This is a genomic window from Photorhabdus namnaonensis (genome assembly GCF_001684335.1).
GTDB classification, from domain to species: Bacteria; Pseudomonadota; Gammaproteobacteria; order Enterobacterales; family Enterobacteriaceae; genus Photorhabdus; species Photorhabdus namnaonensis.
The window spans coordinates 1-57,671 of the sequence record NZ_LOIC01000095.1 but is presented as its reverse complement, the minus strand read 5'-3'; the positions used below and the strand labels follow the sequence as shown (position 1 = coordinate 57,671).

General features: G+C 42.5%; 52 protein-coding genes and 3 tRNA genes (1 of these 55 running past the window's edge). 20 read left to right on the top strand and 35 right to left on the bottom strand.

Features of this window, described 5'->3' with window-relative positions:
* Positions 1 to 272 carry the 3' portion of an inorganic diphosphatase gene (ppa, locus tag Phpb_RS21655; RefSeq protein WP_036776561.1) on the top strand. 259 nt of this gene lie to the left of the window's left edge, so 272 of the gene's 531 nt are visible here — the last part of the coding sequence; the start codon falls outside the window, past its left edge; its stop codon occupies positions 270 to 272.
* A gap of 100 nt (positions 273 to 372) precedes the next feature.
* On the opposite strand, the gene Phpb_RS21650 is transcribed toward ppa, so the two are convergent.
* Genes Phpb_RS21650 through tamA form a run of 3 tightly spaced genes read right to left on the bottom strand, consistent with a single transcriptional unit; the run spans position 373 to position 6,235 of the window.
* Positions 373 to 720 (bottom strand): gamma-glutamylcyclotransferase family protein, encoded by a 348-nt coding sequence (locus tag Phpb_RS21650; protein ID WP_065392172.1) that lies wholly within the window; start codon positions 718 to 720, stop codon positions 373 to 375.
* A 2-nt stretch (positions 721 to 722) separates the two neighbouring features.
* The gene (tamB, locus tag Phpb_RS21645) at positions 723 to 4,496 is read right to left on the bottom strand and encodes an autotransporter assembly complex protein TamB (protein WP_065392171.1); all 3,774 of its coding nucleotides are present in this window, start codon (positions 4,494 to 4,496) and stop codon (positions 723 to 725) included.
* Positions 4,493 to 6,235, bottom strand: a complete 1,743-nt coding sequence (gene tamA / locus Phpb_RS21640) for an autotransporter assembly complex protein TamA (RefSeq protein ID WP_065392170.1) — start codon at positions 6,233 to 6,235, stop codon at positions 4,493 to 4,495. The genes tamB and tamA overlap by 4 nt, the downstream gene beginning before the upstream one ends.
* 111 nt (positions 6,236 to 6,346) lie before the next feature.
* Between tamA and msrA the strand changes: the two genes are divergently transcribed.
* On the top strand, positions 6,347 to 6,994 hold the full coding sequence (gene msrA, locus Phpb_RS21635; RefSeq protein WP_338046880.1) for a peptide-methionine (S)-S-oxide reductase MsrA: 648 nt from the start codon (positions 6,347 to 6,349) through the stop codon (positions 6,992 to 6,994).
* A 155-nt stretch (positions 6,995 to 7,149) separates the two neighbouring features.
* A complete protein-coding gene (gene paeA, locus Phpb_RS21630; RefSeq protein ID WP_065392168.1) occupies positions 7,150 to 8,481 on the top strand; it encodes a polyamine export protein PaeA in 1,332 nt (443 codons plus the stop codon).
* A gap of 123 nt (positions 8,482 to 8,604) precedes the next feature.
* Here the strand turns inward: paeA and Phpb_RS21625 are convergent, their stop codons facing one another.
* Positions 8,605 to 8,811: a DUF1107 domain-containing protein gene (locus tag Phpb_RS21625; RefSeq protein WP_011148633.1), complete on the bottom strand. Its 207-nt coding sequence runs from the start codon at positions 8,809 to 8,811 to the stop codon at positions 8,605 to 8,607.
* A gap of 290 nt (positions 8,812 to 9,101) precedes the next feature.
* Here Phpb_RS21625 and Phpb_RS21620 point away from each other — a divergent pair, with 290 nt between their 5' ends.
* A complete protein-coding gene (locus Phpb_RS21620) occupies positions 9,102 to 9,656 on the top strand; it encodes a YtfJ family protein (RefSeq protein WP_065392167.1) in 555 nt (184 codons plus the stop codon).
* Between the two features lie 112 nt (positions 9,657 to 9,768).
* On the opposite strand, the gene cysQ is transcribed toward Phpb_RS21620, so the two are convergent.
* From cysQ to bamJ, 4 genes are all read right to left on the bottom strand, one after another.
* A complete protein-coding gene (gene cysQ / locus Phpb_RS21615) occupies positions 9,769 to 10,512 on the bottom strand; it encodes a 3'(2'),5'-bisphosphate nucleotidase CysQ (protein WP_065392166.1) in 744 nt (247 codons plus the stop codon).
* Positions 10,513 to 10,769: 257 nt separating this feature from the next.
* The gene (locus Phpb_RS21610) at positions 10,770 to 12,143 is read right to left on the bottom strand and encodes an MFS transporter (RefSeq protein WP_065392165.1); all 1,374 of its coding nucleotides are present in this window, start codon (positions 12,141 to 12,143) and stop codon (positions 10,770 to 10,772) included.
* Positions 12,144 to 12,267: 124 nt separating this feature from the next.
* Positions 12,268 to 13,371, bottom strand: a complete 1,104-nt coding sequence (locus Phpb_RS21605; RefSeq protein ID WP_065392164.1) for a hypothetical protein — start codon at positions 13,369 to 13,371, stop codon at positions 12,268 to 12,270.
* Positions 13,372 to 13,937: 566 nt separating this feature from the next.
* A complete protein-coding gene (bamJ, locus tag Phpb_RS21600; RefSeq protein ID WP_065392163.1) occupies positions 13,938 to 14,558 on the bottom strand; it encodes a BamJ family beta-barrel-assembly machinery protein in 621 nt (206 codons plus the stop codon).
* Positions 14,559 to 14,828: 270 nt separating this feature from the next.
* On the opposite strand from bamJ, the gene Phpb_RS21595 reads away from it, so the two are divergent.
* Positions 14,829 to 15,545: a helix-turn-helix domain-containing protein gene (locus Phpb_RS21595; protein ID WP_065392162.1), complete on the top strand. Its 717-nt coding sequence runs from the start codon at positions 14,829 to 14,831 to the stop codon at positions 15,543 to 15,545.
* Positions 15,546 to 15,581: 36 nt separating this feature from the next.
* On the opposite strand, the gene Phpb_RS21590 is transcribed toward Phpb_RS21595, so the two are convergent.
* The 22 genes from Phpb_RS21590 to tsaE form a co-directional block, all read right to left on the bottom strand.
* Positions 15,582 to 16,877: an ATP-grasp domain-containing protein gene (locus tag Phpb_RS21590; protein ID WP_065392161.1), complete on the bottom strand. Its 1,296-nt coding sequence runs from the start codon at positions 16,875 to 16,877 to the stop codon at positions 15,582 to 15,584.
* A gap of 10 nt (positions 16,878 to 16,887) precedes the next feature.
* Entirely contained in the window at positions 16,888 to 18,018 is a 1,131-nt protein-coding gene (locus tag Phpb_RS21585; protein ID WP_240492655.1) for an MFS transporter, read from the bottom strand.
* A 305-nt stretch (positions 18,019 to 18,323) separates the two neighbouring features.
* Positions 18,324 to 20,021 carry a carbamoyltransferase family protein gene (locus tag Phpb_RS21580; RefSeq protein ID WP_065392160.1) on the bottom strand — a complete coding sequence of 566 codons (1,698 nt, stop codon included), beginning with the start codon at positions 20,019 to 20,021 and terminating at the stop codon, positions 18,324 to 18,326.
* Positions 20,022 to 20,044: 23 nt separating this feature from the next.
* Positions 20,045 to 20,848 (bottom strand): dimethylarginine dimethylaminohydrolase family protein, encoded by an 804-nt coding sequence (locus Phpb_RS21575; protein WP_065392159.1) that lies wholly within the window; start codon positions 20,846 to 20,848, stop codon positions 20,045 to 20,047.
* A complete protein-coding gene (argG, locus tag Phpb_RS21570; protein WP_065392158.1) occupies positions 20,845 to 22,035 on the bottom strand; it encodes an argininosuccinate synthase in 1,191 nt (396 codons plus the stop codon). Before argG ends, Phpb_RS21575 begins: the two co-directional genes overlap by 4 nt.
* Positions 22,025 to 23,212 (bottom strand): PLP-dependent cysteine synthase family protein, encoded by a 1,188-nt coding sequence (locus Phpb_RS21565; protein WP_240492651.1) that lies wholly within the window; start codon positions 23,210 to 23,212, stop codon positions 22,025 to 22,027. The genes argG and Phpb_RS21565 overlap by 11 nt, the downstream gene beginning before the upstream one ends.
* A gap of 684 nt (positions 23,213 to 23,896) precedes the next feature.
* Positions 23,897 to 24,349: a 50S ribosomal protein L9 gene (gene rplI / locus Phpb_RS21560; RefSeq protein WP_065392157.1), complete on the bottom strand. Its 453-nt coding sequence runs from the start codon at positions 24,347 to 24,349 to the stop codon at positions 23,897 to 23,899.
* Between the two features lie 38 nt (positions 24,350 to 24,387).
* Positions 24,388 to 24,615, bottom strand: a complete 228-nt coding sequence (rpsR, locus tag Phpb_RS21555) for a 30S ribosomal protein S18 (RefSeq protein ID WP_000135199.1) — start codon at positions 24,613 to 24,615, stop codon at positions 24,388 to 24,390.
* Between the two features lie 4 nt (positions 24,616 to 24,619).
* Entirely contained in the window at positions 24,620 to 24,937 is a 318-nt protein-coding gene (gene priB, locus Phpb_RS21550) for a primosomal replication protein N (protein WP_065392156.1), read from the bottom strand.
* 5 nt (positions 24,938 to 24,942) lie between these two features.
* The gene (gene rpsF, locus Phpb_RS21545) at positions 24,943 to 25,338 is read right to left on the bottom strand and encodes a 30S ribosomal protein S6 (RefSeq protein WP_065392155.1); all 396 of its coding nucleotides are present in this window, start codon (positions 25,336 to 25,338) and stop codon (positions 24,943 to 24,945) included.
* Between the two features lie 179 nt (positions 25,339 to 25,517).
* Complete coding sequence (gene rlmB, locus Phpb_RS21540; protein ID WP_065392264.1) at positions 25,518 to 26,255, bottom strand: 23S rRNA (guanosine(2251)-2'-O)-methyltransferase RlmB; 738 nt, start codon at positions 26,253 to 26,255, stop codon at positions 25,518 to 25,520.
* A 121-nt stretch (positions 26,256 to 26,376) separates the two neighbouring features.
* Entirely contained in the window at positions 26,377 to 28,821 is a 2,445-nt protein-coding gene (rnr, locus tag Phpb_RS21535; RefSeq protein ID WP_065392154.1) for a ribonuclease R, read from the bottom strand.
* Between the two features lie 44 nt (positions 28,822 to 28,865).
* Positions 28,866 to 29,291, bottom strand: a complete 426-nt coding sequence (gene nsrR, locus Phpb_RS21530; RefSeq protein WP_036776602.1) for a nitric oxide-sensing transcriptional repressor NsrR — start codon at positions 29,289 to 29,291, stop codon at positions 28,866 to 28,868.
* A gap of 190 nt (positions 29,292 to 29,481) precedes the next feature.
* Positions 29,482 to 30,780, bottom strand: coding sequence for an adenylosuccinate synthase (locus tag Phpb_RS21525; protein ID WP_046396615.1), 1,299 nt, complete (start codon positions 30,778 to 30,780; stop codon positions 29,482 to 29,484).
* Between the two features lie 142 nt (positions 30,781 to 30,922).
* The gene (gene hflC / locus Phpb_RS21520) at positions 30,923 to 31,933 is read right to left on the bottom strand and encodes a protease modulator HflC (protein ID WP_065392153.1); all 1,011 of its coding nucleotides are present in this window, start codon (positions 31,931 to 31,933) and stop codon (positions 30,923 to 30,925) included.
* 5 nt (positions 31,934 to 31,938) lie between these two features.
* On the bottom strand, positions 31,939 to 33,159 hold the full coding sequence (gene hflK, locus Phpb_RS21515) for an FtsH protease activity modulator HflK (RefSeq protein WP_065392152.1): 1,221 nt from the start codon (positions 33,157 to 33,159) through the stop codon (positions 31,939 to 31,941).
* 105 nt (positions 33,160 to 33,264) lie between these two features.
* Positions 33,265 to 34,545 carry a ribosome rescue GTPase HflX gene (gene hflX / locus Phpb_RS21510; protein ID WP_065392151.1) on the bottom strand — a complete coding sequence of 427 codons (1,281 nt, stop codon included), beginning with the start codon at positions 34,543 to 34,545 and terminating at the stop codon, positions 33,265 to 33,267.
* Positions 34,546 to 34,641: 96 nt separating this feature from the next.
* Positions 34,642 to 34,950 (bottom strand): RNA chaperone Hfq, encoded by a 309-nt coding sequence (gene hfq / locus Phpb_RS21505; protein ID WP_049585056.1) that lies wholly within the window; start codon positions 34,948 to 34,950, stop codon positions 34,642 to 34,644.
* A gap of 110 nt (positions 34,951 to 35,060) precedes the next feature.
* The gene (gene miaA, locus Phpb_RS21500; RefSeq protein WP_065392150.1) at positions 35,061 to 36,002 is read right to left on the bottom strand and encodes a tRNA (adenosine(37)-N6)-dimethylallyltransferase MiaA; all 942 of its coding nucleotides are present in this window, start codon (positions 36,000 to 36,002) and stop codon (positions 35,061 to 35,063) included.
* Positions 35,995 to 37,896 carry a DNA mismatch repair endonuclease MutL gene (gene mutL / locus Phpb_RS21495; protein WP_065392149.1) on the bottom strand — a complete coding sequence of 634 codons (1,902 nt, stop codon included), beginning with the start codon at positions 37,894 to 37,896 and terminating at the stop codon, positions 35,995 to 35,997. Before mutL ends, miaA begins: the two co-directional genes overlap by 8 nt.
* Before the next feature lie 9 nt (positions 37,897 to 37,905).
* Positions 37,906 to 39,189: an N-acetylmuramoyl-L-alanine amidase AmiB gene (gene amiB / locus Phpb_RS21490; RefSeq protein ID WP_065392148.1), complete on the bottom strand. Its 1,284-nt coding sequence runs from the start codon at positions 39,187 to 39,189 to the stop codon at positions 37,906 to 37,908.
* Between the two features lie 14 nt (positions 39,190 to 39,203).
* Positions 39,204 to 39,668 (bottom strand): tRNA (adenosine(37)-N6)-threonylcarbamoyltransferase complex ATPase subunit type 1 TsaE, encoded by a 465-nt coding sequence (tsaE, locus tag Phpb_RS21485; protein WP_065392147.1) that lies wholly within the window; start codon positions 39,666 to 39,668, stop codon positions 39,204 to 39,206.
* Positions 39,669 to 39,839: 171 nt separating this feature from the next.
* On the opposite strand from tsaE, the gene queG reads away from it, so the two are divergent.
* The 4 genes from queG to Phpb_RS21460 all read left to right on the top strand — a co-directional run bounded on the left by queG (position 39,840) and on the right by Phpb_RS21460 (position 43,054).
* Positions 39,840 to 40,997, top strand: a complete 1,158-nt coding sequence (queG, locus tag Phpb_RS21480; RefSeq protein ID WP_065392263.1) for a tRNA epoxyqueuosine(34) reductase QueG — start codon at positions 39,840 to 39,842, stop codon at positions 40,995 to 40,997.
* 774 nt (positions 40,998 to 41,771) lie between these two features.
* Positions 41,772 to 42,203 (top strand): hypothetical protein, encoded by a 432-nt coding sequence (locus Phpb_RS21470; protein WP_065392145.1) that lies wholly within the window; start codon positions 41,772 to 41,774, stop codon positions 42,201 to 42,203.
* 243 nt (positions 42,204 to 42,446) lie between these two features.
* Entirely contained in the window at positions 42,447 to 42,722 is a 276-nt protein-coding gene (locus Phpb_RS21465) for a type II toxin-antitoxin system Phd/YefM family antitoxin (RefSeq protein ID WP_065392144.1), read from the top strand.
* Positions 42,722 to 43,054 (top strand): type II toxin-antitoxin system RelE/ParE family toxin, encoded by a 333-nt coding sequence (locus tag Phpb_RS21460; RefSeq protein WP_036810050.1) that lies wholly within the window; start codon positions 42,722 to 42,724, stop codon positions 43,052 to 43,054. Before Phpb_RS21465 ends, Phpb_RS21460 begins: the two co-directional genes overlap by 1 nt.
* 11 nt (positions 43,055 to 43,065) lie before the next feature.
* Here the strand turns inward: Phpb_RS21460 and Phpb_RS21455 are convergent.
* The 4 genes from Phpb_RS21455 to orn form a co-directional block, all read right to left on the bottom strand.
* Positions 43,066 to 43,141: transfer RNA gene (locus Phpb_RS21455), tRNA-Gly, on the bottom strand.
* A 65-nt stretch (positions 43,142 to 43,206) separates the two neighbouring features.
* A tRNA-Gly gene (locus Phpb_RS21450) sits at positions 43,207 to 43,282 on the bottom strand.
* 55 nt (positions 43,283 to 43,337) lie between these two features.
* A tRNA-Gly gene (locus tag Phpb_RS21445) sits at positions 43,338 to 43,413 on the bottom strand.
* Positions 43,414 to 43,618: 205 nt separating this feature from the next.
* Complete coding sequence (gene orn, locus Phpb_RS21440) at positions 43,619 to 44,164, bottom strand: oligoribonuclease (protein ID WP_065392143.1); 546 nt, start codon at positions 44,162 to 44,164, stop codon at positions 43,619 to 43,621.
* A 219-nt stretch (positions 44,165 to 44,383) separates the two neighbouring features.
* Between orn and rsgA the strand changes: the two genes are divergently transcribed.
* The 3 genes from rsgA (at position 44,384) to mscM (ending at position 49,768) form a co-directional block, all read left to right on the top strand.
* Positions 44,384 to 45,439 carry a small ribosomal subunit biogenesis GTPase RsgA gene (gene rsgA, locus Phpb_RS21435; RefSeq protein ID WP_065392142.1) on the top strand — a complete coding sequence of 352 codons (1,056 nt, stop codon included), beginning with the start codon at positions 44,384 to 44,386 and terminating at the stop codon, positions 45,437 to 45,439.
* Positions 45,440 to 45,512: 73 nt separating this feature from the next.
* Positions 45,513 to 46,406 carry an archaetidylserine decarboxylase gene (gene asd, locus Phpb_RS21430; protein ID WP_065392141.1) on the top strand — a complete coding sequence of 298 codons (894 nt, stop codon included), beginning with the start codon at positions 45,513 to 45,515 and terminating at the stop codon, positions 46,404 to 46,406.
* Between the two features lie 26 nt (positions 46,407 to 46,432).
* Positions 46,433 to 49,768 carry a miniconductance mechanosensitive channel MscM gene (mscM, locus tag Phpb_RS21425; protein ID WP_065392140.1) on the top strand — a complete coding sequence of 1,112 codons (3,336 nt, stop codon included), beginning with the start codon at positions 46,433 to 46,435 and terminating at the stop codon, positions 49,766 to 49,768.
* Between the two features lie 79 nt (positions 49,769 to 49,847).
* Here mscM and Phpb_RS21420 read toward each other — a convergent pair whose 3' ends face one another.
* Positions 49,848 to 50,111: a PAAR domain-containing protein gene (locus Phpb_RS21420; protein WP_065392139.1), complete on the bottom strand. Its 264-nt coding sequence runs from the start codon at positions 50,109 to 50,111 to the stop codon at positions 49,848 to 49,850.
* 268 nt (positions 50,112 to 50,379) lie between these two features.
* Here Phpb_RS21420 and Phpb_RS21415 point away from each other — a divergent pair, with 268 nt between their 5' ends.
* From Phpb_RS21415 to Phpb_RS21380, 8 genes are all read left to right on the top strand, one after another.
* A complete protein-coding gene (locus Phpb_RS21415; RefSeq protein ID WP_240492650.1) occupies positions 50,380 to 52,113 on the top strand; it encodes a type VI secretion system baseplate subunit TssF in 1,734 nt (577 codons plus the stop codon).
* A 17-nt stretch (positions 52,114 to 52,130) separates the two neighbouring features.
* Positions 52,131 to 54,107 carry a type VI secretion system Vgr family protein gene (locus Phpb_RS21410; RefSeq protein WP_065392137.1) on the top strand — a complete coding sequence of 659 codons (1,977 nt, stop codon included), beginning with the start codon at positions 52,131 to 52,133 and terminating at the stop codon, positions 54,105 to 54,107.
* Complete coding sequence (locus tag Phpb_RS21405) at positions 54,104 to 54,595, top strand: DUF4123 domain-containing protein (protein WP_065392136.1); 492 nt, start codon at positions 54,104 to 54,106, stop codon at positions 54,593 to 54,595. Before Phpb_RS21410 ends, Phpb_RS21405 begins: the two co-directional genes overlap by 4 nt.
* Before the next feature lie 2 nt (positions 54,596 to 54,597).
* On the top strand, positions 54,598 to 54,942 hold the full coding sequence (locus Phpb_RS21400; protein ID WP_065392135.1) for a hypothetical protein: 345 nt from the start codon (positions 54,598 to 54,600) through the stop codon (positions 54,940 to 54,942).
* A gap of 1 nt (position 54,943) precedes the next feature.
* Positions 54,944 to 55,570 (top strand): restriction endonuclease fold toxin 5 domain-containing protein, encoded by a 627-nt coding sequence (locus tag Phpb_RS21395; protein WP_065392134.1) that lies wholly within the window; start codon positions 54,944 to 54,946, stop codon positions 55,568 to 55,570.
* 35 nt (positions 55,571 to 55,605) lie between these two features.
* The gene (locus Phpb_RS21390) at positions 55,606 to 56,334 is read left to right on the top strand and encodes an immunity 52 family protein (RefSeq protein ID WP_065392133.1); all 729 of its coding nucleotides are present in this window, start codon (positions 55,606 to 55,608) and stop codon (positions 56,332 to 56,334) included.
* 2 nt (positions 56,335 to 56,336) lie between these two features.
* A complete protein-coding gene (locus tag Phpb_RS21385; RefSeq protein ID WP_065392132.1) occupies positions 56,337 to 56,600 on the top strand; it encodes a PAAR domain-containing protein in 264 nt (87 codons plus the stop codon).
* A 323-nt stretch (positions 56,601 to 56,923) separates the two neighbouring features.
* Positions 56,924 to 57,671 (top strand): immunity 52 family protein (locus tag Phpb_RS21380; RefSeq protein ID WP_065392131.1); only part of this gene is annotated, 748 nt, incomplete at its 3' end.

Sequence of the window (57,671 nt, the reverse complement as noted above, 5' to 3'; positions counted from 1 at the left end):
GTTGCCGTCCGGTTGGTGTTCTGAAAATGACTGATGAATCAGGTGAAGACGCGAAACTGGTTGCAGTGCCACATAGCAAACTAACCAAAGAGTATGATCACATTAAAGATGTGAACGATCTACCAGAACTACTGCGCGCTCAGATCACTCACTTCTTTGAGCGCTATAAAGATCTGGAAAAAGGTAAGTGGGTTAAAGTGGATGGTTGGGATAATGCCGAAGCTGCTAAAGCAGAAATTATCTCCTCTTTCGAACGTGCCGCTAAGAAATAGTTTTTTCCTGTTTGAATAATTAAAAAACCTCTGGGAAACATCACCAACAGAGGTTTTTTAATACCATACTCCCTTTTTATTACAAAAGAAGGCTTTTTATTTACTCTTCCACATGACGCTTCAACCAGTCACCGCTTTTTATCCGCCGTAAACCAGTTATTGGAAACTGATAAAGATATATCCATGCATTGCCATACGGTGTCTGAATCAATTCCCTTAGATACTCCCGCGAATTATCTTTCAAATCGTCTAATTCTGTCAGGATAGTAGAATTGATTCGATATACCTCACATTCAATACTTCCGTCACCACGGACAACCGCAGGATAATGCCCAAGGTCATATAGCTCATAGCCTTCCAGCCGATGATCACCTAACCATTGAGCATCGGTCATCCAGTGATGATTGCCCTGTTTGCGCCGTAAGCTGCCATAAACAATAATTCGCATTTTTAAAACTCAAACTGATAGAGCAAATCCAATGTCTGATCAATACCAGACACCGCTTCCAGATACAATCTAGGCATCAACCTATAACGTAAGGTTAATGTTGCCAGTGAATCAAATATACCAACACCATACTTAACTTGCAGATCTTTTGTAATCTTCCCGCTAACAACTACCTGTGATTTATCACCAACCCCCTGAGTATCCAGTGCTAAGTCGGAAACACCAAATATTTCACCGATCTTACCCACCAACTGACCACTCTGTGCAACCCCCAAACCTATTAATATTGCCGTCATCTGTGAGTTGTCCGAGTTACTATTCTCTAACCCTTCACCACGCAACAGATAAGAAAGCGCTTCCAATTGTGATCTAACAGGCTCTGAAAAAATTTCTACTTTTGGCTGATCCGCCAAACCGGTCACCCTTACCCCTGCAATAACCTGCCCATCGGTAGAATCTGGATTACGAATAGCCTCAATATTCAGCAATGGCTGATCAGGTGGACCGGAGAACATAATCAGCCCTTTGCGAACAATCAGATCCTGCCCATAAGTATGGAAACGACCATCAAGAATATCAACTTGACCATTCAAACCCAGTCCCTGTTTATCTTGAACAACCTTCAAATCGCCTTTAAGTTGCGCTTTAAGGCCGAAAGCACTGAGACGAACATCGTCTCCTATATGAATCGTCAAGTTACTTTGAATTGGGATCGACGCTTTTTTCTCTTGTAATGGCTGAAGATTCTCATTCAATATAACTTCATCCGGTGAAACCTCAACTGTCGCTTCTGGTAACTCCTTTACAGTAATACGCGCCCAAGGAATACCAACGCTACCATCCAATTTCAGCAACTGCGGAGAAGCTTCAAACACCAGATCAGGGCTAACATCAATTTTCACCATTGGTGGAAAAACCACTCTTAACTTGTCACCATTAGCCGCCACTCTCGCATGCCATGCATCCACATTGCGCCAGTCTGCATCACCATCCAAGTTAAGTTGCCCTTTCGGAGTTTTGATAACTCCTTCAAGAACAGAGCGTATTCCATCAAAATTCACACCAATTTGCCCTTGAGTAATATCAAATGGCATCCAGTGACCTGAAACTTGCAATGCACCTAAGTTCAACCGGCCAAACAATAATGGATTTTTGACATTACCACCCAGACGCATGTTAGCATTCAAATGACCTTCCGCCTTATCACCGTTCCCTAGAATCGGCTTGATTAACGCCAATGAAATATCCTGAACATCGACATTACCCGACAGCTTACGGCTCCCTGCAAGATCAGCAATCTGAACGTCACCGTTAAACTGACCATTTCCCATAATCTTAAACAACCAATTCAGCTTTGCTGTGCCATTCTTCAAGCCTGCATTGAGTGTCAGCGTCTGGAAATCTACCGGTAACGCAGTACCATCAACCATCTGCTTAACCCGCACCCCATCACCACGCAAAATAACATTGGCCTGAGGTAATCCTCCGTCCGCACTCCATTTAACATCAGCATTGCCACTGAATACACCTTTCAAATGTGTTTCAGGCCCCAGTAACGGCTGAATCATAGCAAGATCAAAGCGTTCAAGAATAAGGGATGCGCTACCGCTGGCACCTGCTTCAATGAGTTTAGGTACGCAGAGCCGCGCATGTGGATTCAGCCAACAATGCGTGCCCACAGTAACTTTCTGTTGTTGATTAAAATAATCGAGAGTTATTGCTTTAGTTAAACGCCATTCTCCAACCGGGGTGTCAAAACGGGTATTGTCTATGCTACCTTTCCATCGCTGTTGCTTACGATCAAAACTACCATTAAGCGAAAGTTGACCAGCAATCGGCTCACCGTCGACCTTCAATTGCAAGTTGTGCTGTTTTTCATTGCCCTTTGCATCCAACGTCAAATTACGGACAATCAAATCTGCCTGTTTTAACTGACTGACTTTAACAGCAAGATCCCCGTGGATCTGTTCATCAGAACGTACATTCCCCTTTACACTCACACGATCAATGCGCAAATCCTGCCACTTCAATCCATTGGCATTGAGATCAGCCAAAAGCTGAGGTGCTTGTATATCACCGCGCAGTTTCAACGTCCCGTTCACAACACCGCCAAGCCCCGGTAATATGCCATCCAGCTTCGGTGCATTGATATCGCCATCCAGTTTCCACTGTTTAGACAACTGGCCCTGAAAACTCATTTTATTACGCCCTAAAACCAGCTCAAATTGAGGAATATTCCACTGACCAGCCGCGTTACCAGAAATCTTACCTTTGGCTTTTACTAAGTTCTGTTTTACGTTGCCGTCCAGCATAATTTCTGGGATCTGGAGCTGCCAACTACCACCGTGTAAACTGCCACGGGTAACTACTTTTCCCTCTATTTTGGCAGGCCATTCCGGCCACTGTTTAGCGGTATTGATCCCGGAGAGTGTCAGTACCGCATTCCAACTTACCGCCTTACTCCAATCCGCCACGCCTGCCAATTCAGCTTTTCCTTGCAAAGCAGATAGGCGTAGACGAGTCAACTTAAACTGCTCTTCATTGCCTTTAGCATCTAACACGAGTAATGCCGGTGGAATTTCATTTCCCTTAATACCGGAACGCAATGACAGATCATAGCCACTGGCCTTACCATTCAGACGCATTTTTATGCCATCAAGCTGATATTCAGGCGTCCCTGTTAAAGGCCAACTCAGTTGCTGACTTTCAAACGTCATCCGCACTGGCAAACCTGTCTTCGCCAGTTCCGCTTGAGCATCAAGTTTAGCACTGACAGGACCAGACAAATTCAGCCCCAAACTGAGTTGCTCCAGTAAAGCGCCATTAAGTTTTACATTAACCTTTTGCCCCTGGATCTCTTGTCGACTTAATTCACCTTTTATTAGCAATTTTATCGGCCACTGCTGCGCCAGAGTTGCGGAACCATTAACGGCAAGAGAACCTTCCGGCATTTTAACATTCAATTTATTGAGCTGAATCTGCTGTCCCTGATTGCTGAGTTGCAGTAAAAACTCATTGATTGTGATATTAGTATCACCCGTCAGCCGTAATTGCTTACCACTGATCCCTGTAACAGTCATATCCAGTGGAATAGGCACTTCTGGTAACGTTGCCAATAGCGGTTGGGAGAACAATTTTTTCAGGATTTCCGCCAACGATTTTTCCGGTTCACTCCCTCGTTTCGCTTCCTCTTCTGCTTCCATCGTTTTCAGCCGTTCAGGGGGAATTTTTGGCAGTCCCACCAGCAATCCATTAATTTTCGTTGGCTTAAGCGTTAATGCTTTTTGCTGCCAATGAGCTGCGGTCCTAAATTCATCAAGAGCAAATAGCGTATCATTTACAGTGACAGTGACATTTTTAACAGATAGCAAATCAAGTGAGACTGGATACGGCGTCCTCAGTTCAGTCAAAGGCTCTGACTTTGGTGATGGTTCTCCCGCAGGGGGCAATTGGCTAGTATTAATCGCCACTTTTACGCCTTCCGTCGTCAATGCATTAATACATAACTGACTATTTTTCAGACAAGAAAGACGCAATGAAAGGTGGAGTTGATTGACATTAACATTCACACCGGACATTTGATATTTAACGCCTTTCAGAGTCAAATCACGCCAACCACCACTGACGCTGGCTATATCTAGCCCCGGTACCCAACGGGCAGCACTATTAATCATAAAATGCAGGCCAGATTGCGTTCCAACCAACCCAGCGACAACAATAACCAACAAAGTCACCATCAGCAGAAAAGCAATACTGACCTTTTTAATCCATCTCATAATTCAGATCCTAACCCGATGTAAAACTGGATATTACGGGATTCTGGATCCCCTATTGGTCTGGCAAGGTCAAATTTAATGGGTCCGACCGGAGAAGCCCAACGCACACCAACACCCACGCCGGTTTTAAAATTGCTCTTTCTAATGTCATTAATGGCCTCGCCGATATCAACAAAAACAGCACTCCACCAATTACCCGTGACGTTATATTGGTACTCGAGCGAACCCACAACCAGTGCGGATGCACCGGTCAATTTTCCTTTATCGTCTTTAGGGGAAATTTTCTGATATCTGTAACCGCGGACACTATGATCACCACCAGCGAAAAAGCGTAAGTCAGGGGGAACTTTTTCGAACGCGTTGGTTTCTATCCAACCCAAATTACCCCGAGCGACAAAACGGTGATTATCCCAATAAGTTCTGATCCAAACGTTTTGCGCCTGTAGCACCAAGAAATCAACATCAGAACCCCAAAGGGTATCGGAGATATCAATAGAATAGCGCTGGCTATCGCCCCAATAAGGCATCGTCCCTCCACGTTGGCGAATACGGCTAACATTTGCTCCTGGGTACAATAACATTGCCGTATTGGTGACATTAGCCTGAGTAAAATGGCTGAGACTCCAACGCATATTGATCCCATACTGCCAACCTGTTGAAAGATCCCAATTACGGGAAAGATTTACTGTCGCGGTATCTGATACGGTATCATTGATATCTTTACGCTTATAACCCGTCTGCAATGCGTAATATTGCTCTAACGGGTTTACTTTCAGCGGCATTTTATAGGTGGCATCAATAACCTGTTCAGGTGCAGAAAGGTTGATGCTGGTACTAAGGCTGTGCCCACGGGAATTAAGCCAAGGTTTTGTCCATTTCGCCTTTATCCGTGGCCCTACATCAGATCCATAACCCCCACCCAGTTCAATATAGTTTTTGGAACGTGGGGTTAATACCGCTTCAAGAGGAAGTATTCCGTCACCATTTTTTCTCGCGGTATTAAAATCCGGTGTCACTACCGCTGAGTTAAACCAGCCAGTTTCTGCTAACCGCCGATTCAATTCGGCCAATTGTTCAGAGGTATAAAAATCCCCTTCTTTGAACGGAACCAGAGGGTTCAAATAATCTTCGCGGATCTGGGAACCACGATAATATATCTGACCAAAGTGATAACGCTCACCGCTATTAAAAACAAAGTCCCAGAATGCCTCATGTCGCTCTTTGGAAACACCCAATTGGCTCTTTTTCATAACAGCGTCAAAATAACCTTTCCTAATAGCAAGCCCGGTCAGAGAACCTTTAAGGCTTTCATATTCATCATGATTAAGAACCGTTCCTTTCTTTGGGCTTTTGCTTTTTACCAGTTTGGCATAATCTCCATCTGTCTTTGCCCCACCTTCCAAAACAACATTAACACCGGCGATTCGCACAGGTTCACCTACGGTAACTTTTGCCGTTAATACCGAGCGAGCCGGCGGTTTATTTTCCTGATAGGTAAACTCGATAATAGGTTCATAATAACCAAGCGGGCGCAAGCCTTCACGAATCGCTTTATCTACACGAGATCGGAAACGGCCATCTGGTGCAACTTCATCTGTACTGATAGTGGAGAGATGAATTCGGGCATTTTTCTCTAAACTGCCTGTTAGTCCCTCTATTTTCAGACGAAGATTAGCGCTATAAGCAATGGGAGAGGCGATAGACACACAAAGAAAGCATAAAACGGGGTATCTTGACACGCGAACTCCTAACCTGATCGGAATAATTTGACTATAATAAATTTATCTTGAGTAAAGTTTATAATATATACAATCTATTAATGTCTGAAAACTTAATAATTACGGGAGTGAATTGTGCCAACAGCTAATAAAAGCCTATCTATTGATCCTCAAAGCGCATTACCAGGCAGAACCGAGCCACTTAAGGTTTCACCTAATCATGCTGTTACTGATCATACGATAGAACCTGTTCCAGAAAATATGGAAGTTGCCTATTTTGGTATGGGGTGCTTCTGGGGCGTAGAACGCCTATTCTGGCAACAACCTGATATTTACACCACCTCCGCAGGTTATAGCGGCGGTACAACAGCGAATCCAACTTACGAAGAAGTTTGTAGCGGCCTGACCGGACATGCTGAGGTTGTTAGAATTGTTTACGATCCAGCAAAAAACAGCTACGAAAACTTATTAAAACTGTTTTGGGAAAACCACGATCCCACTCAAGGGATGCGCCAGGGCGGGGACATTGGTACTCAGTATCGCTCCGTGATTTATACCATGTCACCTCAGCAACATGAACTGGCATTAGCCAGCCTTGAACGTTTCCAACAAGCAATGCAACAACAAGGGGATAATCGCCCTATTACAACGGAGATTACAGAAGCGGGGCCATTCTATTTCGCTGAAGACTATCATCAACAATATCTATTTAAAAATCCTGAGGGGTATTGCGGACTAGGCGGTATTGGTGTTTGCCTGCCCCAAATGAACAAAAACTAGCCGTTGTGTTTTATTAATGTTATAATTGGCAATCTAATTAATAGTTTTATAAGTGCTTGTTATCACTTTTTATTTTATATGATTTTTATTGTTTCCTCCGGTGCTCTTCTAAATGACAGCCTACCCTACCACCGGAGGTAAAACACGGACCCCATATGCTAAATAGTCTCTTAATAGTGTTTCTATTGTGCGCGATAAGCGCCTTTTTTTCGTTATCTGAAATCTCTCTTGCTGCCTCCAGACGAATCAAACTAAAACTGATGGTCGATGAGGGTAATGTCAACGCAGCTTATGTCCTCAAATTACAAGAAACACCGGGAATGTTTTTTACCGTGGTGCAAATCGGCCTAAATGCAGTGGCAATTTTGGCAGGTGTTGTCGGTGAATCCGCATTCTCCCCTTCACTGAAAGCTTTTTTCATGAAATTTATGCGTCCTGAATGGGCGGAACAGTTGGGTTTTATCTGCTCATTTACCATTGTGACCAGTATATTCATTTTGCTCGCAGACTTGACACCAAAACGTATTGGCATGATCAAGCCTGAAGCTGTCGCAGTGAAAATCGTAAACCCAATGCGTTTCTGTCTGACAGTTTTCCGTCCGCTAGTTTGGCTATTTAATGGCCTGTCTGATCTTATCTTTAAGATTTTTAAAATTCCGACAACGCGTAATGAAAACATCACATCTGATGATATTTTTGCGATTGTGGAAGCAGGAGCTGTTGCTGGTGTGCTGCGTAAACAAGAGCATGAACTGATTGAAAACGTGTTCGAACTCGAATCCCGCACAGTGCCCTCTGCCATGACCTCAAGGGAAAGTATCATCTACTTCGACAAGAATGAAAGTGAAGAAAGTATCAAACAACAGGTTTCCAACCAGCCACATTCCAAATACCTGATATGTGATGGAGATATTGACCACGTTATCGGTTATGTGGACTCCAAAGACCTACTCAACCGTGTCTTGAGTGGTCAAAGCCTAAGCTTCAACAAGGGAGTCCAGATCCGCAACGCGCTGATCATTCCAGACACTTTGACGCTTTCCGATACTTTAGAAAGCTTTAAAGCGGCGGGTGAAGATTTTGCTATTATCCTGAATGAATATGCACTGGTAATGGGTGTGATTACCCTTAATGATGTTATGACCACTCTGATGGGTGATTTAGTCGGCCAAGGGCAGGAAGAGCAGATCATCATCCGTGACGAAAATTCATGGTTAGTAGAAGGGGGAACACCTATCGATGATGTACAGCGGGTACTGGATATTGATGACTTTCCTGATTCAAGTAACTATGAAACCATTGCAGGTTTCATGATGTTCCGGCTGCGCAAAATTCCAAAGCGTACAGATTCAGTCAAATTTGCTGGTTACAAGTTTGAAGTTGTCGATATTGATAACTACAAAATCGATCAGCTACTAGTCACAAAAATCACTGATATTCCCACCGCGACGCCAACGCAAAACCTACTTATCAGTGATGATAGATAAATAAAAACGGCCTATTCTTGAGTCAAGGCCGTTTAGTATTTTCGTGTTAAGCGCCACTCATTGTTATTTTTGTGGCGCTGATTACATCAGTATGATGTATGCAACCCGACTCTTTTTCGTTATCTATCCTATTTCGGCCTGCAAACGTAGCACTTGCTGATTGACTTCGCTCATTACACTAAAATGGCGCTTATCTCTCACCTTCGGTGGTAAAATTTTGCCACAGTCGAATTCAAAAGCCCCCATATCTTTAATGTATAAACGTCCACGGAATAAAGTTTTAACGTAGAGAGCAATTTTCAGTGGGTTATATCGGTGAAAAATTTTCATCTCTGCTTTTTTCCTCCTAAGTGCTTCTTACGGTTACGTTTGGTGAACCAACTCCATACACGATACCGTTATGTAGAATAATAGACTGAATTTATCCGATTTTGTTCCCTCCATTTTTAGTTTTATGCACCGAATTTACATAAAATGACAGATATTTAGATATACATAACTATGTAACTTTATCTCTTACTTAATGTTAAAAATTTGATCTTCTTTAAAGAGATAAATCAGTTAATACCCGCTATGCTAGAGATCCATGTATTGTCACATTAACCTACAAAGGAAAAATTATGATAAAGAACTTTATGCTATATGCTGCGCTACTTTGTTCTCCTGCTTTAGCATTCGCTCACAACATCACCCTGGAACAGCAAGTTCCTTCGATCAATGTCTCTGATAAAGGTGAGCTGCTACTCAATAATAACAAGTTTAGCTACCAAAATTGGGATAGTGGAAAACTGATTGGTAAAGTGAGAGTCATACAACATATTGCAGGTCGTAGTGCCGCTAAAGAGATGAATGCTCCACTGATAGAAGAGATAAAACGCGCTGATTTTTCAAAAGAAAAATACCAAACAACCACCATCATCAATGTCAGTGACGCCATATTCGGTACTGGACCATTTGTCCGCAGCAGTATTGAAGATAGCAAAAAAGAGTTTCCGTGGTCTCAGTTTATCGCTGACAGCAACGGTGTGGCCAAAAAAGCTTGGCAGTTGGAAGCGAAAAGTTCTGCAATTATTGTCCTGGACAAAAATGGCGCAGCGAAGTTTGCTAAAGAAGGTAAGCTAAACAGTAGCGAAATCAAACAAGTCATTGAATTAGTTCGTAAAGAACTACAGTAAAAACATCTGTGGTGATAACGACTTGCAGGTATGTTTTCGTTTGCCCTTATCACCACCATTCTGCTAAAAAACAAATCTACTGAAAAACAAATCTGCTAGAAAACAACCATGATTAAAAAATCGTTACTCTAAATCCCGGATTTAGGAATGATTCACGAGGTGTATAATCTAGAGTCTGACCTTTCCAATTCGTCACGTGAGCGCCAGCAGCAATGGCTATAGCGTGACCCGCCGCAGTATCCCAGATATGAGTAGGTCCAAAACGAGGATAAAGTTGCGCTTTTCCTTCAGCCACCAAACAGAACTTCAGTGAAGACCCCACAGAAACCGTCTGATGTTCACCTAACTGATTGAGATAATCTTCTAATTCTGTATCCATATGAGAACGGCTAACGACTACCATTGGTGGATTAGCATCACGAATTTTAATCGGCAAGCATTGACCACCACCGACTTTTTTCCATGCCTGCCGCCCTTGCCCGGAATAAAGCGTATCCTGCACAGGAGCATATATGACCCCCATCACAGGAACACCCTCGTCAATCAAGGCGATATTAACCGTAAATTCACCGTTACGATTAATAAATTCCTTGGTACCATCCAGAGGATCAACTAACCAATAGCGCTTCCAATCACGCCTCTCTTCCCAAGAGGGAAGCTCTTCTTCCGACAACAGTGGAATTTCCGGAGCGATACGGGATAATCCGGCTTTAATGATTTTATGAGCTACAATATCAGCCATAGTAACCGGTGAATCATCTTGCTTATGATCAACTTTCAAAGGATGTTTATCCTGATAGATTGTCATAATAGCCGCACCAGCCTCCTGAGCCAGTTGGCAGATTTGTTCTAGCATCATACACCTCTACGGTTAGTCATCTGTTATCATTTTAGACTATATTACCAATTGATCTTTTATTGGAACGGTAAGAATTTTATTACCCTTCTTAAAACAAAAACAACTGGATATACCTGCTCAAGTTACTGACAATCTGATGCAATCGCTGTGATCTTCATGTTCTCACCAAGCACTTTTGCCAATATGATGCCGTCATCTAACCCGTTGTACCACCAACAATTCATTCCTTTAAGTTAAGCATTAAAAACTTTGCGTTAATACCCGCGACTTCGCTGTAAGCCCTGGCACACTACAAGCGCCACTAAAGACAACATGGCGGCTATCAGTAACGCCATAGCTTCCGAGATATGGATGACAGACTCCTCGCTGTGTTGCGTCAACAATGAAAAAAAAGCGACTCCTGCGGCAAACCCGACTTGACGCAACGTGCTGGTAAGAGCTGCCGCCAATCCTGAATTCTCAGGAGCAACATTGTCCATCACCAGCCTTGCCATCAATGGGTTAAGTACTGCCGCTCCCGTACCTAACAACAACAATCCAACCGCCAACAACCAAACATTCCCATCAACAACCGGACTAAAGATACCAGCCAACAGCACCAATCCAACCGTTAACATCAGGAATCCCTCGGTAGCTTGAAGATTGAAACGCTCGGCAATCCTCAATAAAGGTACCAAGGTTAACGGCAAAGAAAGCAATAGCATTGTCATAGCCAGATACAATGCATCAAAGCCCAATTTCACCGCGAAATATTGCGGTAACACCACAAATAAGCTCCAATAGGCGATAGAAAAAATAATCGGCAGAACCAATGAGATAACAAAGGCACCATTTTTAAGCTCAGGTAAACGTGTGAAACTACGCACAGAAAAATGGTGACACAGCCAAACGCTTATTCCCCCCAGAATAAGCAGCGTTGCCTTGATGATAATGCCATTCTGACCCGGAAGCACTCGATCGATATATTGATACATGGTGACCAACAACAGAATCGCCGTCACTGGTAAGGTACTAAACAGAGAAACACGGCTTAACGCCCCACCGGCAGACAAGGTGCGGCCTTTTCTTTTCAACATCAAGAATACAACCAGCCCCCCTAAAGGCAAATTGAGCAACAATATCCATGACCAATCTAACATCCTGATTATCAAGCCCCCCAGAGGTGGCCCCAAAGAAAAACTGAGCCCAAGTATCATTGACCAGGTTTTGAAAACCTGTGAACGATTACCACTCCCCACTGGAAACAAGAGATTCAGCAGTGCCATCGCCGCTGTATTCAAAAAAGCGGCGGCAATGCCTTGAATTAAACGAACAAAAGTAAAACTGCCAAGAGAAACACAACTAACGGACATATAAGAAGCAACAACGAACACCAACAAGGCGGAAATCAGTGTTCTCATGGCTCCCAGACGATCAGTGATTATTCCGGCTGGTAATAGGAAAGCGGCAAAGCCTGCTGTATAAGAAATGCTGAGCCATGCTCCTTCTTTAACACCAAAACCAAGTTCAGTCGCGATCACCGGGATAGCAACTCCTAAGCCAGTTGTATCAAAACCAATCATAAAGGTGACGATCATGATGGCGATAAATATAGCTCTGCATTTCGTATCTTGATTAGAAGAATTCATATAGTCCTATAATGTGAGAGGGTGAATAATAGCCACGCTTTTCCATACATAATTAATGTTTCAGACAACAATACTTCAAGGATCACTATCATCTGAAACATATGACAATATCGTGTCAATTTACCTAAGCAAGAATTGAACCTTCAAAATATTTGACCACATTGCGATCAATCAAGCATTCACACTGTTCATCCATCACACCAAGCGCTGTTACCCACATTTCCTCCATACGTGCCCTTGCCATCTCAGAACCTTTTTCACGTGCCAGTAGTGCTAGCATGTAAGTTGTGCCAGAAACCGTATAACCAGCCATTTTGATTCGGGAGCATTTCAGTGATAGCTCAAGAGGAGATGCATTCATTTCCACCAGGCTTTTGGCAACAAAGGCGTTTTTCTGGGCCATATCCTTAACATCAGGAGAATTCAAAAATTGTTTGCAGGCAGCTTCATTCCTAATCAGGTAACGCAATGAGCTCATCAGATGGAAACTTTCCATCGGTTTAATCACCGAGACATCAGTACCATGCCAAATATCAAGGAGTGCCCACAGATCCATCTCTTTGACATTACCTTGCATGATTTTCTGGCCGGTATTATGGCCTACAGCATCCAAATAAACATAGGCAGTGCTGGTCTCACTATTTTGGGAGAACGAATAAATTTTCGTATAATCCCCCGCTTTACTGATCCCCTTTTTCGTCAACATCACCTCCTCTGGTAAACGCCCCAACGTAACCACTCCATGAACATGATTGCGCGAAAGGATAAAACCCACTTTTTCCAACAAATCATGAGTCTGTTCCTTATCAAAATTACCGTTATTATCCCGCACACCCCATTGCCCATCCTCTGTTAACGCTAGACCAAAAGGATCGACAATCATCTTTACTGGCACGGAACCAATCGAAGTCAATATATTTTGCAGTGTTTCTTCAAATAATATTAAGCCCGCTTCAATATTATTATTTCTATTTGCCGACGAGATAAATCTCAGAGAAATATATTCTACTCCGAGTGTATTAGCGTGAATTATTCGGTTGGCAGCGCTACGCCAACCATAAGCAAAATAACCAGGTATCCCTTTTATCGGATTACGCTCTTCTTCTCCCAGATCAATACTAACATCAATAGCCTGAGCCATTCTTTTCGGAGAAATTCGGTATAGACTTTCAGGATTAATACGACGAGAAAAATAGGGTATTAATGGCGATATTTCAATTGCATTCATTTTCATTTCCTTTATATCAAGATAACACTCCTGGCTTATTAATCGGCCAGACCTTTTCATAATCGTTGATGCAATGAATTAGCCATACTATTCTTCAATATATTTAATAAATCAACATTATCTTTATAATAAAAACAAACAAAACATTGTTTATTTGTCATTAAAGTTATTAGAAATAAAAAATACTTTAAAATGCTGACACTCAGACAAAGGTAAAAGTAAACAAGTACTAACAAGAGAAAGGAGAAAGTGGAACCTAGGCTTGCCAATGCGAAACAGCACTATGATCACAATTAAGATCAGAAAGAACCCAAATGCTGGTGGCAACAGCACGGAATATCAGGAAAATAGCATTACCATCTACTTTTTAGGTAAAAGCGAAAACTGACCAGCCCAAAAAACCTATTTTAAAGAAATAACTGGGGCATTGAGAAAAAGCCAGTTAATCGGCAACATGCTAGCTGAAATTTTCGATAGTCTGAAAACACTGCCCACTTTTTAAATGGGTTTATCAGTAGTCTGAAGCGAATGTACCGGCTATTTTTAATCCTACTTCTGGATAAAACTTACAGAATATCCAATAATTCCACCTCAAAAATCAGAGTGCTATATGGGGGAATCGATGCACCAGCACCACGCTCACCATAAGCCAAATTATAAGGGATATAAAGCTCCCATTTAGAACCGACAGGCATCAACGTCAATGCTTCAATCCATCCAGCAATCACACCATTCACCGGAAATTCAGCAGGTTCGCCACGCTGTACTGAGCTGTCAAACACGGTGCCATCAATCAGACGTCCAGTATAATGGACACGCACGCGATCAGTACGAGCTGGAATTGCACCATTCCCCTGTTTTAGAACAGAAAACTGTAAACCGGATTCAGTGATGCTTATACCATCACGCTGAGCGTTTTCTGCCAGAAACTTCTGACCCTCTTCTGCCATAACTTGCTGACGTTCACGACGCACACCATCCGCACGTTCATGCATTTCACGTAAGGCACGATGTAGTATATCAACCGGCACCGCTGGAGAATGATTTTCCAGCGCATCACACAACCCTGCTAACAGCGCTTCAGGTTCCAGACCTTGCAGGCCAGACTCCAGTAATTGCTGACCAACTTGCAAGCCAACCCCATAACTTGCTTGTGCTTCGATAGAGTCAAAAGAAAGTTTTGCCATGAAAATACCTGTGATCAAATTAAATTAGGTCCGTAAGCATAACAGCGCTATGCAGCAGGGTAAACCGAAGATATCACTAGAAAAATAGATGTCGACAAAATATATAAGAGCTAATAATCGATATAATTCTAAGTAGCATATTCATTCCTTAAAGGTTACAATATAAAAATTCAATTTTTATATATTTTTACTTATAATTGATTATATGAATGAAATATTTTTTATATAAAATTAATTTTATTGCAAATATTATACGACGAGGAAAATCTTATGAATACATTATTTAATGAGATTTCATCTGAAATTAGAAGATCCAAAACCATGCCAGAATTAGAAAAGAAGCTGTTAAACGCGATAAATTATCTGGGTTTTGAATTCTACTCAATTTATCAGGAAGAAAAATACCCATTCACGACCAAAAAATATGTTCTCATAACCAACTTAAATATAGAAAATGCAAACAATTATAATCAAGATAATAATCACGACAGCGACCAGTTAATGAATGGTGATTACACTTTCTCTATTCCGTCATTTTGTAATGATAAAATATCAGAAAACGCTGATTTTATGATTGAAAAATCAAATCCAGATAAAAATGAAGTTAAAAATAGTCTTTCAATCAAAATTAAAGGTTATCATGGAGAAAGGTCAATTTTTTCAGTCGCCAGAAAAGAAGGCACTATTTCCCACAATGAAATACTTAATAAAGCGGGAATGTTAGGCATATTGGCGAATGAATGCATAAAAACATTCAATAATCTAAAAAACAAAAAGGATAAGATCATTGTTCCAACTCTCTCTACCAGAGAAGTTGAAGTCATAAGATGGACTTGTGAAGGAAAAACTTCTGCTGAAATAGCCGATATACTGGATATTTCGACAAGAACAGTTAATTTCCACATTAACAATGTCATGGAGAAATTAGTGGTTCCCAATAAAGTCGCGGCAGTTGCTAAAGCAATAGCATATAATCTAATTATATAATAATTAGAGCCGAAATAAGGCTCTACCCATACGAAATTACAAAATATAATTAGATAATATATCCCTCCATGCATCATTAACTTCATTCATCAGGGATTCACATTTGACGTGCTCATCATTAATATGCACACAAACGTAACCACAGAAATCATTGTTGCTTTTTGGTATTTCGTAAACTAATGAACTTTTCTCTAAATTAATTTTTATTGCAATAATTTCGTAATATAATTTACTTAGAATATTATCAATAGATACTAATAATTCTGCATTAATTTCTGTTTTATCGAATTTATCATTAATCTTTCCATCTTTACCCGCCAACAAATTAATCAAAAATGCTCTTCCCTTCGCTTCAGGCAATATCATCCGATCACTAAATCCTTTGACTAAATGGTCAACCCAAATTTCCTGTAAATTTATATCATATACCCGGTTAGCCATATCCCAAATACGCATACCCGCAGGTCTACGATTAGTTTCAACCAGAAAAGTTTCTCCCGTTTTACTATCCTGCTTAATCTCATTATGGAATGCACCAAGAGTTTGCCCTGAGATCAGATTCATTACCTGCCCTGCTTTATGTAATGCAATCGTATTTCTGCTATCACATTGCGCCGGTACTATTTGCCCTATTTCAACAGGATATTCCCCTTTCTGAGAAACTTTTTGCGTTAAAAACGCCATACAACCAATACCATCATACGAATATTCTGTATCGAAAATAATAAGCTCTTCTGCAAGAACTTGATTACCGCCAGATTGCTCAACAGATTGAACAAAAGCCGTTGGGATTTTACTTCTATCTTTAACCGCAACCACGCCTATATTTGCTCGACCACAATTAGGCTTAATAATCACACCATATGGAACAGAATCATAAAATTCTTCTAATTCTTTAATCTCATTAATGAAAGTATATCGAGGCGTCTTAATATGTTGTGCCGCAAGCAGTGGTAATATCCGTGTTTCTTGTTGGCGGAATTGATATTTTTCAATACCCGCAAAACTTAATTTTGGATCATCACCATAAACATTTAATTTTTTCGCGATCACAGCAGCATACCCAGACACCGCGTCCATAAAGGGGAGAATAGCCGCACATGTCATATTAAGTTCACCAAGAACTGCCATCACACTATCAACATAATTTTCTGCTCGTACAGGAATATGATAGACAAATGATGTAATATCTTTCTCCTCACCGGACAACATATCGCTAATAATCACCAATTCAAGGGAGTAATGAGATCGAATATAATCTCGAATATTAACGATTTCACTCAGCCTTGCCGGAAGATAATCAAGCACTAACAAATATTTTTTTAAAGCCATATTTTATCCATTATTGACTATTATGCAGATTAAATTTAAGTGAACGATAAGGATTAATAATGACAAACATAAATAAAACAAATGCAGAGAATATCAGATAAATACTATTGTAGGAAAAATAGTTCAGTAAGTTAGCACAAATGAAACTAGTTAAAGGTGTCGCTAACTGATTCAAAACCAGCACCACACCAAGATACTGAGAAAAACGCTGCTTCGGAATAAGACTTGCTCGATAAGAGCGAGAAAAAAGATTAAAACAACCTTCCGCACCAATGACCAGTAAGAAACCTAATGTGTAAACCACAAATAACGGCCCGGTAGCAAATAGTGTCAAACCACATAACGCAATCAGAAAAGCCGTTACACCAACGATACGCACATCAAAAACTCGGCATAATTTTGGCGCAATAAAAAATACACAACAATTCACCAGTCCCGCATAAGCCAAAAGTTGAGCATAACTCCCCTCTGGCTGTGAAAAAACGCTGGTGATAACATAAACTGCCGTTGACAGAATAGCGCCTTGCATCACATTCATCAGAAATGTCAGGCCAATGACGCGCAACAAGGATGGGTTTCCCATCAAGAATTTAAAAATGGCCGGCAGATTATAACCTTCTCTATTAGCATGCTCTTCAATCTGGTTTTTCCTTTGTAGCTGAAACCATATCAAGCTACTAATCAGAAAAGGAAAAAACGCAAATGCAAATACCGCGTAAACACTGAATTTATAAACCAGTAAACCGACAACCGCGGGGGCTGCAATATAGGTAAACTGTTCAACAAACTGTAAACGAGAGTTAACAGAAGGTAATTCTATTGCACTCATGTTCTTAGAGACAAAACCTTCAAGGTTGACATATCCCGCCCCACTAAAAAAGGATAAAACACATGAGAGAGGAATAATGATATATACGATGTTATTATCAGAATATATAAATGAAAGGATAAAAAGAAATAAGCAGACTAATGATCGAAGAATATCACTCAGGAATAACATGACCAATGTATGCATCCTGTCACCCATCCAACCAGAAATGGGGAGTGAAATCACCCTGAACAGCCGTTCAAGCCCAAAAGCAAAAGATGAAAGTGAAGCGCTATTAGTTGAGGTATATACTAATACAGGCACAGCGAACATAACAAATGCCTCTGAAAAAACAGAGAAAAAACGAGCCAGTATGATCCTATGTATCATTAATATTACCTCAACCTTATTATACCCGTCATCTTTCAAGTTGCCTCTTTGTTGGCTGCACTCACTCACCCCGGTCACATAGTTATCTATGCTCCCGGGGATTCGCTCCTTTGCCGTCGCGATGCATCTTGAAATCCATAAGGTATATCTATCCCATCAGGCCATTTTATTTATCAATTTTGCTCTGCACAAGACTCAAACTGATTCCATCAATTATGCCTACTGGGATAGATTTTTACTTGCAATAATTAATGAACAGATTTAATCAAATAATTCCCCAAAACTAAATAATCAATATTTGTTTTCATGAAAGTTTTAATGGCATCATCAGGTGAACAAACGATCGGCTCGCTATCGTTATAAGAGGTGTTCAGCAGCAAAGGTACACCGGTTTTCCGATAAAATGCCTCAATCAACTGGGCATAACCTGAATTTGATGCACTATCTACCACCTGAACTCTGGCAGTACCATCTACGTGAACCACCGCCGGAATTTGTGATGCTTTATCCACTTTAGCATCCATCGCTAACAACATATATTTTGCCGCTTCCGGTAACTCTTTCCGAACATGGAACCAGTCAGCAACATGTTGACGCAATACACTAGGCGCAAATGGTCTAAACATTTCACGATGTTTAACTTTACGATTCATTAAATCGCGAATATCTTTATTTCTCGGATCGGCTAACAAACTACGATTACCTAATGCCCGCGGCCCAAATTCCATCCTCCCCTGGAACCAACCAACGACATTATTTTCAGCCAGCAAGTCTGCGACGACTTCATGAATATTCTCTTCATATGTCCAGTCCAAACCATGCGCTTTCAAGCTACGTTGGTAATCATCTTCACTATATTCCAGACCCCAATAGGTATGAGTCAGAGGATAGCGTTGATTATTTTCAAGAATCTGATGCCAAATAAATAGTGCAGCGCCGGTAGCCGTCCCACCGTCATGTGCAGCAGGCTGAACAAAGATATCTTCGATATCCAATTCTTCATATAATCGCTTATTGGTTATGCAGTTTAATGCCACACCACCCGCAAGACAGAGTTTATTCGTTGCTGTTTCCTGCAAATAATGACGAGCCATATTTAATACGATTTCATCAGTTATTTGCTGGAGAGAAGCAGCGATATCATAATATTCCTGCGCAACTTCACCACCAGGCACTCTCTTCGCAATACCAAAGAGGGATTCTAATTGAGAAAAATCTTGGCTGCGGAAATTAAGAATGGAGTTATCGATCGTAAACTCACCTTTCTCATAAATTTTGACGAATTGTTGGAACACCGATATAAAACCTTCAGGCTTACCATAAGCGGACATTCCCATTACCTTGCAGGCATCATATACAGAGAAACCCAAGAATTCTGCCAGTTTTTCCCACATAAAACCAATTGAATGAGGGTATTCAATGGTTTTAATTTTTTCCAGACTATTACCATTGCCCAGATATACCCCTGCGGTATTATCCTCTCCCACACCATCAAGTGATAAGGTTAACGCTTTATCAAATGGTGAAACAAAATAAGCAGACGCCGCATGTGCTGTATGATGTGGAACCCAATGAAATTGACCACGGAATCCCATTGATTGCAAAATTTCTGGTACTGAAGTAGTTTTACGATAGAAAATAGATTCACCCGAGACACTTCCCCAACTTCCTTCATGGGTGGCTTCATCAATAAAGATTGATTTTCTTCGTTCTATCGGATCGATAGAAAACCCAATATGACTCACATCTTTCAGACTAATACCCGCAAAGTCTAATGCAACTTCAATAGAAGCCAATGGCAACTCATCTGGATTATCAATATTTGCTGGTTTTCCATGTTTTCTTCTATTTAAACGCTCTTCCTCAATGGCAAAGATAGTTTCTCCATCTTTTAATAAGCAAACTGCTGACTCATGGTAAACTGAATTTATACCTAAAATATACATGGCTAATTATCCTCCCATTATAATTATTTAATTTTTAATACTAAGCAGCGCAGACTACCACCACTCTTTAAGAACTCACTCATATCACACTTAACAACATTATAACCATAATTATTTAATTGACGTTCAACCTCTATAGAACAATCATGCATGAGAATATCTTTACCTATTGGGATATTATTACAGACAAATAATTCCTTAGCGTCACGTTCTGATACGGAGATCCGGCGCTCAAATGTTTCAACAATATAATTCTGACTCTCTTTAGTGAATGCATCAGGATAGTAAACAACCGTATCTTTGTCAATAAACGAGAATGCCAGAGCTACATGAAAGAAAGTCTTATCCTGAATATGCAGTTCACCCTTAACTTTAAGTTCCGGATAGACTTTCTGAATTTTATTTATTGCTTCTTTATCTGAGCGAGGACCATAACCAAATATGATATCATTTTCCCAATAAATAATATCTCCAAGCCCTTCAAAATAGATACCTTCATCAACACGATGTATCTCATAATCTAAATTTTCCAAATAATCGATATAATACTGGCTTTCCCCTTGGCGTTCAGCGTGCCGGAAATTACTAGCAAGGAATTTATTATTATGCACCATACCGCAATCACCTGAGAAAGTCATATCAGGCAAACCATTAACAGGATCAATAGTGCGAATAGTGATGCCACGTTCAGTCAACCGTTCATAAAGAAAATCCCATTGTTGTTGTGCCAATTTTTTATTGACTCTATTATTAGGATCCATCCAATCATTAATGACGTATTCAATATCGTAAAAGTCAGGTTTACACATTAATAATTCTTTAATCATAATATTTTCCTCATCTTAGATTTAGCACTTTGCTTAGTATGGATATTAAATATTTTTGCAAATCCCTCCGCATCGTTTTGGCTATATAAATGACCACAGTTATATATCGCTAAATTATCATCATAGATAGTCGTCTTGGAAGTACGGGAACAAACATTGGCATATTTATAGCCTAATTCAAGCTTAATCTCACCATTGACATGTTGATTCATACTATCAATAAAATGGTTTAAATGAGTTAATAAAGGATCATACCAAAGCCCAGAATAAACTAATTCAACCCATTTTTTATCGATTATCTCTTTAAACCAATTCTCGTTACGATTACTACAGTAACATTCCAAATCACGATGAGCGGTAATTAAGATATGTGCGGCAGGTGATTGATAAATTGCCCGGGTTTTCAAACCGACAATGCCATCTTCAACAATATCAAAAATGCCAATTGACAGTTTTTTACCAATTTCATTTAATATTTCAATAATTTCATATAATGATTTTTTTTCACCGTCGATCGATATTGGTATACCATTCTCAAAACCTAATGACAAAAATATTGGCTCAGTGGCCGATAACGCATGTTCAAACAATTTCTCTTTGACATCTTCAGGAATTAACATTTCTGGTTCTGCCAACGGTCCGCATTCGATACTGAGTCCCCATATATTTTCACTGGTAGAATAAGGGTTATTACAACCAAATTCTTGAGGAATACCATAATTCATAGCATAACTATTTACGACACTATCGTCGTATTTAAAATCTCTCAACGAAGCAATAGGTATTTTATTCAGAATTTCTATATTCATATCCATTCTGACTTGATCATTACCTCTGAATTGATGAGCAATATAATCAATATTGAGCTCATTGGCTACTTCAACCGCCGCCTCCGCAATCGCAGGTCGGGAAAGTGCAGCACTGAGAAAATAACCATTTTGATAAATAGCATTCGCTTTTATCGCTTTTGTAAGGAAGTGTTCAGCATATTGTGCTCGATAATCTTTATAGATAAATTTATCAGCACCCGCAACCATGCATTCCAACTCAATATCTTCAATATCTCTTACCTGACCTTCATCAATATAAAGAGCAATAACCTCTTTATATTTAGATTTAAGACTCCTTATGATAAGAGGATTATAGCGGCGATTATAGTAAATCACCAAAACACGATCAGAACTCATTTAGTGTACACCCCATGTTTGTAATAATTTCTTCTAGTTCAGGTTCTGCTTTACTCTCCTCAACTAATTCTGAGAAATTATTTTCAAATAACCAAGTATCATTATAAATTGTGTCGATATAACGTTCTCCGCTATCAGGAATAATGACAACAATATTATCTCCAGGCCTAAAATCATCCAGGTGATTTAATGCTGCGCTTACCGCACAACCTCCCGTTCCACCAATTAAAATACCTTCATTTCTGGCTAATTTTCTTGCTATCCGAAATGCATCAATATCTGCAACCTTCAAGGCAATATCGATGTTGCTACGATCCAGAATCGAAGGTATAAACGTCAGTCCCGCGCCTTGTACTAGATATTTCCCTTGTTCACCACCGAAAATAACTGATCCAACCGGTTCAACACCATAAATTCGCACCTGTGGATTTTTCTCTTTCAAATAACGGGAAATCCCGGTAAGTGTTCCACAGCTCCCTACTGTCGCAAAACAAGCTGTCAAATTATTGCCAAAAGTTTCATATAACTCACGCCCCGTGGAATGATAATGCTCATCAGGATTAACCTGATTTTCGAATTGCATGGGGCTAAACGCATTCGGATAGGTTTTTATAATTTCTTTAGTTAAATCAATACGATATTTGACAGTATCCGTTCCCGCTTCAAATTCTGGCAGGAAAATGATTTCCGCACCAAATGCTTTTATTTTATCGCGTTTCGCTGCCGGTACCATGCGGTCTAAAACTGCAATAAATCGATAACCTTTGACAGAACACGCCATTGCCAGACCAATTGCCGTATTACCCGATGATGGCTCAATAACCACCATTCCCGGTCTTAATTCTCCCTGAGCCTCTGCCTTCTCCAGCATAGCAACTGCAATGCGATCTTTAATACTCCCACTGGGGTTAATATTCTCCATTTTGAGAAAGACATTAATACCTTTAGTGTATCTACCATTCAACATAACTACTGGAGTATTACCTATAGTTTGTAATATGTTTTTACCTAGTTTCATACCCTTTTTATCCCTTATGTCTGGGTTAATATGAACAACATATAATGATGATAAGGTATTTTTATTAATAGATAAGTAAATCAATTCAATACTTAATGTATCTATTAATTTATTAATGAAACAATTCACTTTATAAATAACTATGGAGAATAACTTCATGCCTATTAACAACAAGCGTATTTATTTGTGTTTTCACACAAGGGTTAATTAACAAAAATGATAATTATAAAATTACACTTAAAAGTCTACTGTCAACTCTGACAGTTATATCAGTAAAATCACATATAAATTTTTGATATTATCATTCAATAATAAGGATATATATTATTATCATTAAATATTCTTATATAAAATCATATGAAATAAATTATCATTATAATGACAAATAACTGTGATCATATAAGAATATATTTCTAATTATTATGAAATAATCATGTATGTAATTAATAAGATTCATGAATATATATATTAAAATATTCAAAAAATATTTCCACACTACAACAGAATTAACAATACCGATATTATCTTATAATAAGAAATACGAATCCGATTATTCATAGATAATAATCTGATAATGAATAGCATTTTCAATATAAAAAACGAAAAATCAATAATAATAAAAACCGATTAAAAGGCCATATTGCAGAAGAATAGATAAGAGAAACTATGATTCTATAAACGAAGAAATAAGGGAAATAAATGTAAAATAAACCAGATTAATACCCAGTTACTGAGAATTATCGACAAAAACCTTATCAATTAACAAAAGAATGGTGTGTTGAGGCAATAAAAAACGCCGGCATTGCCAGCGTTTTTTACTTGTTAGCATCAGTTAATCAGAGATTAAGCTTCAGCAACAATGTTAACGTTCAATTTAGCGAATACATCGCTGTGTACCTGGAAGTTAACTTCGTGTTCACCAGTCGTACGCAGAACGCCATTAGGCAGACGCACTTCGCTCTTAGAGACTTCAACGCCTGCGGCAGTAACTGCATCAGCGATATCACGAGTACCGACAGAACCAAACAGTTTACCTTCGTCACCAGCTTTAGAAGCGATAGTAACGGAACCCAGTGCAATGATTTTCTCAGCGCGAGCTTCTGCTGTTGCCAGAACGTCAGCCAGTTTAGCTTCCAGTTCAGCACGGCGAGCTTCGAAGAATTCGATGTTTTTCTTAGTCGCAGGAACAGCTTTGCCCTGTGGTACTAAGTAGTTACGGGCATAACCCGGTTTAACGTTAACTTGATCACCCAGGCTACCCAGGTTTGCTACTTTATCAAGCAGAATAATTTGCATTACCTTATCCTCTCAGAGTCGTTAATGGACTGTGCCGATTACTGATGACGATCAGTGTAAGGCAACAAAGACAGGTAGCGCGCGCGCTTGATAGCACGAGCGAGCTGACGCTGGTATTTTGCACGGGTGCCGGTGATACGGCTTGGTACAATTTTACCGCTTTCGGTGATGTAGTTTTTCAGCGTAGCGATGTCTTTATAATCAATCTCTTGAACGCCTTCCGCGGTGAAACGGCAGAACTTGCGACGACGGAAATAACGTGCCATTTGGCTAGTCTCCAGAATCTATCAATTCAATCTGCTCGGCATGAAGAACCAGTTTGTTAAGACCATTGCGACCTTGATGGCAACTAATGAATCCTGAAACGGTTAATCGACTGCCGACCGTTATACTGTGAGTTAAAACTTGTAACAATTGTCCGCTGGCAATAACGGGCATTCTGCACCATGCTTGCCTGCTCAGACCGGCTTCCTGTTGCTGTGAACGGTGCTCAAGCACAAACTGGCAATGAGGAATGCCGGCAGGACTGACTTTTCGAATGGGGACTTTGCACACTGTGCCAAAAAGCACCAAACGATTCGTTGTCACAGTTATTACTCTTCAGAATCCCCAGCTTCTTCAGCATCCATATTGGCGTCTTCCAGAGAGTAGTCACGGCTGCGACGTTCATCTTTGGCTTTAACCATTGGAGATGCTTCAGTTACCGCGTGCTTAACGCGCATAATCATGCTGCGGATAACGGCATCGTTGAAGCGGAAGTTAGTTTCCAGCTCATCAATCACTTCCTGCGATGCTTCAACGTTCATCAGAACGTAGTGAGCTTTGTGCAGTTTGTTAATTGGGTAAGCCAGTTGACGGCGGCCCCAGTCTTCCAGACGGTGAATCTGACCTTGCGCGTTAGCGATAGTCGCACTGTAACGCTCGATCATGCCCGGAACCTGTTCGCTTTGGTCAGGATGGACCATAAAAACGATTTCGTAATGACGCATTAGAATTGCTCCTTACGGATTATTCAGCCTCCTGTCAGGGTCAACCGCGGCCCGTGGAGGCAAGGAACTTGTTTAAGTGCGGCTGAAAAATTGACGCGTAACTATACCTACCCTACATAAAAAACTCAAGGAATGAACAATGCAAAAACACTTTTGTTTCATAATGTCAGATAGGTGAACTACAACGAGCCGCGCTGACGTACCGCTTCAAACAGGCAAATCCCCGTGGCAACGGACACATTCAACGATGAGACAGAACCCGCCATTGGGATGCTAATCAATTCGTCGCAGTGTTCGCGAGTCAGGCGACGCATACCTTCCCCTTCCGCCCCCATCACTAACGCCATAGGGCCCGTTAGTTTGCTCTGATACAATGTATGGTCAGCTTCTCCCGATGTACCTACCACCCAAATATTGTACTCTTGCAATAAACGCAAAGTACGGGCAAGGTTGGTGACACGAATAAGTGGTACGCTCTCCGCGGCGCCACATGCCACTTTCTTCGCCGTGGCATTAAGCTGAGCGGAACGGTCACGAGGAACAATAACAGCATGTACACCTGCTGCATCAGCACTACGTAAACAAGCCCCCAGATTATGGGGATCTGTCACACCATCAAGCACCAACAAGAAAGGGGTTTCCACTTGTGCCAGTAAGTCCGGCAGGTCGTTTTCTTGATACTGACGCCCCGGCTTCACTTTAGCAATAATTCCCTGATGCACCGCACCTTCCGTTTGATTATCCAGCCACTGACGATTTGCCAGTTGAATAGTCATCCCGATGCTTTCCAGCGTATGAATCAATGGTGTCAGGCGGCGATCTTCACGTCCTTTCAGAACATAAACTTCGATAAAACGCTGAGGATCACGCTCCAGTAAGGCTTTAACGGCATGAATACCGTAGATAATTTCACTCATAATCTTCTTATTTTCACTGTCATACAGCACTGACGAATACTGTGAGCCTATGCGATAAGCTCCATCTATTCAGTGGGAGATTAAAATATTTAGGCTATCCCGCAGCAGGATAGCCCTTTGATTATTTATCTGCGCTTTTCTTAGCCCGTTTAGCTTTGAATTTAGCGGCAATTTTCTGAGTCTTAGCAGAAAGCGTCTTACCCTTTTTCTTTTCCCCTTTAGGCTTATCCACCGATCGCTTTTTACGAACAGCGCTGCCATCAGGCTCAAAGTGGGTCTCTTTACGGTAACCACGCCCTTTTTTATTACTGCTTTCGCGACCAAGTTCTACTTTTTTCGCTTTATCGCGTGCTGTTTTGCCTACATTCCGGGCTTTTCGGGCAGTAGAAAGCAGCTTAAAGTCAATATTACGTTCATCCATATGAACCGCTTCCACACGAATTTCAACTTCATCCCCTAACCGGAAAGTTTTACCCGAATATTCACCCACTAAACGCTGACCAACATTATCGAAATGATAATAATCATTACTCAATGTGGAAACATGTACCAAGCCGTCAATAAACAGATCATTCAAGCGAACAAAGAAACCAAAACCTGTCACACTGGTGATAATCCCAGTAAAAGTATTGCCCACCTGATCTTGCATAAAATCACACTTAAGCCAATCGGCGACATCTCTCGTCGCTTCATCTGCGCGGCGCTCTGTCATAGAGCAGTGTTGACCCAGTTGCAGCATCTGTTCCATATCGCTGTGCCATCCCCCGGTCGGTGTTCCACCTTGCTCAACAATGCCTTGCTGTTTCGCCAGCAGATATTTAATCGCCCGATGCAATACCAGATCCGGGTAACGGCGGATAGGTGAGGTAAAATGCGCATAAGAATTTAATGACAGACCGAAGTGACCCCGGTTTTCCGGATCATAAATTGCCTGTTTCATTGAACGCAGTAATAAGGTTTGCAATAGCTCATGATCCGGGCGTTCAGCCACTTGATGCATCAGTTGCGCATAATCCTTTGGTGTTGGTTGCATGCCACCAGGCAGTGTCAATCCTAATTCGCCGAAAACCGAGCGCAGGTTAACAATGCTCTCTTCTTTTGGCCGATCATGAATACGGTAAAGCACCGGCTCACCATTTTTTTCTACGAAACGCGCCGCAGCAATATTCGCCAGAATCATGCATTCTTCAATCAGCTTATGAGCATCATTGCGAACAATCGGTTCAATTCGCTCGATACGACGTTCAGCATTAAAGATAAATTTCGCCTCTTCTGACTCAAATGAGATTGCGCCACGTTGCTCTCGGGCATTTTCCAATACCTGATACAACTCATGTAGATGCTCAATATGTTGAACCAGTGGCTTGTAGTGCTCACGCAGCTCTTCATCGCCCTGCAACATACGCCATACTTTGGTATATGTCAGACGGGCGTGAGAATTCATGACGGCTTCGTAAAATTTATAAGACGATAATCGCCCCTGCGCTGAAACCGTCATCTCACACACCATACAAAGGCGATCAACCTGCGGATTCAGAGAACAGAGGCCATTAGAAAGCACCTCCGGCAACATAGGGACAACCTGAGACGGGAAGTAAACCGAGTTACTCCGGTTACGTGCTTCGGTATCTAATGCGGTTTGCGGGCGCACATAATAACTGACATCAGCAATGGCAACCCATAAACGCCAACCACCACTTCGCTTCCTTTCACAATAAACGGCATCATCAAAATCACGGGCATCTTCACCATCGATTGTCACCAACGGCAGAGCACGCAGATCAACACGGCCTTTTTTCGCCGATTCTGGTACCTGCTCATCCAAAGAAGCAATCTGGTTTTCCACCTGTGGCGGCCAATTGTGGGGAATTTCATGAGTACGTAAGGCAATTTCTACTGCCATATTCGTTCCCATCTTTTCACCCAACACTTCAACTATTTTACCGACAGCTTTTGTACGGCGCACCGGGCGTGTAATCAACTCGACCACCACCACATTTCCCATGCGAGCGCCACCGTTTTCATCCTTCGGGATCAGGATATCAAAGCTCAAACGACTATCATCCGGCACGACAAATCCCATACCAGAGTCAAGAAAATAGCGGCCGACAATCTGGCTGGTCTTAGGCTCCAATACACGAACGATACGCGCTTCATTACGCCCTTTGCGATTCTGAGGCAATGGTTGCGCCAGCACAACATCACCATGAATAGCCATTTTTAGCTGTTCAGCAGAGAGATAAAAATCATCTTTGCGGCCTTCTACTCGCAGAAAACCATAACCATCTCTATGCCCAATAACCGTACCTTTCAATAAATCTAATCTTTCCGGCAAGGCATAGCATTGGCGACGAGTGAAAACCAGTTGACCATCCCGTTCCATAGCTCGTAAACGACGACGTAACGCTTCAATATCTTCATCGTTAATCAGATTCAGTTCTTGCGCCAGTTCCTGGCGACTTACCGGTACAGTATGTTTAGCAATAATGTCTAAGATGTACTCGCGGCTTGGAATGGGTGATTCGTATTTTTCTGCTTCGCGTCCCAAAAAAGGATCTTGTGACATGGCTGTTCCTCCGTTGTCATCAGCAGGCTGTTTGCGCCATTTCTTCATTCGGTCAGAAGCAGCTTATAAAGGGGAATATTATCTTCAATCATATCAGCTAAAGTATGCTTATCCAGCTCTTCTAAAAACCTTTCTATTGCCTGATTTAAGACTACCTTCAGACGACACGCAGACGTGATATGGCAAGATTCCTGACTACAGTTAACCAATGATAATGGTTCGAGAGCGCGAACAACATCGCCAATTCTGATATCCTTCGCTGGCTTACCTAAACGGATACCGCCGTTTTTACCACGAACCGCAGCCACAAATCCTAAGTGGCTCAATTGGTTAATAATTTTCACCATGTGGTTACGAGAAACACCATAAATATCAGTGACTTCAGAAATACTGGTCATCCGGCTTTGCGGTAAAGAAGCCATATAAATTAGTGCGCGCAAGCCATAATCTGTAAAACTCGTTAACTGCACATCAACCTCTGGATAATAAGATATAAATTAATATATCCGAGAACACACTGAAAAAATAAGCACTTGTTCAAGTTATATGCCATGAATCGGCCAAAATCATGTTGATCCCCTAATCATTAAGCAAAAAAGGCCACAATAAATAGCAAAAAACCGGGCTGAAAAGCCCGGCTTTACCTGATCATAGGTACTATCAGGCATCAAACGGATCACGCAGAATGATAGTTTCTGAACGATCTGGGCCCGTAGAAATAATATCAACCGGAACGCCGGTCAGCTCTTCTACACGTTTGATATAGTTCAATGCTGCCTGAGGCAATTTGCTATGCTCTTTCACGCCGAAAGTGCTTTCACTCCAGCCAGGCATGGTCTCATAAACAGGCTCAATACCTTCCCAGTCATCCGCAGCCATAGGTGTCGTTTCAATCACACTGCCATCAGGCATACGGTAACCAACACAGATTTTTACTTCTTTCAAACCATCCAGTACGTCCAATTTGGTCATACAGAAACCTGACAGTGAGTTGATCTGTACTGCACGACGGATGGCAATGATATCCAGCCAACCAGTACGGCGGCTACGCCCCGTAGTCGCACCAAACTCTTGGCCTTTTTCGCGCAAGTAACTACCAGTTTCATCAAATAGTTCAGTTGGGAATGGACCCGCGCCGACACGAGTAGAGTATGCTTTGATGATCCCCAAAACATAATCAACATAACATGGACCTAAACCAGAACCTGTTGCAACACCACCCGCCGTCGTGTTGGAAGAGGTCACATATGGGTAGGTACCGTGGTCAATATCCAACAACGTGCCCTGTGCACCTTCGAACATAACCAATTCACCTTTCTGAGTTGCTTTATACAACAAATCAGAAACATCGACGACCATACCCGTCAAAATATCGGCAACCGCCATGATTTCATCCAGGGTTTTCTGGTAATCAACCGCCGGTTCTTTGTAGTAGTTAACCAGTTGGAAATTGTGATATTCGATAATTTCTTTCAGCTTAACTGCGAACGTTTCCTTATCAAATAAATCACCAACCCGCAGACCACGACGAGCAACTTTGTCTTCATACGCAGGACCAATACCACGACCAGTTGTACCAATTGCTTTTGCACCACGCGCTTTCTCGCGGGCATTATCCAATGCAACATGGTATGGCAGAATAAGTGGACAAGCTTCTGAAATGAGCAGACGCTCGCGAACAGGAATACCACGGGACTCTAACGCGTTCATCTCTTTCATCAGCGCATCAGGCGCTAATACGACGCCGTTTGCAATGATACTGATAACATTTTCACGCAAGATCCCTGATGGGATTAAGTGGAGAACGGTTTTTTCACCGTTGATAACCAGTGTATGACCAGCATTATGGCCCCCTTGATAACGAACAACATACTTAGCTCGTTCAGTCAGCAAGTCGACGATCTTGCCCTTGCCCTCGTCACCCCATTGGGTGCCCAATACGACAACGTTCTTACCCATTTCAAAATTCACTCGGTTGCTTAAAAATGGATTCTAACATCTCATCCCACACCTTTCAGTAATTTTTATCACATCCGTTATTTTTGTTAGACACCAGACATGATAAGGCCCGCCGGATGCGGGCCTATAGATTCAGCCTCTATTAGTGCTGAACTGCACGCTTTTCAGGTGCTTTCATATAGCGGAAGAAATCAGCTTCTGGGCTTAATACCAGAACATCTTTCCCGTCTTCGCTAAAGCTTTTCTCGTAAGCACGTAAGCTACGGATAAAGGCATAGAAATCTGGCGCTTGACTGAATGTATCAGCAAACAGTTTAGCGGCTTCTGCGTCGCCAGAACCACGCAATGTAAGCGCTTCACGCTCCGCTTCTGCCCGTATTTCAATGACTTGCTTATCTGCTGCTGCACGCAGTTTTTCTGCTTCTTCCAGACCTTGAGAACGATGACGACGAGCTACCGCTTCACGCTCAGCACGCATACGCTGGTAAATCGCTTCTGAAACTTCCAATGGTAAATTGATCTGTTTGATACGCACATCAACAACTTCAATGCCCAATGCCGCCATGCTATTTGGATTGATAGCAGGTTGTTTATCTGCCGTTTCCCTCTCTACACGAGCCGCCGCCGATGCAATAGCATCATCCGCTTCAGTTGCACTCGCTATTTCCTTATCCGTTGTGCCTTTATTAAGCGCATCACGAACATCTGTGGTCAATTGACCTCGGGAATCCGTCACGATCCCACGCACATCCTTACGGCCAATTTCAGAACGCAGACGGTCACTGAATTTACGCTTTAACAATACTTCTGCTTGAGAAATATCACCATTACCGGTCGCCAGATAATAACGGCTGAAATCGTTAATCCGCCATTTCAGGTAAGAATCAACGATCAAGTCCTTATTTTCACTGGTCAAGAAACGGTCGGCCTGAATATCCATAGTCTGAATACGAGCATCCAGAGTTTTCACCGCTTCAACAAAAGGTATTTTGAAATGTAACCCCGGCTCATAAACAATCGGTTTATTTCCCGCATCACGCAGAACCTTGCCAAAACGTAGTACGATACCACGCTGCCCTTCCTGCACAATAAATATAGAGGCATAGAGGACAACTAACGCCGCGGCAACAACAAAGATTAATGACTTACGCATGATTATTATCTCCCTACCCTGATAATGTCATTACGCAGATTATCTGTTCGGCTATAATTCGCTCCTCGGCCTGAATTTGAAGGCAAAGTTGGACGAGTAACCCGCGGTTCAGAAGCGGCTATATTGTCTGATTGAGCTGTCCCCTCTTTTTTAACACCAGAAGCATCGCCACGTAACATCTGCTCTAATGGCAATACCAACAAATTGTTGTTGTGATCATTAACAATAACTTTGCGGGTACGACTCAACACTTTTTCCATCGTTTCAATGTACAGACGTTCACGGGTAATTTCAGGCGCCTCTTTATACCTAGGCAGCATTTTGGCAAAGCCCGCCACTTCCCCCTGCGCTTCTAATACTACGCGAGCCTTATAAGCTTTCGCCTCTTCAATGATACGTTGAGCATCACCTTTAGCACGTGGCAAGACCTCGTTCGAATAAGCCTCCGCTTCACGAATAGACTGCTGTTCATTTTCACGGGCAGCAATAACATCGTCAAAGGCGGCCTTAACTTCTTCCGGCGGACGAGCTGCCTGAAAGTTAACATCCAACAAGGTTATTCCCATTCGATACGGAAGAATCGTCTTTTCCAACTCACGCTGAGTATCATCACGGACAACCATACGGTTTGCCGTCAAGATTTTATCCATCGTATATTTACCAACAACACCACGTACCGCGCTATCCGTCGCCTGACGCAGACTATTATCAGGACTTGTCACGCTATAAAGATAAGCGGCAGCATCAGTCACACGATACTGTACGTTCATCTCCACGCGAACAACACTTTCATCTGATGTCAGCATCACGCCCGCGGTTGCCAATTCACGAACAGATTCCACATTAACTGGAACAACTTCATCAATGAATGTGGGTTTCCAGTTCAGACCAGGCTGCACAATATGGTTAAATTTACCTAAACGGGTAACAACACCACGTTCTGTTTCTTTAATCGTATAAAAACCGCTAGCGGCCCAGATCACGACGACAGCAGCAGCGACAAGGCTAACAATACGCCCGCCAAATTTTGCCCCTTGGTCAGAACCATTACCGCCCTTGTTCCCACCAAAACCCCCGAGTTTACTGCTCAGCTTACGGAACAGATCGTCGAGATCAGATGCCCCACGGTTTCGACCACTTTTGTTCCCGCCGGAATTGCCGCTATTATTGCTGCTCCCCCACGGGTCGCGGTCTTGTCCGTTGTTTCCGGGCTGATTCCACGCCATGTTTTAGCTCCATTCTTTTATGATTGGTTTTTCAGGCCAAGAGCCTCTTATAAACAAGCCGACTCTCAATCACATAAGTTATCTGATATTCACCTGACAGGCACATCAGACAACATAATCAAACAAATCCTGTTCTTGTTTGCATAGACGGCGCCAGTCAACAATCGGCATTCTCACTTCGATACCAACTTTACCGTCCTCTTCTATCCACTCTTTCTCTATTGCTTGCAATTGATAGAAGCGGCTGCGTAAACGACCAGCTTCCGGCGGCAAACGCAATTCGTAGTGTGCAATTTCACCCGAAAGACGCTCCGTTAACGCTTGTAACAATAACGGGATACCTTCACCGGTTTGCGCAGACAACCAAACTCTAACCGGTAAGTTATCTTCGTTGCGATCAATACGCGGTATGAAGCTTTCCAACATATCAATCTTATTCATCACCAACAGTACCGGAATTCGATGCGCTTCAATTTCTTCCAGTACGCTGTCAACAGCGGCAATATTTTCGTCGATGCGGCTATCCGCAGCATCAACAATATGCAGCAACAATGTTGCTTGCCGGGTTTCTTGCAATGTCGCTTTAAATGCCGCTACCAGATCATGAGGCAGATGACGAATAAAACCAACCGTATCAGCCAGTACCACTGTACCAACATCATTAACTTCAATCCGTCGCAACGTTGGGTCCAGAGTAGCGAACAATTGATCAGCAGCATAAACCTCAGCAGCCGTCATGCGGTTAAACAAGCTCGATTTACCAGCGTTAGTATATCCCACCAGTGAAACCGTCGGTATATCCGCTTTATTTCGCGCTTGACGCCCCTGTTCACGCTGTTTCTCAACCCGGCTCAGACGACTCAGGATCTGACGGATTTTATCCCGTAATAAACGCCGATCCGTCTCAAGCTGCGTTTCCCCCGGCCCTCTCAGACCAATCCCACCTTTTTGACGTTCAAGGTGAGTCCATCCCCGGACAAGACGGGTAGAAAGATGACGTAACTGCGCCAACTCTACCTGTAACTTCCCTTCATGAGTCCGCGCCCGTTGGGCGAAAATATCCAGAATCACGCCGGTGCGGTCAATAACTCGACACTGACAGAGCCGCTCAAGATTGCGTTCCTGCGCAGGACTGAGTGCATGATTAAACAACACAACATCAGCACCACTAGCCTGTACCGCCTCAGCAATCTCTTCCGCCTTACCTTCTCCAACAAAATATTTTGGATGAGGGGCTTTCCTGCTCCCCGTGACAATTTGCACAGGAACTACACCAGCAGAAATTACCAGTGATTCAAACTCACTGAGATTATCTGTGTCTTTATCCTGCGAGAAAAAAACATGCACCACAACGGCTTGTTCGCCGCCTTCATAACGTTCAAACAAAGGTGCGACCTCTCAGGCTGAGTAAAAAGCTACAGGAAAAAACATAGGTAAAACCCCCTACCTATGTTTTTCTTCATTCTATTACCGCTCTCAAGCTTATTCAGCGCCATCACTTTCCTGTTGTGCTGCCGGAGCAGAAACGCCACCAGAATGATAATTACCTACGCTCGCCCCTACACTCGTATTGCTACTGTGATGAGAAACTGGGCGGGAAGGTACAACAGTAGAGATGGCATGTTTATAAACCATCTGGCTAACCGTATTTTTCAGTAAAATGACAAACTGGTCAAAAGATTCAATCTGACCCTGCAATTTGATGCCGTTGACCAAATAAATAGAAACCGGGACCCTTTCACGCCGCAATGCGTTCAGGAACGGATCTTGCAAAGATTGCCCCTTAGCCATTCTATATTTTCCTTATTTTGTTGTTTTTAACTAAGAACCTAAAGGTTCGAAAAAATGAACTACTCAAAAATTGCGCTTTGGTACTCATCAATTGTACACAATCAATAAACCTATGCACTAACAACCTGCATAACTGTGCTTAAAGCTTGCTCTGGTTGAGAACTATCCAACCAATGAACCGGCTTCCAACCTCTGAGCCAAGTTATCTGACGCTTTGCCAACTGGCGCGTCGCACAAATACCGCGATAAATCATTTCATCGTAGTCAATTTCGCCGGAAAGATAAGACCACATCTGACGATAACCAACACAACGAATAGAAGGTAAATCCACATGCAAATCATGACGAGCATAAAGTGCTTTAACTTCCTCTTCAAACCCTGATTCAAGCATTTGATGAAAACGCGCCTCAATGCGTTGATGAAGAACCTCACGTTCCACCGGTGCAATAGCAAATTGATAAACATGATAAGGCAGCGATTCTCCCGACAATTCAGTCAGTTCAGTGAGAGTCTTACCCGAAATAAGAAAAACTTCCAGTGCCCGAGAAAGCCTCTGTGGATCATTAGGATGAATTCTTAACGCCGCTACCGGATCAATCTTCTGTAATTGCTGATGCAATGCATCCCATCCCTGTTCTGCCGCCTGTTGTTCTATTTGCGCCCGAATAACTGGATCAGCAGAAGGCAAAGGCGATAAACCTTCAAGTAACGCCTTGAAATAGAGCATCGTTCCTCCAACCAACAGAGGAATACGGCCAGAGGCGGTAATTTCTGCCATTTCCTTCAACGCATCGCGACGGAAATCAGCAGCCGAATAAGATTGAGAAGGGTCCAGAATATCGATTAAACGATGAGGAGCCAACGCTTGCTCTTCAGTTGTTGGTTTGGCGGTGCCAATATCCATTCCACGATAAATCAGCGCAGAATCAACGCTGATCAATTCCACCGGAAGATGCTGGCGTAAAGCGATAGATAAAGCTGTTTTGCCTGATGCCGTCGGGCCCATAACAAAAATTGCCGTTGGTAGATGTTGAGTTTTCTGATCACTCATGAGTAAGAGATGCCACCACTGCTTGTAAATCAATTAATTGTAATAACCCATCTGGTGGAGATTTTACCAGTTGTGGGCAAAGACGCTCAACATCAGCTAATAACTGTATCGCCTGCGCAACATTCCACGTTTCATATTCACTGCCGATATGACAAGCAAGCCAAGCGACAACCTGTTCTGTCGATGCTGATGGCTGTTGTGCTAAATAACCTAGCAACTCAGGAATTAATTTAGGCAGATTTTGTTGACGTAATGGTAACGATACCGCACGTAGTGTCGCTTTTCCATGAGATATAGAGGCATCAATACCAAAAGAACCTAATAAGTCACTATAACGATTTAAAGCATCAGCTTCCTCTTTACTAAGAGCGAGTTTCAGCGGTATCAACAGTGGCTGTGATTTCAGACCTTGCACTGCTGGTGTTAACTGTGCTCGCCTTAACCAGCGTTCAGCTACCGGCAAAGATAACAATCCAATTCCCAATGGAGATTCAATCAGAGCATAGCACGATGAATATATACTCAATACCTTACCAAAACTATGGTTGCCATTTTTAACCTGAACAGGAGCCGAAGTAACCTTTTCTGCCATAACCGGAGCGGTTCTTGCCGGAAACAGCTCTCTTTTGCCTTCAGGTTCAGGAACAGACTGCATCAGTTTCTGATACGCCTCACCCTGACGTTTCTGATAATGATCGCCATGATATTGGCGATTTTCACCACCGCGAGAACCTCCTACACTCCCTTTACTTGACAAAACCTCTTTTGGTGACGATGTCGCCGCAGGTGTAGCATTGTTTGACCGGGAAAAATGATTTTCCCCTGCTGATGGACGGTTTTCCGGCTCCCATGCCGGAGCAGGCTCACCGCAAGCTATATCCAATTCAGCGCCGCTTCCGCGCTGTTTTAATACGGCGGTTACACCCTGATAGATAAAATCATGTACCAAACGGGCTTGATGGAAGCGAACTTCATGCTTCGCGGGATGCACATTTACATCCACCTGATGCGGATCAACCTCCAAATATAAAACATAAGCAGGCTGCTGTTCTCCTCGGAGCAAATCTTGATAAGCTTGACGGATAGCATGATTAATTAAGCGATCACGCATCATACGCCCGTTTACATAACAATATTGAATATCTCCACTCGCTTCAGCATTCATCGGATCAACAACCCATCCTTTAATCGATAAATCGTCATGCTGCCAAGAAAGAGAAAGCGCCCGTTGCATAAAAGCGGTGCCACAAATAGAAGCCAACCGCCGCTCATACTGTGATTCATCTTTCGCTGGCCGGTATTGGCGCACCAACTTACCGTTATGATGTAAATTGATCAATACATCCAAGCGCGCCAATGCAATACGTCTGACAACTTCATCAATATGACCAAATTCTGTCTTTTCTGTTCGCAGAAACTTGCGCCGCGCAGGAGTATTATAAAAGAGATCCAATACTTCAACAGTACTGCCTACTGGATGTGCCGCCGGCTTCACTGTCACCGCCATATCCCGCCCTTCCGCGTAGGCTTGCCAAGCTTCATGCTGTTCTTCAGTACGGGAAGTTAATGTCAGACGTGAAACTGAACTGATACTCGCCAGCGCCTCTCCACGGAATCCCATACTGATAATGGCTTCCAAATCATCAAGTGTGGCGATCTTACTGGTGGCATGACGAGCCAACGCTAGCGCAAGATCCTGATGGTTAATACCACAGCCATTATCACGGACACGAATCAGTTTTACTCCACCACGCTCAATTTCAATATCAATACGGCTAGCACCAGCATCAAGGCTATTCTCCACCAACTCTTTTACAACTGATGCAGGGCGTTCTACGACTTCGCCAGCCGCTATTTGGTTTGCTAATTGAGGAGGTAGGATCTTGATTGCCATACTTAACCTTTACTTCTTGGCTGTTTTAGGTGCCGCTTGTAATGGATTCGCTAGAAAATAGTTGCGCAATCCTCGATGGATAGCACTTGCCAGCTTATCCTGAAAATCATTGGAACCAAGCAGTGTTTCTTCTGCTGAGTTACTGATAAATCCCGTTTCCACTAAAATTGAAGGAATATCCGGTGAACGTAACACACCTAAGCTAGCATGTTCCGGTGAACGTTTATGTAATAAACCGACTTTACGCAACTCACTTAAAACCTGTACTGCAACGTTATAACCCACCCGTTGGGAGTGACCAAATTGCAGATCCAGCACCGCCTGGCTTAGATAGGGATCGGTACCATTTGCCAATGCATCTCCTGCGCCACCCAGTAACTCAGACTGTTTCTCATGCTGCTCAAGCCAATTACCCAATTCACTGTTTGCACGCTTGTTTGACAACACCCAGACAGAAGCACCACGCGCACTACGATTAGGGGCTGCATCTGCATGAATAGAAACCAACATATTCGCGCTATGTTTACGCGCAACCTCAGAACGACCCGCAACAGAAATAAAATAGTCTCCGTTACGGGTCAAAACGGGTTTGAACATAGGATCATTGCGTAACAATGCTTCAAGTTTGCGCGCTACACTGATAGTCACATTCTTCTCTTTCAATCCACGTTGCCCAATCGCACCGGGGTCTTGACCACCATGTCCTGCATCAATAGCGACAACTACTCGCTGACTGCCCTTAGACGTTGCTTGCAAAGCAGCCTGCTTTGTCGTCTGCAATCTGTTGTTAGTAAGTAATGGCTTACTTGTAGCTGCTTGTGAGCTCTCCCTAAAAACAGACTTACCAGTCGATACCCCAGAAACCCGCAGAGTAAAAATCACCCGATATTCACTACCCGACTGCTGTACTATAGAATTGACTTTAACTTTATTATTTAGTTCAAATACAATGCGTTTTTTTTGTCGATCAGGTGACTGACTGGAACGGATTTTCCTCACTAAATCCTGCTCCTGTAGATTCATGGGTAAACCAACAATTTTTTCTGATTGATAGATATCTACCACTAAACGCTCTGGCGAATGCAATGGAAAAACACTGTAATTAGGGCGACCACCTGAAAAAACCATCGTCACTTTAGATTCATTTATGCTGTTACTGACGTGAATATTGGATAAAGTCGCCGCTGTTGCAGTTGTTACCACTAAACTGTTTATCATAATAAACAGCCAGCCCATTACCATAAAACTGACTTGCCATTTCTTTATCATTTTTGCGACTAAAGGACGCGTCATGGTCAGATGATCTCTTATAAATATTTCAAATTATCTAACAGGCTCTCGCCATATTTAGACAAAGCAATAAAATGTGCCTGTCGCCCTTCTGGCTGGTAACTCAAATGTAATTCAATATCTGCGTCCGGTAATACGCCTTCTCCTTGCTGAGGCCATTCCACCAGGCAAATGGCATCTTGATGGAAATAATCACGTATTCCCATAAATTCCAACTCTTCTGGATCTGCCAATCGGTAAAGATCGAAATGGTAAACCGACATCGGCGTTAAAGCATAAGGCTCAACCAAAGTATAAGTTGGGCTTTTTACATGCCCTTTATGACCTAAGAACTGCAAAAAACCACGGCTAAACGTAGTTTTACCAGCGCCCAAATCACCATACAAATAAATTACACTACCACTATTACAAGCAGCGGCAACCGCGCTTCCAAGAGAAACCGTCGCATTTTCATCTTTAAGTGATAAAACAAGTTCTTTCATCGAATAATATCTGCTGTTTTATTAATTCATCAGCTAAAACGATAACCCTAACACACTTCTATTATCAACATTTAACATCTTCTGCTCAGTTTCATTATCAAACCCACTATTTTTGGCCTGAAACAAATTATGCTACACTGCGACGCCTTGCAGTATAAACTGATTTCCACCATGACAACGCCTCTCGATCTTAATCTTTTAGCCGCCAACATCAAACAATGGGGTCTTTCTCTTGGTTTCCAACAAGTTGGCATTTGTGATACTGATTTATCGGTAGAAGAAACAAAACTTCAGGAATGGCTGGATAAACAATATCACGGGGAGATGGCATGGATGAAACGCCACGGCATGATGCGTGCTCGCCCGGATGAACTTTTACCAGGGACACTGAGAGTTATTAGCGTAAGAATGAATTACCTTCCTGCTAAAGCTTCTTTCGCCAGCACGCTAAACGATACTGAACTCGGTTATATCAGCCGTTATGCTCTGGGAAGAGATTATCACAAACTGCTCCGCCAACGTCTTAAGAAACTCGGCGAACAAATCCAAAACTATTGCCATGACTTCGAATATCAGGGAGTCCTTAATTTTCGACCTTTTGTTGATTCAGCGCCTATAATGGAACGCCCACTCGCCGCCAAAGCCGGATTAGGCTGGGTCGGTAAACACTCACTTATTCTTAATAGAGAAGCTGGTTCATGGTTTTTCCTCGGTGAGTTGCTGATTAATCTTCCCCTGCCGATAGATCCTCCACAAGAAGAGCAATGTGGACGCTGTGTCGCCTGCATGACAACCTGCCCAACCGGTGCAATTATCGCCCCTTATACTATTGACGCCCGCCGTTGTATTTCCTACCTCACAATTGAATTAGAAGGCATTATTCCTGAGGAATTTCGTCCATTGATGGGAAATCGTATTTATGGTTGCGATGACTGCCAGATTATTTGTCCCTGGAACCGCTTTTCCCAATTGACAGATGAAGATGATTTCAGCCCTCGTGCAATATTACATACACCAAAGCTATTGGATTTATTCAATTGGAGTGAAGAGAAATTCCTACGGATAACGGAAGGTTCTGCAATTCGCCGCATTGGTTATTTACGCTGGCTACGCAATATTACTGTTGCTTTAGGAAACGCACCTTATCAGTACGATATCGTTCTGGCTCTACAACAAAAACTTGGATTAAACACCATGCTAGATGAACATATTCATTGGGCTATTGAACAGCAAATCATTCGCCGTAAAACGAATACTATTAATGTACAAACCCCACAACAGAAACGGCTTATTAGAGCGATAACCAAGGGCTTACCCAGAGATGCTTAATTATTAGCCATCCCTATAACGTATAAAAAGATTCAGATAATTTTCCTGTGAATAAAATAAAAACCCCTTGCTGATCAATGCTCAAAAAAAGCGCAAGTGATCAATATGACATTTCTTAACAAAGAATCATTCTGAAAAACTATCAACGGGTTACAAAAGAAATATTCATTTTATGACATTCAAAATTAGAAAAATTCAGACGCAACAGCCTGTGGATAAGTCTGTGTGATAATTTTAAAGCATCGCACTTATTTGCCGAGAAACCAGCTTCCGAGCTGTGGATAAAAAATAGAAATCTGTACTATGAGGATATAATCCAAAAATCAAACCTAAAACAAGCGAGCACGACTATTGAGGAAGAAGCTTGAAGCGGGAGATAAACCCTATGAATATCAGCTAATTCATTGATTCGACTGATATTTTTCCCATGCCTCATTGCCGAAAGGAGTGCATTATGTACTACCTCAAAACGTTTGGCAAGCAGAAGTTGAAAAAATATTTGGCAATGAAAGAATAATACTTTCTTTACCCCTTTAGACATAAACATCACACAATATTGGTCAAACCAACGCACAGATTCAGACATTCAGCTAAAGCCTTCGCTTGATCCACTGTTATTACGGTGAGATTCTTTTTACTTGATCAAGGAGGATCTGAACAATCATGAGGAATCAATAAGCAAACAATTTTCATGGGCGCCAATCATATTGAATATCGCCCTGCGATTGCATGCAAATAACAGTAAGATAACTCACTAGCAATGAGGATTAAAGAATGAAAAGATTTACCAAAATTGCAGTAGGTTTTCTAGCATTAACCACAGCTCAAATCGCCTTTGCCGCTACCAGCACTTGGTCACAAACGAACCGTGCCCCAAATGTTTATGCTGCCGGCTACACCAACTCAAATTTCTTTACCACACCCTCTTCAGTACCGACAAGGGCAACTATTACGACAGTATCCTGGAATATCGGTTTATATAGCAATGGTGCGACAACTCAGACTTTCAACGTTTGTTACACCCCTCGATATTCATCCACCCCATCGCAATGCCTGGATGTCTCCGACGCCCTAAATAGCACCACAAATGCCTTTAGCGGCCATGACGCCAAAGGTTCCTTTAGAATTAGTGGGATTCTCAACGGAGGTACTTACCCCGTTTACCCGTCCCATTACAATATGATCAAAGTTGATTATCAGTATTAAGCAACCGGACCTGAAGCCTCATGGCTTCAGGTCAAAGAGCTCCCTGAAAGCCAAGGAGATAGCCGAACCCACCACGCGAAACTTTTTAGTCGCCAATACGATAAATGCTTTAGTGGCTAGTGACGATTGACGTTCATCAAACACAGCTAAAATCAGCATTTGCTTAATTGGAAAGGTGATTTTATAATCAAGCAATTGACTTTTTATAGTCTCTATTTAGTCCTTTTTAATGTGAGGAATTCTATGCGTTATTCAGAACAGATCAAACCCATTAGCTACCTAAAAGCCAATGCAGCCACGGTGATGACGACACTCGCTGAGTCCCGTTCACCGATGATTATTACACAAAATGGCGAGGCAAAAGCGGTGATTCAAGATATTGCCTCTTATGAGCAGACTCAGGAAACTATAGCGTTGTTAAAGATTTTAGCTTTAGGACAACAACAAGTTAAAGCAGGTGAAGTCACACCAATAAAGGATGTGGTTCAACGCTTAAAAAATAAAGGGAAGTCCACCTGATGCCATATCATGTCATGCTGACTAAAAATGCCGAAGCAGATTTAGAGGACATTTACGATTACATTGTCGAAAATGACAGTTCAGAGAAAGCTGATTATGTATTGGATCAATTGCTGAAAACAGCAGACAGTCTGGCTAACTTTCCTGAAAAAGGCAATTATCCCAAGGAGTTGCAGGAGTTAGGGATACGCGACTTCCGCCAAACATTTTTTAAACCTTACCGGGTTATTTACCAGATCACAGGTAAACAGGTGGTAATTTTTGTGATTGCCGATGGTCGGCGGGATATGCAAACCCTGCTTACGCACCGGTTATTAAGTGTATCTGCATGATAAGGAAGACTTGGAGCGGGAAACGAGACTCGAACTCGCGACCCCGACCTTGGCAAGGTCGTGCTCTACCAACTGAGCTATTCCCGCATTACTGACTGGTGATCACCTGAAATAATACATCAATCCCAAGAAATCAATTGTGAATCTAAACTTGGAGCGGGAAACGAGACTCGAACTCGCGACCCCAACCTTGGCAAGGTTGTGCTCTACCAACTGAGCTATTCCCGCGTCACTGACTGGCTAATAATAACCAGAAACAACATACTAACTCCAAATCAAAATTTGGAGCGGGAAACGAGACTCGAACTCGCGACCCCGACCTTGGCAAGGTCGTGCTCTACCAACTGAGCTATTCCCGCATATCTTTTAGTACGCCATCCATACCTTATGAAATTCTTCATCGGTATGGGGAGCGCATTATACGAAAAATCGTTGCGCCCGCAAGCCTTTCAACGTAAAAAAACAAACTTTCCGGTCAAATGACGATTTAAACGCCAACGCCGGTTAATTAATCATCACACCGAACTTGCATTATCATACCAACAGAAAATAAAACTTTCTGACTCACAGTTGAATAAAATGTTCCCGATAGTAGGCTAACTCAGCAACTGATTCACGGATATCATCCAGCGCCTGATGAGTATTCTGCTTCTTAAACCCAGCAAGGATTTCCGGCTTCCAGCGACGGGCTAATTCTTTAAGTGTGCTGACATCCAAGTAGCGGTAATGAAAATAAGCCTCCAATTCTGGCATATAGCGGAACAAGAAACGCCGATCCTGACTAACACTATTACCACAAATGGGGGAAGCACCTGCCGGAACCCATTTTTCCAAAAATTCAATCGTCGCCTTCTCTGCCTCACGATCGTCAATTTTACTTGCTTTAACACGTTCAACCAGCCCACTGCCCGTATGGGTGCGCACATTCCATTTATCCATCAGAGCAAGTTGTTCATCAGACTGATAAACCGCTATAACTGGCCCTTCCGCCAGGATATTCAAATTTGCATCGGTGACAATTGTCGCAATTTCAATAATGCGATCCCTCTCTGGATCTAAACCCGTCATTTCCAGATCTATCCAGATAAGATTGTGCTCACTTTTTGACATGTTATATCCTAGATTGGAGAGATAGTTCTTATTAATGGTGTATCATAGCGCTTTTAAGCAATAACAGCGATATACCCTATGGATTTCAAGATGCATCGCGACGGCAAGGGAGCGAATCCCCGGGAGCATAGGTAACTATGTGACCGGGGTGAGTGAGTGCAGCCAACAAAGAGGCAACTTGAAAGATGACGGGTATAAATGTGGAACAAGTGAGGTTCGGTGGCTAAACATAAACTATCCAAAGGCCAGCAACGGCGGGTACAGGCAAATCATCAACGCAGGTTGAAAAAACAGGATAATAAACCTGAAATGGATGATAGTCAGTTAGGTGAACCTCAAGAAGGGCTGGTTATCAGCCGTTTTGGCCAACATGCTGATGTCGAGGCAGCAGACGGTTCTATACAACGTTGTAATATTCGCAGAACTATCCGCTCATTGGTCACTGGCGATCAGGTGGTATGGCGCCCTTCGCTGCAAACACAAGCAGATGTTAAAGTAAATGGTATTGTTGAAGCCGTTCACGAACGGACTTCCGTACTTACGCGGCCTGACTATTATGATGGCATTAAACCTATCGCCGCCAATATTGACCAAATAGTGATTGTATCAGCCATTCTTCCTGAACTGTCACTCAATATTATCGATCGCTACCTTGTCGCCTGTGAAACACTGGGCATTGAGCCATTGATTGTATTGAATAAAATTGATCTGTTGGACGAAGAAAGCCGTGAATGGGTCAACGAAATCATGTCCACATACCACAACATTGGTTACAGGGTATTGAAACTCTCAAGCCATACTGGCGAAGGTATGGAAGAATTAACGAAGATGCTTGCAGGTCGAATCAGCATTTTTGCCGGTCAGTCTGGCGTAGGTAAATCAAGTTTACTCAACACGCTCCTGCCAGAAGATGAAGAAGAGATTCTGGTCAATCAGGTTTCAGATGTTTCCGGTTTAGGTCAGCACACCACAACAGCATCCCGTCTTTACCATTTTCCACATGGCGGTGATGTTATTGATTCTCCCGGCGTTCGGGAGTTCGGCCTGTGGCATTTAACACCGGAGCAGATAACTCAGGGTTTTATCGAATTCCGTGATTATCTCGGCGGTTGTAAATTCCGTGATTGCAAACATCGGGACGATCCAGAGTGTGCGTTACGGAAAGCAGTAGAAGATAATGAAATAACTCAAGAACGCTTTGAGAATTATCACCGTATTCTCGACAGTATGGATCAAATTAAACCACGCAAAACTTTTACAGATAACGATAGCTAACTGACATTAAATGAAAGGGCGGGTACAATACCCCCTTTTGTCTAATTTCGCCAATAGAATCCAAGAGGTTGACGTGCTGGATAACATTAAAATCAGGTTACATTATCTACTGCCTAAACAGGGAATAACTCACCTGGCAGGCTGGTTTGCTAACAAAAAAGCTGGCTGGTTGACTCAACTAGCAATCAAGGCGTTTGCTCGTGTTTATAAAGTGGATATGAATGAAGCGAAAGCGCCTGAGTTTTCAGCATATACGACATTCAATGAGTTCTTTATCCGCCCATTAAAAGATGATATTCGCCCGGTTGTCAGCAATGAACACCAATTAGCTCTACCTGCTGACGGTACTATCAGCCAGTTAGGCAATATCCGTACATACCAGCTCCTTCAAGCTAAAGGACACCACTACACGCTTGAAGCTCTACTCGCCGGTAATCATCAGTTGGCAGAGATATTTCGTGATGGGCAGTTTGTAACCACTTACTTATCACCTAAAGATTATCACCGTGTACATATGCCTTGCGATGGATTACTGAAAGAGATGATCTATGTCCCTGGCGATTTATTCTCTGTCAATCCATTGACTGCCGCCAACGTACCAAATCTGTTCGCTCGTAATGAAAGAGTCATCTGTCTGTTTGATACTCAATTTGGGCCTATGATACAGATTCTGGTTGGTGCAACTATCGTCGGCAGTATTGAAATGGCTTGGTGTGGTACGGTTACACCACCACGGGAAGGCATTATCAAACGCTGGACTTACCCCGAAGCTGGTGCAACTGGCGCGATTTCTTTCAAGAAAGGGGAAGAAATGGGGCGTTTCAAATTGGGCTCTACCGTCATTAACCTGTTTGCATCAAATCAGGTACAGCTTGCCGGGCATTTGAGCAGCGGCTCCACAACCTGCATGGGTGAACTGTTAGCCCAAACTATTTTGCCCGAAGAACCTACTGACAACATAAGCTAATCCCTTTCCAAGGAGAGCCCTTTATCGTGCGCCTGATTATCAGCTTATTGCTTAGCTTGCTCATTATTAATCCGGTTCTTGCTGTGATTCCACTTGATGAAAACCAGCTCAAACAAGAACTGAAACAAATCGAATCCAGCAAAAACCCGCAGGATGCAGAAGTTGCTCAGGCGTTACAAGGCGCTCTCAATTGGATTGCTGATACTAAATCAGCTAATGACAGAACGCAGAAATATCAGACCGCCATTGATGATTTTCCTAAAATCACGAAAGAACTTCGTCAAAAATTACTCTCTGAAAGTGATACTCCTCGTCCAATTCCCGCTAACCAACCCATTGCAAGCGTTGAGCAACAGATCATTCAGGTCAGCAGCCGGTTGCTAGAACAAGGGGGACAATTACAGCAAGAGCAGGACAAAGGACGGGAAATCAGCGACTCTCTCGTACTGTTACCGCAACAACAATCAGAAGCGCGACGCCTGCTAACTGACGCATCCTCTCGCCTGCAATCATTAGGAACACCCTCCACGCCATTAGCAGAAGCTCAATTTGCCTTAGCTCAAGCCGAAGTCAACGCCCACAAAGCAACAGTCAATGAACTTGAAATAGCTCAACTTTCCGCTAACAATCGGCAAGAAATTTCCCGTATGCGGGTTGAACTGTTCAAAAAACGCTATCATCGATTTGATCTTGAGCTGCAACAACTCCGCAGCCAACTTAACGCACAGCGTCAGCAAAAAGCGGAATTAGCCTTAGAACATACCGAAATGCTGGCGGAACAAAGTGATCAGCTACCAAAATTTCTGCTTGATGAATTACAACTGAACCGGAATTTATCTCAGGAATTAAATCAACAAGCACAACGAATGAATATCATCGGCTCAAAGCAGCGACAAGCCGCCAGTGATATTATTCAAGTCCGGCAAGCATTGAATACCATTCGTGAACAAGCACAATGGCTAGGCGGCTCTACAACGCTCGGAGAAGCGCTCCAAACTCAACTTGCCCGTTTGCCTGACATGTCTAAGCCACAGCAACTTGATCGGAATATTGTCAAATTCAGGGTTGATCGCCTGAAATACGAAGACATGCTGGAGCAGTTACAAAAAGAGACCAAACCCGTACAGAAAAGCAACGTTGCGTTAACTGCGGAACAAGAGAGGATTTATGATTCTCTTATCCGCACCCGCAAAGAATTACTCAATTCACTATTATCTGGCTATGACAGTGAAATCCTTGAATTGACCAAACTGAAAGTCGCTACCAGTCAGCTAAATGATGCGCTAACAGAAGTTAAAGAAGCCACACACCGTTATCTATTCTGGGTCGCGGATGTTAATCCTGTTTCGCTTAATTACCCAATCAATGTTGTGCAGGATCTAACCCGTCTACTATCGCTGGACACTTTTTCTCAGTTAAGCGGCGCCCTGATAGTCATGCTGACCACTCAAGATACGTTGCTATACTTATTTGGCGCGCTATCCCTAGTTATATTCAGCATCGGTTCCCTTCGCCATTACCACGCATTCCTTGAACGCGCGAGTAACCGTATCGGCAAAGTCACTCATGATCACTTTTCTCTCACTTTGCGTACCGTATTCTGGTCGGTTGTTGTCGCGTTACCTTTACCGATGCTCTGGTCCGCCATTGGTTATGGGCTGCAAAGCGCCTGGCAGTATCCTATGGCGACAGCTATCGGTTATGGCGTCAGCGCTACGACTCCCGTTCTATGGATCTTCATGCTGAGTGCCACTTTCGCCCATCCAAATGGATTATTCATTGCCCATTTCCGTTGGCCGGAAGAACGCGTTAAACGGGCTTTACGATTCTACCAGCTATCTATCTTTGCCATTGTGCCATTGGTCATGGCATTGATAACTTTTGAACATTATAGTGATCGAGAATTTGCTTCCACACTTGGCAGGCTTTGTTTCCTAATCCTGTGTATCTCCTTAAGCCTGATCACCAACAGCCTGAAACGGGCAAGAGTCCCGCTCTATTTGGATAAACATGGCTCCGGCGAAAATGTTATCAATACCGCTCTCTGGTGGATTTTACTCTCTGCGCCGATAGTCGCGGCGCTAGCTTCCATACTGGGATATTTCAGCACATCACAAGCATTGCTTGGCCGTTTAGAAACTTCCGTTGCTATCTGGTTCTTTTTACTGGTTATTTATCACATTATCCGTCGTTGGATGCTGATTCAGCGACGCCGTATCGCCTTTGACCGGGCAAAACAGCGACGGGCGGAAATTCTGGCTCAACGAGCCAAAAGCGAGGACGACTCAACGGGTTCAAGCAGTATCGAAGGCGCCATTGAAGTTGAGGAACCTATTATTGATCTGGATGCAATCAGCGCTCAGTCATTGGGATTAGTCCGTTCAATCCTAACTCTACTTGCCTTGGTTTCACTCATTTGGCTCTGGTCAGAACTTCATTCCGCTTTCTCATTTCTAGAAAATATCCGACTGTGGGATGTCACCACGACAATAAACAATGTAGAAACTGTTCAACCCATCACCGTAGGTTCTGTCTTGATTGCTATCTTGGTGATTATTATCACCACTCAACTGGTGCGTAACCTGCCCGCATTGCTTGAGTTGGCCTTACTACAGCATTTAGAACTCACACCCGGTACCGGCTTCGCCATTACCACACTCACCAAATACACCATTACTTTGATTGGTGGTTTAGTCGGTTTCTCCCTGATTGGTCTTGAATGGTCAAAATTACAATGGCTTGTCGCTGCGTTAGGGGTTGGACTAGGTTTTGGCTTACAGGAAATCTTCGCCAACATCGTTTCTGGCCTGATGATATTGTTTGAAAAACCCATTCGTATCGGTGATACCGTGACTATCCGCAACCTGACTGGCAGCATCACCAAGATCAATACACGGGCAACAACCCTTTCGGACTGGGATAGAAAAGAGATCATCGTTCCTAACAAAGCCTTTATCACCGAGCAGTTTATTAACTGGTCATTATCTGACACCATCACCCGTGTCGTGCTGACAATTCCTGCACCGACAGAAGCTAGCTGTGAAGAAGTCACCCAAATCCTATTAACCGCGGCTAAACGCAGCACTTTGATCCTTGAGAACCCGGCGCCTGAAGCCTATCTGGTTGATCTTCAACATGGTATTCAGATATTTGAATTACGTATTTATGCCGCTGAAATGGGGCATCGAATGCCTGTCCGCCATGAAGTCCACCAGCTTATTTTGCAAGGATTCCGCGAACACGGCATTACTCTGCCATTCCCACCATTTCAGGCGAGTATTGATGTCATTGGTCGGGATATTCGCAGTGCGACGACCAATATGTCAGGCCGTAATCCACCTCGTCAACCGGGTAGTTTGTAAAAACAATGAAGCACTGAGCGCCCATACTTGAATCAACTCACCCTATTTCAGGCAGAATATGGCCTTTTTTACCGCCATCCTAGGCTTGAAATAGGCTTTGCGAAGCAATTAATGTCGCGCCACAAGAGGTTTTCATTCCCGCCAACGAGTACATTTGCCCATTAGCGCTGACTATTTTAGGCGTCCCTTCCACAATGGTTTGATTGCCGCCACATTTTGGACAGGATACCGCATCCCCAACCCGAGCCGCTTTCTTCCCTAACACATCAAAGCCTTCATCACCGGCTAACACCTTACCGCCATGCGAAGTCGAATCACCGACCAAAATAATAGAACGTGACATCTTTCCCTCCATTAACTCATGATTAAATATTCATTTCAGCTTCCGACATCTGACTATCATGGCACCATAACTTGATTAAATAAATCTTATGTAAATAAAACGCATTGAAATAAATTACATAATCATGTTAATGGAACACCTATAAAATTTACCTCATTAACTGTTTGAAACAAAAATTTACACATAATTAAACTATCAACCTTGATATCCATAAGATCAAAATATAAATTTACATTAATATTTGATTACAAAGAACACAAAGGTAGATATGAAAAATTTTGAAGATTTCTATAGGGAAGCACTTTCACAAATAAAGCATGATCTGAGCAACGCGGCGCAAGAGCATCCACACCTTGATCCATTTACCTCCGAATCCGGCGACCCAGATATTCTCCGCGTACTGGAAGGTTTTGCGCTTATCACTGCCGGTCTTCAACAAAAAATTGATGATGGTTTCCCGGAAGTCGTCAACCCGCTTCTACGAAAAGTATGGCCGATACCTTTACATCCGATCCCTTCAACCAGCATTATCCAGTTAGATATTCAACCGGGCAGCATGACTGAAACCACAAACATTGCCAAAGGCAGTGAAATTTCCGCCATACAGCAGAACCAATCCATTACGTTCAGAACCACTCAAGATATCAATATTGAGCCCATCACTTTGGTCCATAAAACGCTGACGCACAGCGGAGACAAGAGCCTGATATCACTGACCTTTCAATATCATGGCCCAACTACCCACTGGAAGACAGGGCAAATCACACTTTTTCTCGGAGAAGATCAAAAACTGGCGTCTTTACTGACCAAATACGTAGATCAATCGCTGAACAACACTTATCTGAAAACATCCCTGAAAGAGCAGGAAATGTGGCTATCTCTTGAGATTGCTCCACGCCTGAAAGAAAATTTGGTCCTACCGAGACCCCATGATTATTTCTGGCCGTTGCAGGTACTATACGAATACCTCTATCTGCCACATGTTAATGACTTTATGTCATTTGATTTATCGGAAGAAATCGCTGAACTCCCTTTGGGAGAGGATAAGCAATTTACCATTATCTTAGAATTTGACTGTAATATTCCCATCGAGGACATTACACCCGCATTTATTCCCCATTGCGTACCCGTTATTAACCTGGCTCCGGCAAGAACAAAACCGATAACATTTGAAAAGGGCAAATCGCGTTATGTATTAGCAGCGAATGAAATCTTTAGTATTGATAACATTAAACTCCAATCCGATCCTGATGGAACATCTGAAGGATCTGCTCACAGCGTTCCTCTTATCAATAGCGAGCAACTGGCCGCCTGCCATTTTGCCGAACCCGGTGACAACATATTACTTTTTAACCATATACGGGAAGAATCGCCATTTGGCGGCAATCAAATTAATCTCACGTTTTATGATCATCAGGCAAAACCCGTAACAAAACACCACTATCGCGAATTTTACTGCCAATATCACAGATATCATACGCAAGCACGGACATTGGGCATCGGGCAAATCTGTATACCCAGCGAGCAGATACCCAGCCATATTCAGGCCAGGAATATCGTGTCGGCGTCAAAAGATCTTCCTGCCGTCGTAAACAGTCATCAGCACTGGCCGATACTATCTTTGTTGTCGATTGGGCCATTTTTTCTCAGTCACATTGAATCAGTCAGATCTCTGGTCAAACAACTTGATACCTTCGCGCATCTGGACGCCCCGCGTAGCCGGCATATTCAGCGCATGGCCGATGGTCTCAGCGCTATCTACCTTGAGCCATACTACCATTTTGACAAGGGCATTCCTGTGAGAGGCCAAGCCATCACACTGCGCATGACACCAGAAAATTATGAGCATGAAGGAGAAATGTATGCTTTTGCCAAAACACTACACACCGCTTTCTCCCTCTGTTTTGTTGAAACCAGCTTTCACAGATTAACCGTTATCAATAACGACACCAATGAATACTGGGAATTTTACAATATGCCTGGGCATCAGAAGATCATGTAACGTCACGAGGAAAAATTATGAAAACTGGACTCCGCTTTTCCTGCACCATCGGCAATCTGCCGCCCATGACTTTTGCGGTAGTGAATTTTACCTTAGATGAAGCGCTTTCATCGTTATTTACCCTGTCTCTCACATTAGCGGCAAACCGTTCCAATATAGACACGGACACCCTGCTGCTCCAAACCGGGCGGTTCACTGTCACCCGTGACGATATTCTGCAACGTGAAGTAAAAGGACTGGTTGCAAGCGCGGTAGTGGGCACCACAAACCGGCATCAAACCCAGTATCACCTGACAGTCAGACCAGAAATGTGGCTGCTGACACTCGATCAGGACAGCCGTATCTATCACCAGCTCAGTGTCCCCGATATTTTACAAAGCATACTGAAACAGAAGAAACTCCGAGCCAATATGCATTTGAATAACCCACACTCAACACGGGAATACGTCACCATGAAAAGGGAATCATCCTACGATTTCTTTACCCGCCTGGCGGCTGAGGAGGGGATTTTCTTCTGGTTCGCCGATGACGGACTTTATCTGAGTGATAGCTACCTGAACATGAGAGCGCCGGATACGCTGATTTATAACCCGGACATTGCCAACGCAGTAGAAGAAAATGTTATCTATAAATGGTCTCTTGGCTCCTACATGCGCCCGGAATCTACCGACCAAAAAGACAGAAATTATCACAACCCCAATTACGCTTTACAGCATAACGCCACGGATTTTGAAGCGGAGAACGGCACGCCATTTCATATTTTTGAAAGTTACGGCCGTTTTCAGAAAGACAAAGAGGGCATTCCGTTTACCCAGTACCGGCTGGAAGCCCTGCGTGTTGACAGCAAATCAGGGCAAGCAGACAGCAATTGTATTCGGTTAATGCCCGGCAGAATTTTTACACTAACCCACCACCCGATTGACGCCATGAATGATCGCTGGCAAGTCATCTCTTCCCAACACATCGGGCATGTCCCCGCCGTTCTGGGCGATGGCGGAACCGGTACTACCCTGAATTCACAAACCCGGTTCATTCCGGGTCGCAACAATTGGCGTCCGCCATACCGCTATAAACCCCTGGCCGATGGCGACGAAGTTGCAACCGTTGTCGGACCCGGGACTGAAGAAATTTACGTCAATAAAGATGGCGCGGTTCGCGTTCACTTTCACTGGAACCGTTATGATGCGCCTGACGACCAGGCTTCTTGCTGGGTGCGGGTTGCACAAGGCTGGAATGGCAACGGATTTGGTTTTCTGGCAACACCGCGAGTCGGTCAGGAAGTGATTATCTCCTATCTCAACGGCGATATTGACCGGCCTATTATTACCGGATGCACTTACAACGGTCTTAACCGCCCGCCGCTGAATTTACCCGCGGAAAAGACGCGCACCACGTTCAGAACCAAAACACATAAAGGTAACGGCTTTAACGAATTACGTTTTGAGGATGAAAACGGCAGTGAAGAAGTGTTTATTCATGCTCAACGGGATATGAATACGCTGATTCTGAATGATGAAACCCACAATATTGGGCATAACCGGACACATCATATTAAACATGATGCCCATTTACGCATTGATAATGAGTACCGCATACAGACGGGAAATGACATTTCCCTATCTACGGGGCAAAAACTCCATATCAAAGCAGATGACGCCCTGTTAACTCAAAGCGGCAATGAAATTCACCTAAGTTCCGGCGCTAAAGTCGTGATTGATGCCGGCAGTGAACTGACCCTACAGGCCGCCGGGCACTTCCTTAAAATCGATGCAGGCGGTATTACCAGCAGTGCGGGCATTAACTTCGGCAGTGGATCACCCGGCAGCGGCTCAGGCTGGGGTGGCAAGCTACCGGATATGCTGGATAAACTGAAACAAACCAGTGTCGTGCAGGCAGAAAAAGCCCTGACGGCACCGTTGAAAGAAATCTGTCTGACCTGTCTGCTAAAAGCAGAACAGAATGGCACGGCAATGGTTATCAGGGGGCAGTCATGACACCGGAATTACAGAAAAAATGGAGTGAATACAGAGAAAGACATCCCGAAATGAAATGGTATGCCTTAGTCAGCGGCCTACAGTATGAACGTCATTTTGCTGAGGAGATTAAGTATATCGCCGGCATGAATAATCCCCTGTTCCGGCAATACCCGGATGCCAAAATTGCATTCGCGGGGCCGTGGTTGTTTGATATGGCTTATGCGAAATCATGGGAAGAAAAGTTATCTACGCTGGAAAAGGTTGCACCTTCGGTATCCTGGCTACACACCACGCTGTCTTTAGACAAACTGACTCGTCACCTTGAAAACTACCTGAATGTTGAGCTGGAAACGGGGGAAACGGCATTACTGCGTTTTCACGATCCCCGCATTTTGCATCAAATCCGGGATATTTTCAGCCCAGAGCAATTGTCGGCATTCACTGACGGTATTCATGAGTGGGTTTATCTATTTGATAGTAATGATCATTTCGTAAAAGGAGCCTAGCAATGATAAAACTCAGCAAGGAACAGGTCGCTAAATTTATTGATGCGGAAGATGAGGCTTATGTGACCCAGATCCGACAACGTATTCTGGCTGAGCACAGTGAATTAGTCGAAAATGAAAGCGAACACAGCCTGCACGAACGATTAAAGAAGGCTTATCTGGATTTGGTTGAGATGGAGTTCAGGGATGAAGCATTGATCCGCTCTTATTTACATTTCGTTGCATTTAACCATGATTTTCACGGCTCGCCAGCAATCCAGAATATGTTGAACGCCGGAGATAGCCCGGAGCAACAATACCGTGATTATTTGCGGGTTATGGATAATTTATTGAAAAGGAGAAATTAATATGCCATTACCACTTCTTGCGCCAGCGGCTCCTGCTCTTTTAGCTGCTGCGGAATGGACACTGGCTGCTTGTGCAGCGGGATTAGCCGCCGTTGGTGTGATGGAAAGCACCAAAGATAAAGAAGGCGAACAAGACAAAGCAAAAGCGGATACACAAACAATTGCTTCGTCTCGTACCGAATGTGAGAAATGTCCGGCAATTGGCAACGTTACGATGGTTTGGGAAAAAACCACATCGTATTCAGAAATAACTATTGCCTACCAAACAAAAATTGCCGGGACGATATACAATCCTGAATTAAACATCATTGAAACTTGGTTATGCATGGATACAAATTTCGATGGTTGGAAACCTGCGCAATGTTTATTTCTTGAGGCCAAAGCTCTGTATGATCAGTTTTTTGAAGACGGGTTACCCAAATGGTTTTATGCTGAATTTAAGAAAAAACCAACAGATAAGACCGGGCTTGAAAGCATGATGTGGCAAGCAGAAAGACAAAATAATGCATGCGCTTCATTAAAAAATATTCCTAAATCACATTGGCATTTTCTGCAACCAATATCTTACGGATATTTTACCAAGGCTTTTGTTAAATTTATTAACATTAAAACATTTAACACACCTTAAATGTGGATATTTATTTTAAAATTAGGATTAAAAAAATGAACATAATACACGCTAGAATAGAAATGTTTTATGATTTAAAAGAGAAGATAACACCGGAATTAGCATTGGATGACACATACTGCATCATGCAACAAATAAATAAGGTATCTAATAGCTCAAGTAGATGGCATCTACCAGGATATGATCTAGACGAAATAAAAGCAAATAACGTTTTTGATGGAAATGGTATTACTGAATATGCCATAAATCAATTCAAAGAAAGTTATGATGAGAATTTTAAATCTATCATAAAAACATTATTTGATGTTCCAGGTGATGTAAAGTTAAAAAATAGAATCATGTATTCAAGCCGAGATTATGATAATAGGCTAGGAAAAACAGATGTAGGCATTGATCTTAGTTTCGAAAAAGAAAAATTCAATCATTCTAAGTATATTGATTTCGTAGCTTCTTTAGTTAGCAACCATTACTCTCCAATAATCATGATGGATGCCAGAGGATATTCGCTAAAACAAAAACAAGTCTTTCCAGATAGGGTTTATGCCGGTTGGATGCTCTACTTACCAATTGAAATAGATCCGACTTTAGTTCCAATGGCAGAAGAAATAATATCTATTTCTGATAAAAATGACAAAAAAGGCTCATTGATTATCACGACAAAAGATATCTTTGATATTGAAAACCAGAAACATATCAATAAAGCCAATGATATTGAAATATGTTTACGGGATTTACAAATATTACCATTAATATCAGAGATATAAATATGACAGACAAAGCTGTGATCCGATTAAACGACATAACCGATCATGGTGGTAAAGTCATTACCGCCATTGATAATTACGTGTATCAAGGCGTGCCTGTTGCCGCTAAAGGTGATTTAGTAAGCTGTCCTAAATGCAAAGGGGTTTTCCCTATTGTGGAAGGTAGCAATGACTTAAAGCATCAGGGAAAACCTGTCGCATTGGAAGGTATGCAAACAGCCTGTGGCGCAAAACTGATTGCCAGCCAGAAAGATTTTCTCGCTTAATGAGACAACAATCACTTTGGCCTATTAGGACAACACTGACGCGCTGCGCTTGTCTTCTCCGTTTTACCGGGCTAATACATTAATCCGGTAGAACGGAGAGCCGAGAAAAATACCGTGATTATTTGTGGGTCATGGATAATTTATTGAAAAGGAGAAATTGATATGCCATTACCACTTCTTGCGCCAGCGTCTCTCTCACTGGTATTTTATACAGCCTATATCTTATTCATATTTTACAGAAATTTTTGCTCCATATCTCAATATTAAAACTTTTAATACTATGATGTCTCAACAACCAGAATAATTTATAGGAGAATTGAAATATGCTCATTATACACCCAAGAATAAAATTATTTTATGATCTTAGAGAAACCATCACACCGGAATTAGCATTGGCCGATACGTATCAGTTAATGAATCACATTAATAACCTCAGTAATAATTCAAGTGGTTGGCATCTACCTGGATATAGTGAAGAAGAAATTAGAGAAAATAACGTATTTAATGAAAATGGCATTACTGAATATGCTTTAAAAGAGTTCAGGGGAATTTATGAGGATGACGGAAGATCTATTATAGTGTCACTATTTGATAATCCTATAATTGATAATTCTGAGAGTGGTAAATTAGAAAATAATATTACATATATTGGCCAGGATGATACTCATTCCAACCCTAATAGATTGGGGAAAACTAATATATCTATTAATCTTGCACTTGAAAAAGAAAAATTCAACATTAAAAACTTTATCGATTTTATTAAACATTTGGTTTCTCATAGATATTCTCCATTTATTATGACAGATACTAGAGGCTATAGATTAAATCAAAAACAAGTTTTCTCAGACCGCCTAAGCGCTGGCTGGATGCTCTATTTACCAATAGAAATAAATCCGACTTTAGTTCCAATGGCAGAAGAAATAATATCTATTTCTGATAAAAATGACAAAAAAGGTTCATTGATTATTACGACAAAAGATATATTTGATATTGAAAACCAGGAGCATATCAATAAAGCCAATGATATTGAAATATGTTTACGGGATTTACAAATACTACCATTGATGACAG

Bases quoted from the DNA above. Each gene is read 5' to 3' on its own strand.
- rpsF (WP_065392155.1), bottom strand. From the start codon at position 25,338: ATGCGTCATTACGAAATCGTTTTTATGGTCCATCCTGACCAAAGCGAA.
- rlmB (WP_065392264.1), bottom strand. From the start codon at position 26,255: ATGAGTGAAATTATCTACGGTATTCATGCCGTTAAAGCCTTACTGGAG.
- Phpb_RS21420 (WP_065392139.1), bottom strand. From the start codon at position 50,111: ATGTCACGTTCTATTATTTTGGTCGGTGATTCGACTTCGCATGGCGGT.
- Phpb_RS21585 (WP_240492655.1), bottom strand. From the start codon at position 18,018: ATGTTCGCTGTGCCTGTATTAGTATATACCTCAACTAATAGCGCTTCA.
- Phpb_RS21605 (WP_065392164.1), bottom strand. From the start codon at position 13,371: ATGAATGCAATTGAAATATCGCCATTAATACCCTATTTTTCTCGTCGT.
- rpsR (WP_000135199.1), bottom strand. From the start codon at position 24,615: ATGGCACGTTATTTCCGTCGTCGCAAGTTCTGCCGTTTCACCGCGGAA.
- bamJ (WP_065392163.1), bottom strand. From the start codon at position 14,558: ATGGCAAAACTTTCTTTTGACTCTATCGAAGCACAAGCAAGTTATGGG.
- tsaE (WP_065392147.1), bottom strand. From the start codon at position 39,668: ATGAAAGAACTTGTTTTATCACTTAAAGATGAAAATGCGACGGTTTCT.
- Phpb_RS21410 (WP_065392137.1), top strand. From the start codon at position 52,131: ATGAAAACTGGACTCCGCTTTTCCTGCACCATCGGCAATCTGCCGCCC.
- Phpb_RS21580 (WP_065392160.1), bottom strand. From the start codon at position 20,021: ATGTATATTTTAGGTATAAATTCAGTTTACCATGAGTCAGCAGTTTGC.
- Phpb_RS21400 (WP_065392135.1), top strand. From the start codon at position 54,598: ATGATAAAACTCAGCAAGGAACAGGTCGCTAAATTTATTGATGCGGAA.
- hfq (WP_049585056.1), bottom strand. From the start codon at position 34,950: ATGGCTAAGGGGCAATCTTTGCAAGATCCGTTCCTGAACGCATTGCGG.
- hflK (WP_065392152.1), bottom strand. From the start codon at position 33,159: ATGGCGTGGAATCAGCCCGGAAACAACGGACAAGACCGCGACCCGTGG.
- Phpb_RS21405 (WP_065392136.1), top strand. From the start codon at position 54,104: ATGACACCGGAATTACAGAAAAAATGGAGTGAATACAGAGAAAGACAT.
- Phpb_RS21470 (WP_065392145.1), top strand. From the start codon at position 41,772: ATGAAAAGATTTACCAAAATTGCAGTAGGTTTTCTAGCATTAACCACA.
- orn (WP_065392143.1), bottom strand. From the start codon at position 44,164: ATGTCAAAAAGTGAGCACAATCTTATCTGGATAGATCTGGAAATGACG.
- Phpb_RS21625 (WP_011148633.1), bottom strand. From the start codon at position 8,811: ATGAAAATTTTTCACCGATATAACCCACTGAAAATTGCTCTCTACGTT.
- Phpb_RS21465 (WP_065392144.1), top strand. From the start codon at position 42,447: ATGCGTTATTCAGAACAGATCAAACCCATTAGCTACCTAAAAGCCAAT.
- Phpb_RS21610 (WP_065392165.1), bottom strand. From the start codon at position 12,143: ATGAATTCTTCTAATCAAGATACGAAATGCAGAGCTATATTTATCGCC.
- amiB (WP_065392148.1), bottom strand. From the start codon at position 39,189: ATGACGCGTCCTTTAGTCGCAAAAATGATAAAGAAATGGCAAGTCAGT.
- rnr (WP_065392154.1), bottom strand. From the start codon at position 28,821: ATGTCACAAGATCCTTTTTTGGGACGCGAAGCAGAAAAATACGAATCA.
- Phpb_RS21590 (WP_065392161.1), bottom strand. From the start codon at position 16,877: ATGGCTTTAAAAAAATATTTGTTAGTGCTTGATTATCTTCCGGCAAGG.
- Phpb_RS21395 (WP_065392134.1), top strand. From the start codon at position 54,944: ATGCCATTACCACTTCTTGCGCCAGCGGCTCCTGCTCTTTTAGCTGCT.
- hflC (WP_065392153.1), bottom strand. From the start codon at position 31,933: ATGCGTAAGTCATTAATCTTTGTTGTTGCCGCGGCGTTAGTTGTCCTC.
- Phpb_RS21650 (WP_065392172.1), bottom strand. From the start codon at position 720: ATGCGAATTATTGTTTATGGCAGCTTACGGCGCAAACAGGGCAATCAT.
- argG (WP_065392158.1), bottom strand. From the start codon at position 22,035: ATGAGTTCTGATCGTGTTTTGGTGATTTACTATAATCGCCGCTATAAT.
- Phpb_RS21460 (WP_036810050.1), top strand. From the start codon at position 42,722: ATGCCATATCATGTCATGCTGACTAAAAATGCCGAAGCAGATTTAGAG.
- Phpb_RS21525 (WP_046396615.1), bottom strand. From the start codon at position 30,780: ATGGGTAAGAACGTTGTCGTATTGGGCACCCAATGGGGTGACGAGGGC.
- Phpb_RS21575 (WP_065392159.1), bottom strand. From the start codon at position 20,848: ATGATTAAAGAATTATTAATGTGTAAACCTGACTTTTACGATATTGAA.
- Phpb_RS21595 (WP_065392162.1), top strand. From the start codon at position 14,829: ATGAATACATTATTTAATGAGATTTCATCTGAAATTAGAAGATCCAAA.
- paeA (WP_065392168.1), top strand. From the start codon at position 7,150: ATGCTAAATAGTCTCTTAATAGTGTTTCTATTGTGCGCGATAAGCGCC.
- rplI (WP_065392157.1), bottom strand. From the start codon at position 24,349: ATGCAAATTATTCTGCTTGATAAAGTAGCAAACCTGGGTAGCCTGGGT.
- Phpb_RS21565 (WP_240492651.1), bottom strand. From the start codon at position 23,212: ATGAAGTTATTCTCCATAGTTATTTATAAAGTGAATTGTTTCATTAAT.
- Phpb_RS21415 (WP_240492650.1), top strand. From the start codon at position 50,380: ATGAAAAATTTTGAAGATTTCTATAGGGAAGCACTTTCACAAATAAAG.
- Phpb_RS21620 (WP_065392167.1), top strand. From the start codon at position 9,102: ATGATAAAGAACTTTATGCTATATGCTGCGCTACTTTGTTCTCCTGCT.
- Phpb_RS21385 (WP_065392132.1), top strand. From the start codon at position 56,337: ATGACAGACAAAGCTGTGATCCGATTAAACGACATAACCGATCATGGT.
- miaA (WP_065392150.1), bottom strand. From the start codon at position 36,002: ATGAGTGATCAGAAAACTCAACATCTACCAACGGCAATTTTTGTTATG.
- queG (WP_065392263.1), top strand. From the start codon at position 39,840: ATGACAACGCCTCTCGATCTTAATCTTTTAGCCGCCAACATCAAACAA.
- mutL (WP_065392149.1), bottom strand. From the start codon at position 37,896: ATGGCAATCAAGATCCTACCTCCTCAATTAGCAAACCAAATAGCGGCT.
- tamB (WP_065392171.1), bottom strand. From the start codon at position 4,496: ATGAGATGGATTAAAAAGGTCAGTATTGCTTTTCTGCTGATGGTGACT.
- cysQ (WP_065392166.1), bottom strand. From the start codon at position 10,512: ATGCTAGAACAAATCTGCCAACTGGCTCAGGAGGCTGGTGCGGCTATT.
- Phpb_RS21390 (WP_065392133.1), top strand. From the start codon at position 55,606: ATGAACATAATACACGCTAGAATAGAAATGTTTTATGATTTAAAAGAG.